Below are 40,442 nucleotides of genomic sequence, written 5' to 3'. Positions count from 1 at the left end.
GACCCCGAGCGCGCCGCGCCGATACTGGCCAGCGGCTCCGATCTGAGTCTGGAGCCGTGCCATCACCATGGCGCCGTCGGGCCGATGGCAGGCGTCGTGTCCCCTTCGATGTGGATGTGCGTCCTGGAGGATCAGGCGTCCGGCCGGCGTACGTACTGTTCGCTCAACGAGGGACTCGGCAAGGTGCTGCGCTACGGCGCGTACTCCCCCGAAGTCCTCGACCGGCTGCGGTGGATGTCGAGCACGCTCGGCCCGCTGCTCCAGACGGCGGTACGCGCGGCGGCGCCGGTCGACATCACCGCGATCCTCACCCAGATGCTGAACATGGGCGACGAGGCCCACAACCGCAACCGGGCCGGCACCCAGATGCTGCTCCGCGACCTCGGCCCGGCGATGGTGACCTCCGGCGCCGACGCAGCCGACGTGGCCGAAGCGGTGCGGTTCATCGGCGGCAACGACCACTTCTTCCTCAACCTCGCGATGCCCGCCTGCAAGCTCGCGCTGGACGCGGCCCGCGGGATCGACGGATCGACCATGGTGGTGGCGATGGCGCGCAACGGCACCGACTTCGGCATCCAGGTCGCGGGCACCGGCGACGAGTGGTTCACCGGCCCGGCGCAGCTCGCCGACGGCCTCTACCTCGGCGACTACGGGCCCGACGACGCCAACCCCGACATCGGCGACTCCGCGATCACCGAGACCGCCGGCATCGGCGGCTTCGCGATGGCGACGGCGCCGGCGATCGTGCGGCTGGTCGGCGGCACCGTGCCCGACGCGCTCGCCACGACCCGGCGGATGCACGAGATCACCCTCGGCGACAACCCCCGCTGGTCGGTGCCGGTGCTCGACTTCCGCGGCGTCCCGACCGGCATCGACGTGACCAAGGTGTGCCGGACCGGGATCCTGCCCCAGATCAACACCGGCATGGCCGGCCGGGTCGCCGGCGTCGGTCAGGTCGGCGCCGGGCTCGTGACGCCACCGGCCGAGATCTTCCCCGCCGCACTAGCGGCTCTCGCCGATACGGTTCCCTGACACCGCATCGCTATCCCCCACCATCTGACCCTCGAGTTCCGAGTTAGCGTCGGTGTGGACGCGATGACAGCGAGGTTAGGTCCTAACTCAAGCGGCGCCAGCGAGCATCGCCGGCAACAAAGAGGGCTTGCAGTGGCCGATGGTCAGCCCTCGCCGGCGATAAAGGCGCGGATCGAATCCGCGACCAGTTGCACCGCGATCGCGGACAGCAGCAACCCACTGATCCGGGTCACCAGGGTGACGCCGGACTCCTTGATCACCCGCAGGACCACGACCGAATAGCGCATGAAGAGCCACAGCGTGAGATGGACCCCGATCACCCCGAGCGCCACCGCCGCGAAGGTCGGCCAGTCGTCGACGCGCTCGACGAACACCATCGTGGCGACGATCGCGCCCGGTCCGGCGAGCAGTGGCGTGCCGAGCGGTACGAGGGCGACGTTGACGTCCTTGGTCTCGCTGGGTGTCTCCTCCTTGCCGGTCAGCAGTTCGAGCGCGACCAGGAGCAGCAACAGCCCGCCGGCGCATTGCAAGGCCGGTAGCGAGATGTGCAGGTACGTCAGCAGCTGCCGGCCGAATAGGGCGAACGACACGATCACCAAGAACGCGACGGCAACGGCCTGCCAGGCCTGGCGGTTGCGCTGCCGCGGCGTCTCCTTGCTGGTGAGGGCGAGGAAGAGCGGAATGGTGCCAGGTGGGTCCATGATCACGAAGAGCGTGACGAAGACCTCCGCCAGCAGGGTGCCGTTGACGACGCCGTTCATGGCACCGCGGCTTGCAGCCGTTCGAACTGCTCGAGATCGGTGGTCTCGCCACCCAGCGGGTGATCGAGCTTGCCGGTGCCGTGGTAGTCGCTGCCGCCGGTCGCGACCAGACCCAGCTCCGACCCGATCTCCGTCAGCTGCGCCCGCGCCGCCGCGTCATGGTCGAGATGGTCGACCTCGATGCCGGTCAGTCCGATCGCGGCGAGGTCCGCCAGGACGCCGGCCGTCAGCACTCGCCGGCTGCCGCGGCCCCATGGGTGGGCGACGACGCTGACGCCGCCCGCCTGTCGTACGAGGGTGAGCATCTCGGCCAGCTCGGTGGCGTAGTGCGAGACGTAGCCGGGCCGCCCCCATCCGAGGTAGCGGTCGAAGGCCTCCTCCCGATTGCGTACGACTCCCAGCTTGACAAGCGCGTCCGCGACGTGCGGCCGGCCGGGCGACGAGGCTTCAGTCGAGACGCCGTCGACGTCCGCCTGGGTGATGGCGATGCCCGCCTCGCGCAACCCGGCCAGCATCGCAGGCAGTCGATTGATCCGGCCGGCCCGAATCTTGTCGAGCTCCGCGGCGAGCGGCGGATAGTCCGGGTCGAGGTAATAGGCCAGCAGATGAACGCCCGCCCGGGCGTGTAGGCAGGAGATCTCCATGCCCGGAACCAGCTGGAGCTCCTGAGCCGCAGCCGCTCGGCGCGCTTCATCCCATCCGTCCGACGTGTCGTGGTCGGTCAACGCCAACACATCGAGCGACGCGTCTCGGGCATGGCGAATCAGCTCAGCAGGCGAATCCGTTCCGTCGGAACAGTTCGAGTGGGTGTGCAGGTCGATCAACACCGCGCCAGCGTATCGGTCGCAAACCCGGCATCTTGGGACACTCGTGTCCGACAACTCCTACAGGCGTCGCGACAGGCCGCTTAGCGGGATCACGTCGAGTTGGCCGAGCAGAGTCCGCAGGTCGACGAAGGTCAGCCCGTCGCGAATCATGGCGCCGGCCGTCGCCGGCCACCCGATGATCCACAGCCAACGGCCGGACGCCTCCCCGACCAGGACGTCACGGTCGTCGCGCTCCCCCACCCACCACAACGGCGCGACATGCTGGCCGGCCAGGATCCGGGTCGCGGCGGGGAAGCCGCTGATCTGGCGGCCCACGTCGAGCCCGACCGCGCCGGCGTAGAAGGTGCCGAGACCGACACCGGGCTCCTCGCAGACCAGAACCAGGTCGGCGTCCCCGGCGATCGGATCCGGACCGCTGCAGGCGAGCACGGTGGCCTGCTCGGGTCCGTCCCCGGCACGGCCGACGCCGGAGACCGACCAGTTCGCCGGCATCGGCCACGGCAGCCACGTCGGCAGCTGGGCGTCGGTGATGTGCTTCAGCAGCACATGCACCGACGGTTCTTCGTACGCCCCAAGCGGCGCCACGACTCCGTCGACGGAGCACCACCACCGGCCCTGCTCGTCGCACCGCACCGGCGTCCCACAACGGGGGCACCGCTTGGCCCGATCCATCCCCCGAAGGTGCCCTGCCGGATAGGCCGGGTCAAGTACCGGACGTCCCGAAACGCCGGTCGGCACCCTCGACCAGCAGCCCGCTGAGCCACGCCGCCAGATCGACCGGTCGCCAGGCGCCGGAGCCGGACAGCAGGATCCGTACGCCGGCCTCGGCCGTCGAGGCGATCACCTCCGCGAGCACGGGCGCGACCTTGCCGGGGTCCTCGACATCTCGCTCGGCGAGGTAGGCCGTGACGAGCTCGGTGAGCGCACCCAGGATCGACTGCCGCGCCTGGTGTACCCGGTCGGCGACCGCTGGTGGATGGCCGTGCTGCGCGTCGTAGACGACCCGCCACGAGTTCGGCGCCGACGTCGCGGCGGTGAACAGCGCAGCCATGCCGCCGGCGAGCATGCTGCCGAGGTCGCCGACGTCCATCCGTTCGGGCAACGCCGCCTGGACCGCGGTCAGCAGCCGCTGCTCCTCACGATCGAGCAGCGCGGCGTAGACACCCTCCTTGTTGGGATAGCACTCGTAGACGACCGGCTTGGTGACCCCGGCCGCGTCGGCGATGGCCGACATGGTGCTCGCGAAGTAGCCCTTCTCGACGAAGACCTCGAGCGCCGCGTCGAGCACCATGGGCCGGCGCTTCTCCGGACCCAGATGACTCGCGCGTCGACGCATCGTGCTTCCTTGCCGTCTCCCGCCGGCAGGGGATGCCTCGAGGCGGAGGCCTCGAGGCGCCTCCTTCCATCGAAGCCTGGCACACCTGATGCGAGGGCGCCACGCCCGTGTGGCTTGACGGTCTCGCCTTGTCGGACGCTCATCGATCGACCTCCGGTGTCCCTCGGGTTCGTCGCTCCTGCACCTCAGACGTCGTGGCGGACGGATCGGGTTGGGGTACGCGGCGAATCCAGTCGGCTCGGCTGTGGAACCCTGTGCGGCATGCAGCTCACCGAGACGTTCACCTGGCGTGGCCGGCGCGTGCGATGGGGCCGCCAAGGATCAGGTCCCGCGGTCGTCTTCTGTCACGGCACGCCGTGGTCGTCGCGGCTGTGGGCACCGTTCGCGACGGCGATGGCATCGGGGTTCACGACGTATCTGTGGGACATGCCCGGCTACGGCGAGTCGTCGAAGGCCGCGGACCACACCGTCTCGCTCGACGTCCAGGGCGAGCTGCTCGCGGATCTCCTCGCCCATTGGGAGCTCGACGCTCCGCACGTGGTCGCCCACGACTACGGCGGCGCCGTAGCGCTTCGAGCCCACCTGCTGCACGACGCGCCGTATGCCTCGCTCGCGCTGGTCGACGTCGTCGCGCTGGCGCCATGGGGATCGGACTTCTTCCGGCTCGTACGCGACAACACCGATGTGTTCATGTCGTTGCCGTCGGCGATCCACGAGGGTGCGCTGCGGGCGTACATCACAGGGGCCAGCCGGCGCGGACTCACTCGGGAGCAGTCCGACCTGCTCGCCGGGCCGTGGCTCGACGACGAAGGGCTGGCGGCGTTCTATCGCCAGATCGGCCAGGCCGACGAGGCATACACGGACGAGATCGAGCCGCGCTACGGGACTCTGGAGCTGCCCGTCCTCGTCGTCTGGGGTCGCGACGACACCTGGATTCCGGTCGATCGCGCCGACCGGCTGGCCGCAGCGATCCCCGGCGCGCGGCTCGAGATCATCGACGACGCCGGGCATCTGATCCAGCTCGACCAGCCGGTCCGGCTCGCCACCACCCTGCAGCGCTGGCTGGCGTCCCAGGCGTGACCTGCTCCGCGCCAGCGGGTTGAAGTCGAGACGAAGCCGATCTGAAGACCGGGGTCGGCGAGTCTCTCGACATCACCCCATCGACAGAACGAAGCGATCATGAGCAGCCAACGGAAGACCCTGGTGGTCGTCGTCACCAGGCCGGACGCGACCCGGCGCGGGCTCGGCGCGGGCGAGAAGGACTCGCTCGTCCCGCGAACCTGCACATGGGAACTGGCGACGCCGGGCGACACCGTCCGGGTCTGGGTCCAAGACACCATCGGGCTGGCGGTCATCCCCGGCGGCGGCCGCTCGCTGCGGATCGGCGCGCACGACGCGATCCGGTCGCTCGGGCCGACGGTCGGACCGCTGCACTCCTGCCAGGTGGCGATCGGCGTCACCGGCACCTCCCGCGTCGACGTCGTGGTCAACTCCAGCGCCGGCCAGAGCCTGGCCTGCTCGGTCGCCATGCGGACCGCGCGACTCGTGGAGCCGAATCTCCGCTGAGGTCCGGCACTTTGCATGGCGTGTCGTCACTTCGCATGGCGTCGACGCCGTGCAGAGTGCGCGTGTACCACGACATCGTGGTAAACCAACGGGGGTGACGGAGCGGATCCCATGCGTGGGCGCGCTCGTCCGCGACGACGGCGGACGGCTGCTGCTGGTCCTCCGGTCGCGGCCCCCGGCGGCCGGCACCTGGTCGCTGCCCGGCGGCCGGATCGAGCCCGGCGAGTCCGCCGAGGCGGCGTGTGTACGCGAAGTGGCCGAGGAGACCGGGCTCGTCGTCGACGTCGTACGCCACGTCGGCCAGGTCGAGCGGCCAGCGCCGGGCGGCGGCACGTACGTCATCGACGACTACGTCTGCCGGACGGTCGGCGGCGCCCTCCGCGCTGGTGACGACGCCGGCGACGCGCGATTCGTCCCCGATGCGGAGCTGGATCGACTGCCGCTCACCCCACTCTTGCGGGAGACCCTGCGGGACTGGGGCGAGCTCGGTTGACTCAGGCGTTCCAGCGCAGGATGACCGGCGTCTCGCGTTCGTAGCCGAGGGTCGACACGGTCGCGGTGTCGAGCCGATAGAGCCGGCCTTCGGCGACCGGTTGGCCGAGCCAGCGGGCGGTCAGGGCGCGCAGGCAGTGGCCGTGCCCGAACACCAGCGTCGCGCCGCCCCCGTCCCGCGCCCGCGCGATGACGCGGTCGACCCGATGTGCGACGTCGTCGGCGGTCTCACCGTCCGGGACGCCGTCGGACCATACGGTCCAGTCGGGCACGCGCTCACGGATCTGGACCGTCGTCAGCCCTTCGTAGGCACCGTAGTTCCACTCGACGAGGTCCGGCGTCACCTCGGCCTCGGCGAAGCCGGCCAGCTCGGCGGTGGTGCGGGCCCGGGCCAGCGGGCTCGTCAACACGAGGCCGAACCGCTGTCCGTCCAGCCGGTCGGCAAGCTTCCGGGCGGCCTCCACACCCTCCGGGAGCAGCGGCAGGTCGGTCGTGCCGGTGTGGCGGCCGGAGCGACTCCACTCGGTCTGCCCGTGTCGGGCCAGCCACAGCGTCGTGTCGGAGGTCATCAGCTCTGCTCGCTCCGGACCCAGGCCGCGACACCGGCCGCGGCCGCCGCCATCGCGAGCATCAGCAGCCAGCTTCCGCCGGGCTGGTAGCCCTCTCGCCCGAAGCCGCCGTCGCCGTCGTCTTGGTTGATCCCGATGACGAGGACGAGGAACGCCACACCGAAGAGCAGGCTCACGACCTGGACGAAGCGCGGGCTGGCCGGCGAGTCGGAGTCGACCATGACGGCCAAACCCACGATCAGCAGGAGATGCAGGGCCACCGCCACGACGATCAGCAGAGTCATGAACGTCAGATCGCTGTCTTGGGCTTCGCCCCAGAGGCCGGCCACCGTGACCGGCTCGCCGTCGGCGGGATACTGGGCGAGTCCGTTCACGACGCCGGTGGCTCCGGCCGGGTTGAAGATCGGCCAGAACAGCATCAGGACGGCCACCGTGAGGACCGGCCACACGGCGGTGCGCACCCGCACTCGCTCGAGATCCGCCGACAGCCGGCCCAGCTCGTCGCGCAGGCGACGCAGCGACTCGGTCTCCTCGACGGGCATCGTCACTCGTTCTCCGCCGGCTCGGGTCGGCCCGGCTGCTCGCCACCACGCGCGTCGAGGTAGCTCTGCTTGGGCACCATCACCTTCCGCCGGAAGACGCAGACCAAGGTGCCGTCCTGGTTGTGGCCCTTGGTCTCGACGTGGACGATGCCCCGGTCGTCCTTGGACGTGCTCTCCCGCTTGTCGAGCACGGTGGTCTCGCCGTAGATCGTATCGCCGTGGAAGGTCGGCGCGACGTGTCGCAGCGACTCCACTTCGAGGTTCGCGATCGCCTTGCCCGACACGTCGGGGACGCTCATGCCGAGCAGCAGCGAGTAGACGTAGTTGCCGACGACGACGTTGCGGCCGAACTGGGTCGTCTCCGCGGCGTAGTGCGCGTCCAGGTGAAGCGGGTGATGGTTCATCGTGAGAAGGCAGAACAAGTGGTCGTCGTACTCGGTGACGGTCTTGCCCGGCCAGTGCTTGTAGATCGCACCGACCTCGAACTCTTCGTACGTGCGCCCGAACTGCATGAGCGGCACCCTACTCACTCCCAGGTCGTCGGCACGCCGTGCGGAGCGGCCACGCCGAGGATGCGCCGCTCGCCCGGCCAGCACTGGAGCCCGACGAGGAACTCGTGCTCCGCGTCGGGAGTACGCCGTTGCGGCTCCAGCGTGAGTCGGGCCAGGACCGATCGCTTGGTGGCGGCGGATCCCAGGGCGTCGAGTCGCTCGTCGATGGCGTGCCGCTCGGCTCGCGGCAGGTACTGCCACATCACCGAGTGCCACAGCACGGTGACACAGGCGGGCGCCAGTGCGAGCCGGCGCACCGTCGACAAGGCGTCCTCGCGGCGCACCGTGACGGGAACTCGGTCCGAGATCTCGAGCGCACCCCGAAGCCGGGCGAGCCGCGTCGTCTGATCCGGCCAGACGTAGGACAGCAGTCGCAGCCGGCCGTCTCGCCGGCCGGGGTCGATCGGTGCCAGGTCGCTCCCCGCCCGGTCGACGATGTCGAGCTTGGCGTCGGTCGGCGGCGGCGACCCGTGCCAAGCGTCCTCGAGAACGACCGGACTGTCCTCTGGTCCCCAGTCGGCGCCGCCGGTCACGTAGCGGTAGTGGTCGGCTCGCAGATTCAGCCCCGCGCTGGCGCCGATCTCGTGCAGCCAGATGGGCAGTCGGTACTCGCGAGCGATGTGCAGCAATCCACCGAGCAGGGCGGCCGAACGGCCGACCTCGTTGGTCTGCGGCGCCTGGTCGAGCAAGGGGAGGAGGCGGTCGCGGTCGCGCGCCAGGAGATCGCGGAGAGCGAGCCAGGCCGCATCGGCGTCGGCGTCGCCACCGACGCTCGGGTAGCACGCCGCGAGGTCCGGCGCCTCGCCCTCCAGGACGAGTCGATGCACGGCGCCCATCAGACGCAGCGCCAGGGCGGACGGGCCGGAGTCGTGCTCGTAGCCGACGAGCACCTCGTGCGTCGGGCCGCCGGATTCGAGGTCGTCGGCGAGCCGGTCGATCAGCGCGGCGTAGAGCGGCGATCCGAGCGTGTCGCAGGCGGCGGCCTGCGTACGGAAGTGGTCAACCCGGGGGTCGCCCATCTCAGCTGCTGCGCCAGGCGAGCTTGGTCAGCAGGTTCTGCGCCTGCTCGGCGTGCTGGTGGTGGCAGAGCACGTCGTACGTCGTCGCGACGACGCTGCTCGTCGAGGTGAAGTCCCGCTTCCCGCCGGTCAACGCGTAGCCGATGATGCCCATGATCGCGCCGAAGACGGCGCCCGCGATGACGGCGAGGATGACGAGGAGGAACCAGTTGCTCTCCTCGGCGGTGAAGAGCGTCAGGATGACCCCGGCGAAAAGTCCCCACCAGGCGCCACCGACGGCACCCGTCGCGGCGGCGCGGTTGCGGTCGAGCCGGCCCGTGACGCGCTCGACCATCCGCAACCCGTTGCCGACGATCGTGACGTGCTGGACCGGAAAGCCTTCGTCGGACAGGAAGTCGACTGCCCGCTGCGCCTTTTCGTAGGTGTCGTAGCTTCCCACCGTCGTCCCCGACGGCGGGACAGGAAGCTTCATCGGCATGGCGGACTCCCTTCGGACTCACTGCTTCCATCGTCCCACTCTGGAATGAAATGCGCCTGAGGCTCGCGCGTGGCCGCCCGATAGGCTCGCGTGGATACCGACGCGACTCGGGGAGACACCTTTGAGCACCCAACCTCCCGGCAATCAACCTTCCTCTGGACAGCAGTCGTCCTACGGCCAGCCGCCGCCCGGACGGTCGCCGTACGGCCCGCGACTGGAGAAGCGCAAATCCAACTCCACGCTGATCGTGGTCGTCGTGATCGTCGTGCTGGCTCTCGCCGGCATCGTCGGCGCGGCTCTGCTGCTCACGGGAGACGACGACAGTGCGAGCAGCAGCAGTGAAACCCTTGAGGGCGACGGCTACAGCTACGCGATCCCGGAGGGTTGGGAGGAAGCCACCAGCGCGGCGGGTGGCACCGAAGGCATCGACTCCGTCGTACGCGCCGACGACGACGTAGAAGGCTTCCGCAGCAACATCCTCGTCGAGGTACAGCCCGCGTCCGGGACGACCGACCCAGAGTCGATCAGGGACACGTGGGAGGCCAACATCGGGACTGCGGTCGGGGCGACGCCCGAACCGATCGACGACACGACGATCGACGGCCAGACGGCCCTCGGGGTCCGGGTCGAGACGACGCAGCAGGGCATCGACGTGATCCAGGTCGCCTATCTCACGATCAACGACGGCAAGGTCTACTCGATCGCGATGAGCTCCCATGCCGACTCCGAAGCGGAGGCGACCGGGGAGTTGGACCAACTCCTCGACAGCTGGTCGTGGGCGTAGGAAACCGTGACGGCGGGAACGGTCGTCGTACCGGCCGCCGACCCGGCAGCAGGGAAGTGAGGACTTCGTGAGCAGCCAGCCCCCTTCGTACGGGCAGCCCCCGCAGCAGCCGCCGTACGGCCAGCCGCCATATGGCCAGCAACCGCCCGGGCAGCCGCCGTACGGCCAGCCGCCGTATGGCCAGCAACCGCCCGGGCAGCCACCGTCCGGGCCCCCTCCCGGCGGACCTCCGCCCGGCCAGCAACCGCCGTACGGGTCTCCCGGTGGCCAGCCGCCCTACGGGCCGCCGCCGCAGAAGCGCAAGTCCAGCACCGCGCTGATCGCCATGATCCTGATCGTCGCGCTCGTGCTCGCCGGCGGCGCGGTCGGCGGCATCCTGCTGCTCGGCGGCGATGACGACGGCGGCGGGAGCTCGGGGGACACGATCACCGGCGACGGCTACTCCTACGCCCTGCCGGAGGACTGGCACGACGTGACCGAGCAGGCCCTCTCGGGCAACCCGCCGGGCGCGATCGACACCGTGACCGCATGGGGCGAGCAGTTCAACGGCGCCCCGGCGAACGTCATCGTCGAGATCGGACCGGCGGTCGGCGTCAGCGACCCCGAGGAGCTGCGCTCCACGTGGGAGTCCAACATGGCAGCCGCCACGCAAGCCACGCCGGAGCAGATCGACGGGACGGAGATCGGCGGCGAGACCGCCATCGGCACGGAGATCCGCCGGTCCAACCAAAACGGCATCGACATCGTCCAGATCGCCTACCTGACCATCCACGAGGGCAACGCCTACTCCGTCGCGCTCAGCACCAACGCGGACAGCGAGGTCGAAGCCCGCGGCACGTTCGACGAGCTGCTGAGCAGCTGGAGCTGGACCGGCAGTTCCTGAGCCGCTAGCCGTCAGCCGGACCCGCCCTCGATGAGGTCGACGAGCTCGGCACGCGACAGATCCGTGCTGTCCATCGCGCCGACCTCGTCGAGCAGCGCCAGCGACTCCTGCCAGCTGGCCCGCGCGTCGACGGGCCGGACGGTGTCGCGCTGGACCGTACTTCGGCGACACCGTGAAGTGGGTCTGGCGAACGGCGAACGGCCAGACCTACCGGCCTGTCGGCCAGCCATCAGCACGTGGCGGGTGCGTCGAACTCACGTCGGGTTCGGTGCACCCGCTACATCAGGTCAGCGCAGCTTGTACTCCTCGAGCAACCGGCGGCCGATGATCATGCGCTGGATGTCGGCCGTGCCCTCGCCGATGAGCAGCATCGGCGCCTCGCGGTAGAGGCGCTCGATCTCGTACTCCTTGCTGTAGCCGTAGCCGCCGTGGATGCGGAACGAGTCCTCCACGACGTCGCGGCAGAACTCCGAGGCGAGGTACTTGGCCATGCCGGCCTCGAGGTCGTTGCGCTCGCCGGCGTCCTTCTTGCGAGCCGCGTTGACGACCATTGCGTGCGCGGCCTCGATCTTGGTGGCCATCTCGGCGAGCCGGAACAGTACGGCCTGGTGCTCGGCGATCTTCTTGCCGAACGTCTCGCGCTGCTGGGAGTAGGCGATGCCGAGCTCGAACGCCCGGGTGGCCAATCCCACCGCACGAGCGGCGACGTTGACGCGGCCGACCTCGACGCCGTCCATCATCTGGTAGAAGCCCTTGCCGGGCACGCCGCCGAGGATCTGGTCGGCCGAGACCTGGTGGCCCTCGAAGACCATCTCGGTGGAGTCGACGCCCTTGTAGCCCATCTTCTCGAGCTTGCCGGGCACGGTGAGGCCCGGTGCCGTCTCGCCGAAGCCCGGCTCCTTCTCGACCAGGAACGTGGTCATGTTCCGGTAGACCGAGTCCTCACCCTCATCCGTCTTGACGAGCACCGCTACGAGGTTCGACGAGCCACCGTTGGTGATCCACATCTTCTGGCCGTCGATCGTGTAGTCGCCGTCGTCGCCTTTGACCGCCTTGGTGGAGATGGCCGACACGTCCGAGCCGAGCGCGGGCTCGGACATCGAGAAGGCACCACGCACCTCGCCGGTGGCCATCCTCGGGAGGTACTTCTTCTTCTGCTCCTCGGTACCGTGCTGCATGAGCATGTAGGCGACGATGAAGTGCGTGTTGATGACGCCGGAGACGCTCATCCAGCCGCGGGCGATCTCCTCGACGACCAGCGCATACGTCAGCAGCGACTCGCCCAGCCCGTCGTACTCCTCGGGGATCATCAGCCCGAAGATCCCGAGTTCCTTGAGGCCCTCGACGATCTCGGTGGGGTACTCGTCCTTGTGCTCCAGCTCGGTGGCGACTGGCAGGATCTCCTTCTCGACGAACTGGCGGACGAGCTTGAGGATCTCTTGCTGCTCCTCGGTCAGACCGTCAGTGGTGGCGAGGCGACCCATGGGAACTCCTGATGAAGGGGGGAAAGCGGGATCTTGACCCGGTGATCCTATCCGTCAATCCGCTTGTACCGGCGAGGGAGGTGGACGCTGAGACGTCACCACCGCGAGGCCCGCGAGGATCATCGCGAGCCCCAGGTAGACGCCCCACGCCGGCGACTGTCCGAGGAAGACACCGGCGAGCAGTGCCGCGCAGGGCACCTCGAGCAGCAGCAGGAGCGAGATGACGATCGGGCTCATGACCGCGAGCAGATGGTTGAGCAGGGAGTGGCCGAGCAGCTGGGCTGACACGGTGACCGCCGCGATGAGCAGCCAGGTGCGGGTCGAGAACCCGGTGAGATCGGTGCCGGTGGCGACGCACAGCACCCCGAGGATCAGTGCGCAGATGCCGTAGCAGGCGACGGTGTAGCCGGTGGTCGACAGCCGAGTTCGCACCGACTGGCCGGCCACGAGGTAGACGGCGGCGAAGAAGCCGCCGGCCACAGCCAGCGCGTCGCCGGCGAGGGCCCGGCTCGACAGCGCGAAGTCGACACCCGTCACCACCAGCACCCCGGCGACGGCGAGACCGAGGCCGAGCACGACCAAGGGCGCGAGACGGACGCCGCGCATCCGGTCGTACAGCACGACCCACACGATCTGCGCCGCCACGAGGGCCGTCGCCGCTGCCACCGACGTCAGCTTGAGCGCCGACACCCAGGTGGCAAAGTGCGCGGCCAACGCCGTCCCAGCCAGCGCGGTGGCCATCCAGTGTCGTCGGCCGAGGCGCGAGAGCTCCGCGCGCGAACGCGCCACGGCGACCGGAGCGATCAGCACGGTGGCCGCCGCGTTGCGCCAGAAGGCGATCGCGAAGGCCGGAGCAGCGATGCCGGCCATCAGCGGCCCGGACGCCGAGACACCCAGGACCGCGACGATCGCGAGGAACGGAGTCACCCGGACAGTCTGTCGGTGCTAGTTCACGTTCACGCGGGCGCGGCCTCGTCACCACGACGGCGACGAAGTGCAGCCAGCAGACCGACGGCCAGCACGGCAAGAACGAGCGCACCGCCGACGATCCACGGCCAGCCCAGGCCGCCGGCGTCGTCGACCGCCTGGTCGTTGGCGGACTCCTTGGGATCGGAGACGTACTCCGGCTCGCCCGAGGCCTCACCGGTGACGCTCACGTCGAGGGTCACCGGGATCTCGCCGATGTCGGCCACCTCGGCCGCCGATGTCTCCAGGGCCGTCACCGAGCAGTAGAAGTCGCCGTCGAGTGACGTCGCCAGCGGCGATCCCTGGTTCGAGTCCCGGTTGAGGTACGCGACCCGCGGAGTGGCGTCATGGACAGCCGCGTCCTCGCCGCCGTTGTACTGAGCCGTGTTCCTGGTGGCGGTTGCGTCGACGATGGGCGACTTCAACGGACCGAAGATGCGGCTGCGCACCGGCAGGGCGAAACCCAGGTCGTCCAGGACGCCCTGAGCCTGGGCGCTCGACCCGAGCGTGAAGTCGCAGACCGTCTGCTGTCCCCACGCGACGTCGGGGACGCGATAGAACAGGGTCTCTCCGGCGAGGATCGAGTCGCTGTACCGACCTGGCTCCGTGGGGGGCGCGCTCGAGAAGTTTGGTCCGCCGACGACCGACACGGGCTTCCCGGACGGCGCCTGTCCCTCGGCATCGTCGGAGAACCCCGATCCCTCCGTGAAGCCTGGCGGCAGCCCATTCGTGGACGTCACGGCGGGCTCGCTGCGCACGAGGACCTCGAGAGGCTGGACGTCCTGGACGTCGGGCGCCGTCACCTTGGCGACGTACGGACCGTCGCCGCAGGACTTGCGGATGCCAGGTGTGGCGGAGTACCCCACCACGAGCGGCGATCCGGCGTTGATGGCTCCCTGCACGAAACCATTCGCGCCGGGGCCGCACTCGGTGCCGTCGGTGGAGAAGACTCCCACCTCCAGGCGTTCCGCCGTCGCCCCGCTTCCGATTGACGGCGGGGTCGACGCGCTCACGTGCAGGGTTCCCTTGCCCGGATCCGGCAGTGCGTAGTACTCCTCGCCGGAGTCGCCGACGGTGTCGAGCCACTGCCCGTCGTCGATGTCGGTGCCGTTCGACGCCTCAGTGCCACCCTCGATCGGCAAACCGGCCGGCTCGTAGCCACGGGCTGCCCGGACCGCCGTACGGGTCAGGGCACTGGGCAGCTGGGAGATGTCCTTGACGTCGTAGTAGGTGCCGCCGCCGGCCGACGCGATGCAGGTCATCTGGCTGCGTGACTTGCCCTTGAGCTGCAGACCAACCACGTCGACGTAGAACTCCGCGCCCTTGTCCTTGAGCTCTCGAGCGACCTTGCAGGGGTCTCCGCCGCAGTTCTCCTCGCCGTCGGAGACCAGCACGATGCTGCGCGGACCATCTGACGGGAGGTCCTCGTAGGCCTTCTCCAAGCTATGGGCGATCGGGGTGTTGCCGAGCGGCTTGAGCTGCTTGACGCCGGCCTTCAGTGCGGCGGGGTCGACGTCGTCGACGGGTGACAGCAGCTCGGTGTCCTTGCAGGAGCCCGCACCGTCCTCGATCGTCGAGCCGTAGACCCGCAGTCCCACCTTGGATTGCTGGGGAAGATCGTCGATGACCCCGTTCAGGCCGTCTTTGGCCTCCTCCATCCGGGTGTCGCCGCCGCCGGCCGGCTCCTTCATGGAGCCCGAACCGTCGAGCACGAGGATCAACGACCCGCCGTCCTGACCCAGCACCGACTCGTCGTCCGCCGAGGCGGCAGAGCTGCCGCTGACGAAGAGGCCGAGCATGACGGCGCACGTGACGGCGCGCCAGATCCAAGACGTGTTCTCTCCCCCGAGCATGCGCTCAACAGTAGCCACAGGATTTTCCTCAGTTGGTTGCGCCCGTGTAACGTCTGCCGGGTTCGCTGGCGTCAGAGTGCCGATCGACTGACGCCACAACGACACACCGGGGGTGGGTATGAAGAGCCGCGCTGTGCTCGTAACCTCGCTGCGTTCTGAGCTCGGGGTCTCCGGCGATCACGACGGTCTTCTCGTCGCCGACATCCGCCATCCCGACGCCGTCGAGAGCCTGCTCGGTTCCATCCACCGCAACGGCGAGCTGCCGCTCGTGACCTGCAGGGCCGACGACCTCCAGGCGGTCCGGCGACTCGTCACCTTCGCGGCCGTGCGCTATCCGGGCCTGCGTGCCTGCGTCGAACCACTGCCCGGAACTCCGATGTGCGTCGGCGTCATCTCCTCCCTCGTCGACGACATCGATGCCGACGCCTCGACCTCGCCCGCCGACGTCATCGCCTGGCGGCTCTCGGCCCTCGACCTCCTGCGCGAGCAGGTCTGGTCGGCGGTCTGGCTGCCGAGCGTCGCCGGCCTGACCGACCCGGCGCCCGGCTTGATCCAGCACGTCAGGTCTTGGTTGCCCGGGTCCGGTTTCCTGGCCGTCCACAGCCCCACGCGTGAGGTGCTTCCCGCCTCACGGGCCCCGATTGCCAGGCTCGTTGAAAAGACCGACCACGCCCTCGTCCATTCACCGGCCTCGAAGTCATGGGTCGTCGGTGCGGTTCGCGACGCTCTCAGCGCGACCTCGATCAGTGAGCTGAGCACGGTTCGCGACCCGATCGACATGTTCGGCACCGCCGCTGCCATCGAGCTGGTGGCCGTCCCCCTCTCGTTCCACACCCAGTCGCGGCCCGACCACCGGAGCGTCACGGCGTGTGTGGCCTGCGGCATCCGTCACATCCGACCCACGTGTCCGGTCTGCCGGATGTCGGCCCGTCCCGACCCCTCCCTCGCCACCTCAGGAGTCCCCTCGTGAACCCTCGCCAACGACGCGGCGTGCTCATCATGATGCTCGCCGGGCTTGCGGCCGTCGCCCTGTTCTTCGTCGCCGTCAGCTACGTCGGCTCGGTCAACGCCAAGATCGCTCCCACCACCACGGTCTACCGCGCCGTCAAGGACATCGAGGCCTACTCCGTCGTCGACGAGGGCGACCTCGAAGCCGTGGACGTTCCCCAGAAGTGGGCGGCGAAGGAGGCTTCGGACGAGCTGCAGTCCATCGTCGGTCGCCGGGTCGCCTTCAACCTCAGCAGCGGCACCTACGTCGGCGACGACATGCTGCTCCCAGCCTCGACGCTCAACGAGGACGAGCGAGAGATCGCGCTCACCGTCGACGCGAAGACCGGAATCGCGGGCCGGGTCCGCACGGGCGACTTCGTCGACGTCTACGCGATCTTCGGCGAGGACTCGGCCACCGGGTCGTCCAAGGTGCTCGTGCGCAACGTCCGGGTGGTCTCGGTTCGCGGCGTCGAGACACGCACGCAGACCACGTCACGCGACGAGCTCCAGGAGCAGCAGGTCGTTCCCGTCACGCTCGCTCTGAGACCGGGCGACGCCCTCGCCGTCACGTACGCCGACTCGTTCGCCGAGACCGTCCGTCTCGTCGGGCTGCCCCCGGGCACGAACTCCAGCAACCGTGAGGGCGAGCGCAGCAAGGTCGACGCCGACGACCTGGGCATCCCTCGCGGAGGCGAGTGATGTCCCACTCCGTCCTGATCGCGGCCCCCGACCAGACCACCGGCTACGAGCTGCGGGCGCAGGTCGAGGAGCTCGACGACTTCGCCATCGTCGACGTCGCCGACTCCACGTCCAGGCTCCAGCAGCTGGTCGCCCAGCGCGACCCCGAGATCGTCCTGATCCACGAGCTGGTCGGTCCCGTGCCCGTGCTCCAGACGATCCGTGACATCGTCGCCCGCCGCCCGGGCACCGCTCTCGTCCTGCTCAGTGAGGAGTTCTCCCCCGAGGTTTTCGCCGCAGCCATGGACGCCGGAGCACGAGGCGTGCTCCGGCACCCGGTCACCCACGAGGACCTCCAAGTCCGGCTCACCGCAGCGGCCGAGTGGGTCGTCCAGATGCGCAGGCACCTGTCGTCCGACTCCGATGATGCCGAGCTCGCGTCGCGCGGCAAGCTCGTCGCCGTCAGTGGCGCCAAGGGCGGCGTCGGCACCACCACGCTCGCCGTACATCTCGCGCACGACGCGGTGACCCGCGTGCCGGGACGCAGTGTCTGCCTCGTCGACCTCGACCTGGACAACGGCGACCTCGCCGACTTCCTCGGAGTCGAGCACCGCCTCGACATCTCCGACCTCGCCAAGGTCGCCGACGACCTCTCCGCACAGACGGTCGGATCGGCCGTGCACCGCTCACCGTCCGGCCTGTCGACGGTGCTCGGACCCACCCGGATCGAGGACGTGGGAGCCGTCGGCGAGCGGGAGACGATCCTCATCCTGGCGGCGCTGCGCCGGCAGTTCGACCTGGTCATCGCCGACTGTGGCTCGGTTGTCAGTCCGGCCAGCGCCGCCGCCGTCGAGACCGCCGACGAGGTGCTGCTGATCACCACTCCGGACCTGCTGGCCCTGCGCGGCGTGCACCGCACCGCGGAGAAGTGGAGCCGGGTCGGCGCACGCAGCATCGAGAAGGTCAAGGTCGTCCTCAACCGCGTGAGCCGTGACAGCGACATCCAGCCCGACACCGCGGCTCGCCTCCTCCCCACCGCGCCGATCGACGAGACACTCCCCGAGGCGTTCAAGGTCCTCCAGCGGGGACTCAACCACCAGGACCCGTCAGAGATTCAGGCCAAGGCGTGGTGGAACCGGATCGGCGAGCTCGCCGAGGTCGTCGGCAGCGTCCCGCCGGCGACGGAGCCCCAGACCCCCACCCCGCAGCCGCGCTCGCTGTTCCGCCGCAAGACCACCCCGATCGAGGTCGACCCCAAACCCGCCGGTGAGCAGGGGCAGGCCACCCTGGAGTTCACCGGTCTGATCAGCGTCGTCATGCTGCTGATGATCATCCTGTGGCAGATCGGCCTCTGGGGAGTCTCCGCGGCCTACACGAGCCACGCTTCCGACGAGGCCGCGCGCAGTGCCGGGATCGAGGAGAACCCCACCCAGGTTCGAGCCGATGCGCTCGCCGCGGTGCCGCCGTGGTTCCGCGACCACACCACGGTCACGCTCTCGCCCGGCGACACCGTCGAGGTGAAGGGACAGCTCCCGGTGTTGCTGCCCAGCGTGGCGATCGACGGCTTGGTCTTCACCTCGCAGACCCCGATCATCGCGGAGAACGACTCATGACGGCACGGTCAAGGCGCGAGGAGCGTGGTTCGACGGCACTCGAGGTCGCCGGCATGGCCCCCCTCGTGGTGTTTGTGATCTTCCTGCTCATCCAGGCTGCGATGGCGCTGTACGCGATCACCACGGCGCAGACCGCCGTGCGTCAGGCGGCACGAGCCGCCTCACAGGGCAACCCGGCACCGATCCTCGTGGTCAACCAGTCGGTCCCGGGCTGGATGGAGGTCGATGCGGGCGACGTCGACCTCTTCGGGCCGGGCCACGGCGTGCGTGCCACCTTCGACGTCCCGGACATCGTCCCCTTCCACAACCTGCGCATCACCCGGCAGACGGTGATGCCATGAAGCGCCAGACGTTCGGGTACACGGAGGTCAGCCGGCACGAGACCCCGGACGAACATCAGGTCTCCGGCATCGGCGACGAGACCGACGACCTGATGGTGGCCGACTTCCGCGAGAAGCTGCTCGACGAGATCGACCTGACCGAGCTGTCGAAGCTCGACCTGGCGCAGCGACGGGCCCGCCTCGAGCGGGTCATGACACACCTCGTCGCCTCGCGCGGACCCCTGTTGTCCAGCCGGGAGCGCACGGCCCTCATCCGTCGCGTGGTGGCCGAGGCCCTGGGTCTCGGCGTTCTCGAACCACTGCTGTCCGACGACGCCATCACCGAGATCATGGTCAACGGCGCCGACCAGATCTTCATCGAGCGCCTCGGTCGTGTCGAGCTGGCGAAGGAGAAGTTCGTGAGCAACGAGCAGCTCCTCCAGACCATCGACCGGATCGTCTCCACCGTCAACCGCCGCGTCGACGAGTCGAGCCCAATGGTCGACGCGCGCCTGCGCACCGGCGAACGCGTCAACGTCATCCTGCCGCCGCTCGCCCTCGACGGGCCAGTGGTCACGATCCGCAAGTTCCCGCGTCCGTTCACGATGGAGCAGTTGATCGGCGGCGGGACACTGGACGCGACCTCGGCCGCGATCCTTGGCGCGAGCGTCCGCGCGAAGCTCAACATCCTGGTGTCCGGCGGCACCGGTTCGGGCAAGACGACGCTGCTGAACTCGCTCTCCTCCTTCATCCCCGAGCGTGAGCGCATCGTCACGATCGAGGATGCGGCCGAGCTCTCGCTTCAGCAGCACCACGTCATCCGACTGGAGTCGCGCCCCCCGAACGTGGAGGGAAAAGGCCAGGTCACGATCCGCGACCTCGTGCGCAACAGCCTGCGCATGCGCCCCGATCGCATCGTCATCGGAGAGGTTCGCGGCGGCGAGACGATGGACATGCTCTCGGCGATGAACACCGGTCACGAGGGATCGCTCACCACGATTCACGCCAACAGCCCCATCGAGGCTCTCAGCCGTGCCGAGACCCTCGCCAGCATGAGCGACCTCGATCTGCCGTTCGCCGCCGTCCAGGAGCAGGTGAACAACGCGATCGACCTGGTCGTCCAGCTCGATCGTGGCCCCGACGGCTCGCGCCGGGTGACCGAGGTGGTCCTGCTGACGTCCACCGGCCGGGATCCCTATCGTCTGGAAACCGTCGCCGAGTACATCCCCGAGCCGATCGGTGCCGACCGGGTCGTGCGCGGCCGGCACGTCACCCAGGCACTCCCCCAGTCGTTCGTCCGCCGTCTCCAGCTCGCCGGCGAGCAGCTACCCGCCGAGAGCAGCATCCAGCCCGACGACACCGACGGCGGAGGGTCTGAGCGATGGCCCTGACCCTGCTGCTCGCCTTCGTCGTGACGGCCTTGGTGGTCTTCGGGCTGTACCAGTTCTGGGTCGACCTCGGCGACAAGGCGACGCTGGCCCGCGCCGTCAACCCCGACCTCGCTCTCGAGCAGGCCGTCGCCCGCCGCAGTCGCATCGACCGGGTCATCATCCGCAGCCGCTGGGGCCGCCAGATCCAGGACGCGATCTCCCTGCTGGGCTTCAACATCTCGCCGTCCCAGCTCGTGCTCGGGTCGGCGCTGTTCTGCTCCGCTCTCGGCGTCGCACTCGGCGCCAGCCTGTCCTGGCTGCTGCTCCCCGTCGGCATGTACGGCGGGTGGCTGATCATTCGCGGACACATCCGCAAACAGCGCGAGAAGCGCAAGGAGGACTTCATCGGGCAGATGCCGGAGCTGGCGCGCACCCTGTCGAACGCCTCCTCCGCCGGTCTGTCCATCCGCACCGCGGTCGCCATGGCCGCTGACGAGCTCGCCGAACCGGCCCGCTCCGAGCTGCGCACCGTCGCCGACGAGATCAACGTCGGCGTCGCCCTCGACACCGCGATGTCGAACCTCGAGAGGCGCCTGCCGTCACGCGAGCTGGGCGTCCTGGTCAGCGCACTCGTCGTCAGCGCCCGCTCCGGCGGAGCCCTGGTGACCGCGCTGCGCGACATCTCCGACACGTTGGAGATCCGCAAGGAGGTCCGCCGCGAGATTCGCACGACCTACGCACAGACTGTCTCCACGGCCTACGCCGTGCTCGGCGTCGGCGCAGCCTCGTTGTTCCTGCTCGAGGGACTCAACTCCGGCACCGTCGACAAGATGCTGCAGAGCCCGATCGGTCTCGGCGCCCTGATCTTCGCCGTCGTCGTGTACTCGGGCTGCATCTGGGCCGTGCGCCGCATGACGAGGATCAAGATCTGATGGCCATCGCCTACGGCCTCGGCTTCGCCGCCTGCTTCGTCGTCTTCCTCGGTGGCTGGCGGATGGCCCGCGCCGATGCGCTGGAGGGCTGGGACGTCGCCGACATCGCGCTCCTGCGCGACGAGAACCGTCGCCGTCGTAGGGTCGGGCCTCTCGACAGGCTCATGCGTCGGACCGCGCCGCAGCTCGGTGTGCTCCTCGGCCCCCGGGTGGTCGGCAACATCCGGCGCCGGATCGACCTCGCGGGCCGCCCCGACGGCATGACCGTCGACACGTTCCTGCAGCTCATGGTCAAGTACGCGATCTTCTTCGGGATCGCGGCACTGACGATGCTCTTGCTCGGCAACCTGCTCTCGGCGTTGCTCGCCCTGGCCGCCGCGCCGATCCTGCCGTTCTCGCGGCTCGCCGGCCAGCAGCGCCGCCGCCGCACCGTCATCGACGACGGCCTGCCGGACCTGCTCGACGTGCTGGCGGTCACGGTCGGCGCGGGCATCGGCTTCCGCTCCGCCCTCGATCGGGTCAGCGCCCGCTTCTCCGGCCCGCTGCGCGAGGAGATCGCGTTCACGCTGCACCAGCTCGACGTCGGGGTGCCTCGCCGCCAGGCCTTCTCCAACCTGCGCGACCGGTGTGACTCCGAGTCGATGTCGGCGTTCGTCTCCGCCTTCCTGCAGGCCGAGGAGCTCGGTGCCCCACTCGCCGACACCCTCAACGGCATCGCCAGGGACAGCCGCCGCGACGCCGCGCAGCGCGCGCGCCAGCGAGCCGCCCGCATGGTTCCCCGCGTGACCCTGCTCGTCTCGACCATGATGGTGCCGCCAACCATCGTCATCATCGGCGTCGGCATGTGGCTGGGTGCTGACGTCGACCTCGGAGGACTCCTCGGATGACGGATCGCGTGCTCGTCGAGCAGGTCGTGCGCTTCGCGTTCCTGATCCGTCTGGCCTCGCTCCTGCTCGTGGTGCTACTGCCCGGTGAGGCCATCGACAGCGCCGTCGGACTGAGCGCGATCGGCTTCATCACCGTCACCAGCACCGTCGGGTTGTACAGCACCAACCTGCTCACCCGCAAAGTCGCCGCGCACCCGATCCTGCTCGTGGTGGACGTCCTCATCGCCGCCCTGATCGCCGCCGTCCTGGGCAGCCAGAGCCCGATCATCCTGTACTCGCTGTCCACCGCGGTGCTCATCGGCATCCTGTTGACGCCGCGTTTCGCCGCCGCCGTGATGGCCGTGCTCATCTCGGCCTACCTGCTCATCACGATCGAGCAGGGTGAGTCAGTCACGGTCATGGCGGCCCTCCTCGTCCCGATCACCTATGCCACCGTGGGCGCGCTCGGCTCCCTCACACGCGCGCTCCACATCGCGGCAATGCGCGAGCAGGGACGCGCGCGGATGTTGTCCGAGGCCGCCGCCCGTGAGCGCGAACGGGGCCGCCTGGCCCGCGAGATGCACGACTCGGTGGCCAAGTCGCTGCACGGCATCGGTCTGGCCGCTGCTTCACTGTCGGCCTGGGCCGAGCACCAGCCGGAGGTGCTCGCCGAGAAGGCCCGCGAGCTCCAGGACGCCGCCGAGTCGGCGTCGCAGGACGCCCGCGCCATCCTCTTCGACCTGCGCGTCGACGCCGACGACCGCACCCTCGCGCAGCAGCTCCGGACCCTGTCGTCCGACCTCGAGCAGGGCGGCCTGCCGACGAGCCTGACCGTCGAGGGTGTGGGCGACTGCGACCACGTCATCAAACGTGAGCTCGTCGCGATCGCGGCCGAGGCCGTCGAGAACGTTCGCCGGCACAGCGGCGCCTGCGCGGTCGAGATCGACTGCTCCGGCGACTGCAAGCACATCATGCTGAGTGTGCGCGACGACGGCGTCGGCTTCGACCCACGGCACACCCCCGACGACCACTTCGGCGTCGTCGGCATGCACGAGCGCGCCCAGACGATCGGCGCCACACTCGACATCACCAGTGCGCCCGGTAACGGGACGCTGGTCACCATTCGCGCACCACGCACGGCGAAGGCGAACACCAACGGCTCACTGAGGGGGGCACGATGACCGTCACCGACGTCATCCGCACGCTCATCGTCGACGACAACGCCATCGTGCGCATGGGTCTGCGCAACCTGCTCGACGCCCACGTGGGCATCGAGGTCGTCGGTGAGGCGGTCGACGGCGAGGCCGCGGTGCGCATGAACGCCGAGCTCGACCCCGACGTCGTGCTGTGCGACGTGCGCATGCCCGGGCTCGACGGCGTCGGGGCGGCGACCCAGATGTCGCCGACCACGAACGTCGTCATGCTCACCTACACCGACGATCTCGACGTCATCCGCGGGGCCATGGCCGCCGGGGCCAAGGGCTACCTCGTGCACGGCGCACACCAACCCGACGAGATCGTCGCGGCCGTCGTGAGCGCATCCCGTGGCTCGTCGGTGCTGGGTCCGGCGGCCGCCAAGGCGTTGCTCGCGGGCCAGACGCCGCAACGCCCGGCCGCCGATCGTCACGCTTGGGGACTGACGACACGAGAGGCGGAGGTGATGGAGCACGTCGCCACCGGGAAGAGCAACCGCGAGATCGCCCGCGTGTGTTTCCTCGCCGAGAAGACGGTCAAGAACCACCTCAACAACATCTTCCCGAAGCTCGGCGTCACCACCCGCGCGGAGGCGATCAGCCTCTGGCTGGGAGCGACCGGACCCAACCGGGACGCCTGAGAACCTGGGCCCGGCCTGGGCCTTCAGGCCCATGATCCGGGCCGGTCGGGCGCCGTACGTTCGCGGTATCGGCCAAGCACGAGGCCACCACGACATCCACACGACCAGAAACCACTACACAGGAGGAACACCATGTTCGACCGGGCACTCAAGTTCTACAGCTCGATGCTCGCCGCCACCGCCGCCCCGCGCAACGAGAAGGGCCAGGGCACGCTCGAGTACGTCGGCATCGTCATCATCGCCGCCATCCTCGTGCTCGCTGTCGTCGGCGCCATCAAGGGCGCGAAGATCGACGACGTCATCACCAAGCAGATCGCGAAAATCACCGGAGCGGGCGGGTGATCGCACCCACAAGGCGGGAGGGCGAGCGCGGTGCTGCCGCGCTCTCTCTTCTCACCGTCGCCATCATCGTCGCGATAGGTATCTTCGCGTTCATGGCGATTCCCCTCACCGATGCCAGCGACGCCAAGGCGAAGAGCCGTTCCGCGGCCGATGCCGCGGCGCTGGCCGGCGTCGAGTACGTCAAGAAGGACCTCGAGATCGCCCTCACCAGCAACGGATGGATGGGGAGCTGGAGGGCCTACGAACCGCTCATCGGTGGCGGTGCCACCTCGGCATCCTCGTACGCCGAGCAGAACGACGGCGAGCTCGTGGGCTACCAGGGCCCGACGCCGATGAACGGGTGGGAGTCCTACGCCAAGGTGCGCGGACGTGACGTCGAGGGGCAGGAGAACACCAGCGAGGCCCGCGCGAAGCTCGACCTGCCCGAGTGCACCGTCGAGGAGGCCGAGCCCACCGAACCGACCGAGCCGTCGTCCCCGCCCGCCGGGAACGACGAGGAAAAGAAAGCGAAGCCTGAGCAGAAGCTCACCTGCGGCGGAACCAGCTTCCAGGGCGTCGACCTGAAGAACCTGCCGGCGTCGCTCATCAGCCAGCTCATCGACGAGTCGCACGCCAGACTCATCGGTTAGGAACCGTCATGCACGCCCACCAGCGAACCGGCCGCGAGCTCCCAGCCGGCGAAGGTACCGCCCTCGGCCTCGATCACCGAGCGGCACCTGAACCGGATGGCCGAGAACCGGCCCGGTTGCAGGGTCTGCGTGTGGAGCACCCGACCGCGGCGGTCCACCAGGGCCACGTCGATCGCGAAGCGCATCCCCATCGTGTGCACGTGCCGGCAGGGCCGCAGCCAGAACGCGCCGTCGACGCCGTCACGCTTCAACAGGCCATGCCGGCGGCTCCGGTAGGAGTCGGCCAGCTCCAACGGCGCCACCCGACGACCATCCACGACCAGTTCCGGCACGGCGTCAGCCTATGCCGCCAGAGGAGAACGACATGAGACCACTCACCATCATCGGCTCGGCCGTCACGGCCGGTCTCTTGACGATGGTTGCCGCCATCATCGCCGGTGTGGTCGCCGTCGATCAGGTGTCCGTCACGACCGGCGTCATCACCCGCTCGTTCCTGGTGATCGCCGCTCTCGCCATCACGGCGTTCGTGTGGTGGTCCCGCATGAAGCCAGGCGATCCGCCCGAGGCCCTGCTGCTCGGTCTGGTGGGCGGATGGGTCCTCAACGTCTCCAGCTGGGCCGGTGCATCGTTCGCCGGGCAGCTGTTCACCTCCCTGACGCTCGGCGCCGTGCTGATCGACCTCACCCTGTGGGCTGCGGTCTCATACGGCCTCGTCTTCGCCCTCAGCCGCACCGCCGTCCCCAACCCGAGATGAGCACCATGAACCTGCGCCTCACCACCACCCTGCTCCTGGTCGTCCTGGCCATGTCCGGCTGCGCCAGCGACGAAGACGTCCCCGAGGACCAGGCGCTGCGGCCGGCTTCTGCGCCGTCCGGCTGGACCACCAACGACCTCGGCCCCGTCAGCGTCGCCACCCCGGCGGAGTGGGAGAAGCAGCCGCCCGCGAAGCCGACGCAGACCATGACCACGACCACGTGGCGCGCCAAGGAGGTCGACGGCACATCTCCGGGCGGCATGGAGGTCCGCGTCATCACCAAGCCCCAGCAGGGTGCCAAGAAGGCCGCGCAGGCGCTGGCCGTCAGCGCCATGGCGTCGCTCGCTGGCGGTGACATCGAGCCCGAGAAGATCGTGTGGCCGAACGCCGAGCTGGCCTATTACCTCGCCTACACCGCCAAGGTGCCCGTCGAGACCGACCCCGCGGCACCGAAGAAGTCCTACATCGCCCGTACTGCGGTGTTCGATCTCGCCGACGGCAGCCAGATCCAGGTCACCGCACTCGTCGACGAGGCGCAGGGCGCCAAGGTGCCCGAGCAGGCACTTTCCACCGTGAAGTTCGCCGAGAGCTGATCGGCACGTGGAGATCTGGCAGATCGTTCTCATCGTCGGCGGAATCCCACTCGGCCTCGGGATCGTGTTCCTGGCGATCGGCCTGCTGCGGCGCCGGATGATGCGCGGCTGGGTCCGGACGACCGGCGTGGTGGTCGACAAACGCACCGGCCGTGCCGACGGCGGCGTCCGCGCGATCTACCCGACCTTCCAGTGGCAGGACGACAGCGGGCGCGTGCATCAACGCACGTCGATCGTCCGCCAGTCGCTGGCGCCGGCACCCGGAAAACGCGTAACCCTCCGGTACGACCCCACCGAACCCTCTCGCGCCGCCATCGACAGCTTCGTGCAGAACGGCTCGATCTTCGCGGTGATCGGGAGCGTCCTCGTGGTCGTCGGTCTGCTCGTCGCCACGATGATCAGCGTCTTCGGCTCGATGTCGTGGTCATGACGCCCTGCCCGGGCTGACCTGGGCTGACTCGGGCAGACCTGGGCCCGGAACGGGCCCTCGGGCCCACGCTCACGACGGCTCGGGCGTCCTACGTTCGTGCAGACATCCTCCTCACTCACCAGGACTCGGACCATGGGACTTCGCACCACACGGCGCAACGAGCGCGGACAGGGATCGCTCGAGACCGTCGGCGTCGTCGTGCTTGCTGCCATCCTCGTGGTCGCCACGGTGGGTGTCGTGACGCAGGCCAGCCCGACGGTCAAGGCGGAGATCGGCTACCGGATCTGCCAGATCGCGAACGTCCGCGGCGGTGGCGGATGCGAAGAGCCGGGCGCAGTGCGCACCCAGGCGGACCGCGTCCCCGACGATCCGTGCATGTCGACGTCCGATCAGGGCACGGTCGAGGTCACGGCGGCGTTCGTCGCCTCTGTCACCGCCGGCAAGCAGTTCCTGATCGAGCAGATGTCGGACGGCACGTACAAGGTGACCGAGGTCGACCTGGGCAATGTCGGCGTCGGTGTGGGTCCCGGTGTCGACGTCAGCCTCACTCTCGACGGAAAGAAGTACGGCGTCACCGCGGTGGCGACCGCCGACGCCTTGCTCACGGGCAAGAAGGGCAAGACGTGGTACGCCGACGACGAGGACGGCGCCCACGACGTCGTCGAGGGTCTGATGGCCGATCAAGTCATCGACGCGGTCGCGCCTGAGGTCGACATCCCGTTCCTGCCCGACCCACCCAACCCGATCCGGGAAGGGCTGGAGGCGCTCATCGGCGGCACGCCGGACCCGGATGAGGAGTTCGTCGAGGGCGGCCTGGAGGGCAATGCCGGCGCTTCGGCTTCGGGGATCACGGCCGGTGCCGGCGGCGAGGCCAAGGTCGGTGGGTATCTCGGCGGCAAGAAGACGCCCGACGGATTCGTCGCCTATTACAAGCAGCAGGCGTCAGCTGGAGTCTGGGGAGCGGTCATGGGCCAGGACGCCGCCGCTCTGGCCGGCGGCGAGGCGCTCTACGAGGTCAACATGGACTCGGACGGCAAGCCGACGAGCGTCAAGATGACGATCGGCGTCACGCTCGACGCCGACGCCCAGGGCGAGGTCACCACGGCCGACGATCAGAACTACACCGAGACGACGCTCGAAGTACCGCTCACCGGCGACGCGGGCAAGGACGCCAAGATCCTGGCTGCCGCGACCGGCAACCCGCTGGCGATGAGGAACTTCGTCGACGAGGCCAAGGACACCGGCACGATCACCCAGAACGAGTACTCACAAGATCCCAACACCTACGGAATCAACGTCATGGGAGAGCCCATCCTCGGCGACTTCGGCGCCTCGGCGAAGGTCGACTTCACCAATCGCCAGCTCCAGAACGCCCGGTACTGGGACGGTCAGAGTTTCGCCGACCGCCCCGACTGCTAGGGAGACGCGCCCTAGCCCCAGGCGGTCTCGAGCTCGGCCAGTGCCGTCTCGAGGTGGGTGAGCAGTCGCTGCAGGTGGGGGACGCTCTTTCGGCAACCGATGATGCCGACGTCGAGGTAGTTGTCACGGCTGCACAACGTGATGTTGATGGCCTGGCCGTCGAGCACGATCGACACCGGATACATGCCGTCGAGCCGCGCCCCGTTGAAGTACATCTGGTTCTTCGGGCCCGGCACATTCGAGACGACGACGTTGAACGGCGGCCGGGAGTACTTGATGAATCCGGGCAGCGGCGACATCGCGAGCGGCAGCATCTGCATGGCCGAGAAGGCGAGGATCTGCGCCTGCGAGAGGTCGCCGAGCAGCTTCTTCGTGGTGCGCGAGGAGTACGCGATCTCCTCGAGCCGGGTGGCACCGTTCTCGCGGTCGGTGGCCAGGTTCACGATGATCGCCCCGACGGAGTTGCTGTCGCCGAACTCCTTGCCGGCCGACTCCGCCCGCAGGGCGAGTGAGACCGGGACCATCGCGCTCATCGGCTCGTCCGGTAGTGCGTGCTGCTCGAGCAGGTACTCACGGAGCGCGCCCGACACCATGGCCAGAACGACGTCGTTGAGCGTGGTGGCGGAAGACTTGGCCACCCGGCGAATGCGCTCGATCTCCCACGACTGTGCCGCGAACCGCCGTGCACCACCGACCCGTCCGTTGAGGATGGTCTTCGGAGCGCTCGGAAGCGTGATGTCGCCATCGCGAAGGATCTGGCTGACGATCTTGGCCGACGCTGGCAGCATCCCGGCAACCTCGCCGGCGGCCCCGCCCACGCCGCGCAACATGCCCATCGGGTCGAAGCCGCCTCCCGCACGCGAAGACTTGCGAGGTGGCAACGCCCAGGGCGGGAGGCAGTCGCGGGCGTCGGGGTCCTCGGTGAGCGAACGCTTCATCAGGCGGATCGCCGAGACACCGTCGACCATCGCGTGGTGGATCTTGGTGTAGACGGCCATGCGTCCGTCCTCCAGCCCCTCGACGATGTGGGCCTCCCACAACGGACGGTGCCGGTCGAGCAGCGACCCGTGCCAGCGGGAGGTGAGCTGCAGCAGCTCACGGATGCGGCCGGGCTGCGGAACCGCCGAGTGCCGGACGTGGTGGTCGAAGTCGATCGTGTCGTCGTAGGACCACCATGTGTTGCCGAACGAGCCGACCGGTTCGGCCGGGCGCTTGCGGAACATCGGCGACACGTTGTCGGTGGCCCGGAAGGTCTCGATGAGGTCCTGGACGAACTCCGGGCCGGAGTCCTCGGGCAGCTCGAACAGCTGCAGCCCACCCACATGCATCGGGTGCTCACGAGACTCTCCCAGCAGGAACATCGAGTCCGTGGGTGGCATGAACGACATTTGCGTAACCTCCCTCACCCGGGTGAACTTTCGACCTACGCTACTGCCAGCCGGACTGTCGATCGACGAACGTGACTTCTGGTTCAAAAATTCGTTGCTACCAGCAGGGGTACGGGAGGAATGGTGTCATGAGCACGCATCTGACGCTCGCCGCCGAGCCTCGGTACTTCAAGAGCTCGAGCCTCCAGTCCCGCCTCCTCGGGTTGGGTCTTCGTCATACCGTCCGCCCGATCCTCGGGATGTGGGCCCGGCTGCCGTTCGACCTCTACCCGCCGAACCTGATCGATCACGTCGCGCGGCTGCTCCCGGTGCACGAGGGCACCAGCTGGCGCACAGTCGACCTCGGACCCTGCCAGAGCGAGTGGCTGCTGGCCAAGGACGTCCGCGACGTGCGCGGCGGCAACCCGGGCGCGATCCTGTACTTCCACGGCGGCGCGTTCCTCACCTGTGGCCTCAACACCCACCGCAACCTGGTCTCGCGCATCTCGTACGCGGCTGGCCAACCGGTGCTCAACGTCGGCTACCGGCAGATGCCGACGGAACCGATCACCGAGTCAGTGGCCGACGGTGTCGTCGCATTCCGCTGGCTGCTCGACCAGGGCTACCGCCCCGAGCACATCACGATTGCCGGCGACTCGGCCGGCGGCTATCTCGCCTTCAGCGTCGCCCGGGCTGTGCTCGACGCCGGCTGGGGACGTCCCGCAGGCGTGGTCGCCGTCTCGCCGCTGCTCGACGTCGACTCCACCAGCAAGCGCAACCACCCGAACGCGAACCGCTGCGAGACCTTCCCACTCAATGCGCTCGAGAGGTTCACCGAGCTCGCGCTGCGCATGGACTCGCGGCGCGGCATCTCCGGCCAGCGGGTCTGCCCGGTCAAGATGCCGGTGGCCGACATGCCCCCGTCCGTCATCCAGGTCGGATCACGAGAGATCCTCATGCCCGACGCCGAGCTGATGGCCAACCGGCTGGTCGCCGCCGGCGTCCCCTGTGACCTCCAGATCTGGGAGAACCAGGTGCACGTGTTCCAAGCGTCGGCATCCTGGGTGCCAGAGGCCCGGCAGGCGATCGACGAGATCGCGCTGTTCGTGCAATCGCTCGCCGCCGGCACCGTCGAAGCCCCCGCGGCGAAGAGCACGCGCAAGAAGAAGGCCGCCCGTCCCCGTGCCCGCGCGGCCGGCAGCTGACCGAGCCCTATCCTGAGCCGGTGAGCGACCTCGACCTCGTCACCGACCTGGCCAAGAAGTCCGGACTCGTCTGGATCGAGTTCGCCGACCGCACGTTCCCGGTGTGGCACAAGCTGGTCGAGGACGCGGTGTGCGTCGTCGGAGGCGGTGCCGAGCAGCCGATCCCCGACGTCCATGACGGCGACACCGTGACGTTGTTGCTCCGTTCCAAGACGAACCGGCACATGGTCGCTCGTGTCGACGCGACGGTCGAGCTCGTCACCCCGGAGGATCCGGCTTGGGACAGCGTCACCGCCGCGCTGAAGAGCGGCCGCCTCAACCTGCCCGACATGGGCACCGCGATCGACCGCTGGGCCCGCGAGTCACGGGTGCTACGACTGATGCCACGTGAGCCCGTGCTCCTGGCCGGCGACCTTCCCCACGATCGCAGCCAGACGTCTCCGCGCCTCTCGGGCTAACGAGCTCAGTTCGACTCCGCCCACGTGCCGAATGCCGTGGGCTTGCCGGTGAGGACGAGGTCGGCGCCCAGCCGCTTCGCCTCCTCCCACTGCTCGGGTGTGTTGACGACGAAGATCATGACCTCGAATCCCTTCGCCTGCAGCTCGCTCACGTAGGGCAACGTGGCGATGTCTGCCTGGACTGCGACACCCCACAGATCGCTGGACAAGTCAGCCGCGGGAACGCGCTGCTTCGAGACGAACCGCATCGTGCGAACGTCCTCGCCGATCCTCTCCGCCTCGGCGCGAATCTTCGTCAGCTCTCCGGCCTTGAGTGACGTGACGACGGCGCGGTCGATCATCTTTACGTTCTGCAGGATGGCCAGGAACTGCCGGACCTGCTTGGCGTCCTGCACGGTCTTGACCTCGGCAAAGATCTCGGCGTCGGGGACCTTGGCCACGGCCGACACCGCCTCGTCGAAGGTGGGGATGGGGTACTGCTTGCCGTCCTTCGACGCGGCCGCGGGCGAGCGACACTGGTCCCGGAGCTCCGGCCAGTTGGTGTCCTTGACAATGAGGTTCCCGCCTTCGCACTCCATGCCGGGCGTGGTTCCTGGATCATGCACGAGCACCGGGACACCGTCCTTGGTCCAGCGGACGTCGGTCTCGATCTGCGCGCCGATCCCGGCTGCGTACTCGTACGCGGGAAGTGTTTGCCAGGCGAACCTCTCGTCGCCGCCGCGGTGCGCCAGCACGATCGGTGCATCGGGGCCTCCGAGCTTTGGAGGTTTCTTCGGGTCGTCCTCCCCCATGCTCATCGCGACCGCCACACCCGCGGCGACGACGGCCACCGCAGCGGCACCGGCCGCCAGCATCATCCAGCGTGGAACCGGCGACCTACGCGCGGTCTCAGCGGACTCCTGCGGTGACGGGACCGCTGCGCGTCCCTGCCCTCCCCGCAGGTAGGTCAAGTCGGTCAGGTCGGAAAGAGTGCGTGAGATGACGTCGAGCAGGCGGTCGGTGTCGGCCTTGAACCGGTTCGGGCTGAGCTCGAGCGCCTGCCGACGGACGAGCGGCGCGATGCTGGGCGGCAGCTGGTCCGCGGTCGGCATCGTCACGCCGTCCACCAGCACGGGGATCAGCAGCACCTTCCGCGCGAGAGCTGCTTCGATCTCGATCCGGACGAAGTCGTCGGGATCGTCGAGTCGCCGCGTCCCGTTCGAGCCGGCGATGTCCAACCACTCCTGGCCGATCAACGCCAGCAGGATGTCGCAGGACCCGACGGCATTCGTGATGGTCTCGACGAAGTCGTCACCCAGCTCGATCGAGTCGACGTCCTTGAAGATCCGCTCCGGTCCGAACCGTTCCGCCAGGCGGTCGTAGAGCCAGCCCGCAGGGTAGGCGGCGTCTTGCCGGCGGTAGCTGATGAAGATCCGGCCGGTTGGCGTCGACGGTGCGTCGGTCATGAAAAGCGCACTCCCTGCGTGGCCCCGCGTTTGCCCTCTACGATGTGGACGCTACCCCTACAGGGAGGGATGCGGAGAATGTTCGTCTGGCTCGACCAGAACACCGACCTCGTCGCCCTGCTCCTCGCCGTCATGGGCCTGGCCCTCGGGCTGTTCACGGTCGGGCTGTCGGTGCACCAGGCACGCATCAACGCGTACACCCGGATGCACGAGACGTTGATCTCCCCGGACGCGGCCACGGGGCGTCGCCTCCTCTTCCTGGCTTACCAGGCGAACGCCTTCCCGACACCTGACGACGAGGCTTGGGACGCTATCAACCGGTCGCTGGCGACGTACGACACGCTCGGCGTCTACGTCCAGCGACGGATCGTCAATGAGGGCCTCGTGCTGAAGGCCTGGTTCCATCCACTGAGCGCCATCGCCGAGCCCGCGCGGGCCTGGGTCGAGCACCGCGGGGCGCACGGTGTCCAGAACCCGTGGCCGAGCCTCACCTGGCTCCTCGAACGCGCCGAGCGTTACCACGCCAAGCAGGGCTGCTGCACCGACAAGCCGTGAGCGTCAGCTCAAGTGCGCGGCGTCGGCGCGGCCGGGCAGGTGCTCGAAGATGAGGTGGGTCTCGGTGTCGCTCACGATGCCGGTGCCGCTGAGGTCGGTGACGATGTCGCGCAGGCCGTCGCTGCTGTCGGCTGCCACGTGCAGCAGGTAGTCGTACGAGCCGGAGACGAAGAAGACGTTCAGCACATACGGCTTCTCGGCGACCGCGGCGGCGAAGTCCGTAAGGGCGGAGCGTGCGTCCGAGCTGAGGCTCACGGCGATCATGGCCTGGATGGAGAGCCCGAGCACCTCCGGATCGACGTCCGCGTGGATGCCGCGTATCGCGCCGCGCTCCCGTAATGAGCGCACCCGGGCCAGGCAGGTCGACGGCGCGATGCCGGCCTGGCGGGCGAGCTCGTTGTTGGGGGTGCGTCCGTCGCGCTGCAGGACCGCCAGGAGTACGCGGTCGACCGAGTCCAGAGGCTGAACATCATTCGGTGGAGGCATGGTCCGGTCACCTCTCATCAGTCGGATCATCGCCGGAAGGCGTTTGGATGAGAATGATCTTCATACATCTTGCCACGCCACCGTCACTTGTTCACCATTGAGGCATGCGAGTCGGAGTACCCACTGAAGTCAAGAATCACGAGTACCGCGTGGCCATCACGCCCGCCGGCGTCACCGAGCTGGTGAACCGCGGTCACGAGGTCACGATCCAGTCGGGAGCCGGCGTCGGCTCCTCGATCAGAGACGACGACTACAAGGCTGCGGGTGCCGTGCTGCTGGACTCCGCTGATGAGATCTGGGAGGGAGCAGATCTCGTCCTCAAGGTGAAGGAGCCGGTCGCTGAGGAGTGGCACCGCATGCGACGAGGGCAGGTGCTGTTCACGTACCTGCACCTCGCCGCTGCTCCCGACGTCACCCAGGCCGTGCTCGACAGCGGCATCACCGCCATCGCCTACGAGACCGTGCAGCGTCCCGACGGATCGCTGCCGCTGCTTGCGCCGATGTCCGAGGTGGCCGGTCGTCTCGCCACCCAGGTCGGCGCCTACCACCTGATGCGACCGCTCGGCGGCCGCGGCGTGCTGATGGGCGGCGTCCCCGGTACCGAGCCGGCCAACGTCGTCATCATCGGCGGCGGCGTCTCGGGCACCCACGCAGCCGACATGGCCGTCGGGCTTCATGCCGACGTCACCATCCTCGACCTCAGCGTTCCCCGGCTCCGGGAGCTCGATTCGCGCTATCGCGGGCGGGTCCGCACCCTCCACTCCAGCGCCCACGCCATCGAGGAGTCCGTGCTCGACGCCGATCTGGTCATCGGCGCCGTTCTGGTACCCGGGGCTCGCGCGCCCAAGCTCGTGAGCAACGAGCTCGTGTCGAGGATGCGGCCGGGCTCGGTGCTCGTCGACATCGCCATCGACCAGGGCGGCTGCTTCGAGGACTCGCGCCCCACGACGCACGCCGAACCCACGTTCCGCGTGCACGAGTCGGAGTTCTACTGCGTCGCCAACATGCCCGGCGCCGTGCCGCGCACGTCCACATACGCGCTGACGAGCGTCACGATGCCGTACGTCGTCGCACTTGCCGAGCACGGCTGGCACGACGCGCTCGCCCAGGATGCCAACTTGTCACTCGGCCTGAATGCGCACGACGGCCGCCTCTACAACCGCTCGGTCGCCGAGGCACTCGATCTCGAGGCGTCCGACTTGCTGCCGCTTCTCACCGCCTGATCGGCAGCGCCACACTGCCCGGCGGGGGTGCCGGGCCGCGGGCGGCTGAGAAGGTAGAGCATGTGGATCGGCTGGATCGAGCTCGACCTGAGGCTCGGTGACGTGCACTCGCTGAAGACCAAACGGTCGATCGTGCGGCCGATCGTCGCCGAGGTTCGGCGACGATTCCAGGTCTCGGTGGCCGAGACCGACCACCTGGACCTGCACCGTCGAGCCGGCATCGGCGCGAGCATCGTGGCTGCCGACCGCGCCCACGTGGTGGAGATCCTGGACGCGGTCGAACAGCTCGTCACCTACCACCCCGAGGTGGAGGTGCTGTCCGCGCGGCGCCACATCGGCCGCGCGGACGACTGACCTCTCGAGCTACGCGGTTCCGCGTCCGAAGAGTGACGCGAGTCGAGCGCGGTTGCCGAGGATCAGCATGCCGAGGACCGAGAGCAGGCCGCCGGTGAACAGCGTCCACATCGGCGGTCCGCCGGTGTCCGGAAGCGCACCTGGCTCCTCGCGGTCCTTGTCCCCGTCTTCGTCGCCGTCTTCGTCGCCGTCTTCGTCCCCGTTCTCGTCTTCTTCTTCCGGCTCTTCCGGCTCGTCCCCTGGCTTCTGGCAGTCGTTATCGAGGAACAACTGGCCGTCCGGCCCGTCGTTCTGGCCGGGGTACGACTGGGGATTACCCTGATTGTCGACGTAATTGAACGCGGGGATGATGTCGCCCCACTTGATCATCAGCGCCTTCAGCGTCGGGTTCCAGACCTGTCCGTCGTGGGTGTCGTGGCCGTTGTTCCTGATGATGCTGTTCACGCTGACGGTGATCGCCTTGGGGCCGTACGGGTTGTTGTCCGCGTTTCTCCGATGACAGATCGTGATCTTCTTCTCGTTGTTCGGGTTCCTGGCCTGCGTCTCGACATCATCGTTGCTCGACTCCTCCTCGACCAGCTTGCTCAATGGCGAGTGCGTCTCCGATCCCGACGAGTCATCCGTCGAGGATGTCTCTTCCTCCGTCGAGGATGTCTCCTCCTCGGTCGACGATGCCTCTTCGTCGGATGATGGCTCCGTTTGCGACCAACTTGAGGTGGCAGCAGCGGCCGGCGAGGCCAGGAGGACGCTGGCGGTGACCAGCGCGAGGGCGACGAGAATTCTTCTCATGGAGAGATGACCCTTCGGGGAGTTGGTTGCGGGTAGTGGGCACGCAAACTCACAACGAGCCCTGACACGGGACGTTACGCTAGGGGTGAAGAAGGTCGCGCGTCAACACGACCTGCAGGTGAAGTCCGGGTGATGAGATGACGCGCCCTGGGTCCGTGCTCACCGTCTGATCGCCAGTCGCTGGGGTCGTGTGGCTGAGACCCGCCCTTTGGATGCCCGAAACCGGCTCGACATACTGAGCAGATGCGAAACCCTCGTGCCTTCCTCCGTCCCCTGGCCGTCGGAGCGCCGACGCCGGTGGCGGACATCCCGTTCAAGCCGTCACGGATGATCCACTTCTTCGACCCGAGCAACGAGAAGATGCAGGCCAAGGTGCCCGACATCGCCCCCAAGGTCGACATCATCCTCGGCAACCTCGAGGACGCCATCAAGACCGAGAACAAGGAGGCCGCGCGGCAGGGTCTCGTCGACATCGCGAAGAAGACCGACTTCGGACAGACCCAGCTGTGGACCCGCGTCAACAGCCTCGACTCCCCCTGGGCGCTCGACGACCTCATCACCCTGGTCACGGAGATCGGCGACAAGCTCGACGTGGTGATGGTGCCGAAGGTCGAGGGCGCACAGGACATCCACTACGTCGACCGCCTGCTCGCGCAGCTCGAGGCCCGCGCCGGGATCGAGGAGCCGATCCTCGTGCACGCCATCCTCGAGACCGCGGAGGGCGTGACGAACGTGGAGGAGATCGCGGCCGCGAGTCCGCGCATGCAGGGCATCTCGCTCGGGCCGGCCGACCTCGCCGCCAGCCGCCGCATGAAGACGACGCGCGTCGGCGGAGGGCACCCGGGCTACCTCGTGCGCACCGACCCGACCGGCGACGACCTGAACGAGGGCCGAAGCACCTACCAGCAGGACCTCTGGCACTACACGATCTCCCGCATGGTCGACGCCTGCGCAGCGAACGACATCCTCCCGTTCTATGGACCGTTCGGGGACATCAAGGACGTCGTCGCCTGCGAGGATCAGTTCCGCAACGCCTTCCTGCTCGGCTGCGTCGGGGCCTGGAGCCTGCATCCGGTGCAGATCGACATTGCCAAGAAGGTGTTCTCCCCCGATCCGGCCGACGTCGCGCACGCCAAGAAGGTCGTCGAGGCGATGGGCGACGGCTCGGGCGCCGTGATGATCGACGGCAAGATGGAGGACGACGCGTCCTGCAAGCAGTGCCGGGTGATGCTCGACCTCGCCAAGGCCCTGGCCGAGCGCGACCCGGAGCTGGCTGAGGCGTATGACCTCTGAACAGCTGAGGCCACGCCGCTCCGTCCTGTACATGCCCGGCGCCAACGAGCGTGCGCTCGAGAAGGCCAAGGGTCTCGACGCCGACGCGCTCATCCTCGACCTCGAGGACGCCGTCGCTCCCGACGCCAAGCCGGAGGCCCGCGAGCGCGTCTGCGCCGCGGTGCAGTCGGGCGAGTACGGCCACCGCGAGCTCACCATCCGCGTCAACGGCATCGGCACCGAGTGGCACGACGACGACCTCACGGCCGTGGCCGAGGCCGGACCACACGGCATCCTCGTGCCGAAGGTGAACTCTGCCGACGAAGTGCGCGCCCTCGTCGCTGCATTGGAGAAGGCCGGCGCCCCCGACCACACAATGCTGTGGGCGATGGTCGAGACGCCGGTCGCGATCCTGCACGCCGAGGAGATTGCCGCCGCGCACGAACATCTGGCCGTACTCGTGATGGGTACGAATGACCTGGTCAACGAGACGTTCGCGCTGCACGTGCCCGGCCGCGCACCGTTGGTGCCGTCGCTGACCATCGCGCTGCTTGCAGCGCGTGCAGCCGGCAAGGCCATCCTCGACGGCGTCTACAACGACGTGAAGAACGAAGAAGGGTTCGCGGCCGAGGCGCGTCAAGGGCGCGAGATGGGCTTCGACGGCAAGACCCTCATCCACCCGAGCCAGGTCGAGCCGACCAACGAGGCGTTCGCGCCGAGTGAGACCGACGTCGAGCACGCCGGTGAGGTCATCGAGGCCTACGAGCAGGCGCAGGCCGAGGGCCGCGGCGTCGTCACCGTCAACGGCCGCATGATCGAGCACCTGCACGTGCGTGACGCCCAGCGCATCCTCGCGCTGCACGAGGCCATCGCCTCTCGCTGACACCGCAAACGGCGGGCGCGACTCTGTGGTCGACGCCCGCCGTCTGCCAGGTAGCGGCTTTACCGGTTCGCCCGGAGCCCGAACAGCTCGGTGTGAATCCGGTCCTGATGCGCGCGCATCTTGCGTCGCTGACGCACGGATTCCAGGATCACCAGGCGATCGAGCTCGGACAACTCATCCCAGGCGCGCTTGTCGCGGGCCCGACGGGACTCGAAGATGGCCACGTCCTTCACCTCCTCTCCGTCCGTACCGGTCGTCGGTGAGGAGTCGGTGTGGTCGTCTGCGGGCTTGAGTCGTGGATCGAGTTTCGTGGTCATAGCGCGCCTCCTTTCTGGATGGGTTGGTGTGGGAGCAAAAGAAAAACGCTCCGGATACCTGATCCGAAGCGTTGACCGACGTACTGACAGAAAAGCTACGTCGAAGACACTGCTCCGGAGGTGGGACCGGCGAAGAGCATGGCGGCATCGCCGAGCGACACGGCCTGCGTGGTGACTGAGAACATCTTCAAGGGTTCCACCTCCTTCGAGTGCTGGACGCTCCGAGCTCGGAGCGACTCGGTCACATTAGCGCAGGTCATGACGCCTGTCGAGGGTCCCGGCCGTCCGACTTCTCCAGACCCGGTCGGAGGCCCAGCCAGGTGAGCACGGCGAGGACGCGGCGGTGCTCGTCGGCCGACTCGTGCAGGCCGAGCTTGGAGAGGATGCTCGTCACGTGCGTCTCGACGGTGCGGTCCGTGAGCCACAACCGGGCAGCGATGCCGGCATTGGTGCGCCCCTCCGCCATCAGCGCCAGCACTTCGCGCTCCCTCGGGGTGAGCTGGTCCAGCGGGTCGACGGCGCGGGCCTGTCCCATCAGGGTGCCGACGACTTCAGGGTCGAGGGCGGAGCCGCCAGTGGCGACACGCCGTAACGCGTCGAGGAAGTCGTCGACATCGAAGACGCGATCCTTGAGCAGGTAGCCGAAGTACCCGCCGGCGACGAGCTCGACGGAGTGCCGGCTCTCCACGTGCTGCGACAGCAGCACGATGCCGAGCTCCGGCATGAGGAGTCTCAGCTCGCGGGCGGCCCGGGCGCCGTCGTCGGTGCGGTCGGGTGGCATCCGGATGTCGATGACGGCGAGGTCCGGCTCTTCCGCCTTCACCGCGGCGACGAGCGACGGGGCGTCGTCGGCCTTCGCCACGACGTCGTGACCGGCGTCCTCGAGCAGTCGGGCCAACCCTTCCCGGAACAGTGCCGAGTCCTCACCGATCACGACACGCATGGCAACGCCGCCTCCACCACCGTGCCGCGTCCCGCCGGGCTGACCACGGCCAGGGAGCCGCCGAGTGCCGCGACCCGGTCGGCGAGGCCGGACTCCGGCCGCAGCTCCGCACCGCCGCGGCCGTCGTCGCTCACCCGCACCACCACCTGGCCGTTGAGCCGGGAGACGTGCAACCCGATCCGGCTCGCCTCAGAGTGCTTCACCGCGTTCGCCAGCGACTCGCTGATGACGAAGTACGCCGTGGTGGCGACGTCGTCGGGCAGCTGGCTGTCGTCGACCTCCAGGTCGATCGTGATCGGGACGTTGCGCACCAGCCGAGCTACGGCGGCCGGCAGGCCGTCGTCGAGGCTGCTCGGGCGGATGCCGTGCGCGATCTGGCGGAGCTCGGCCACGGCGGTCCCCAGTTCCGCGACGGACTGGTCGAGCAGGCCGTTCACGTCGACCGTTCCGTCGTCGAGGTGCCGCTGGGCGACCCGGATCGCCATCCCCAGAGAGACCAATCGCTGCTGAGCACCGTCATGGAGGTCGCGCTCCAGGCGCCGCCGCTCGTCGTAGCCGATCTGCACCAGCCGGGCACGACTGGACTCGACCTCGCGGAGCGTGCGGGCCAGCTCGAGCCGCAGCCGGACCATCTCGGCGATCGTGGCGGCACGGCTCGCCACCTCGCGCAGCAGCTCCGGCGACGCCTCACCGTCGCCCGGGACGAGGACACCGATCGAGGTGCCGCCGAGCACAACCGGCTCGCCAGACTCCTCGGCGACGGACGCGCCTTCGGCGTCGACGCACCCTTCGGACCCTGGCACCCGGAACCCGACGCGGAGGCCTGGATCCCGCAACGCCGTGCGCAGGACTGGCTGCAGCTGCTCCGGTGTGGAGCGGCCGGCAGCGGCGTCGTAATGCAGGCCGTCGATCGCGGCGAAGGCCGCCCGGCGCAGCGGGTACAGACGGCCGTCGACGCGTCGCTGCAGCCGGTGCCGCAATGGAGTCAGAGCGACGGCACAGATCGCCGTCGCGGCGGCTGCGGCCACGGCCGACCCCTGACCGAGGAACACACCCGCGGTCAGCGAGGTCGCTGCGTAGACAGCGAGCAGGCCGACGGTGACCAGCCCCCACGTCACCGCGCCGGCGAGGGCCTTGTCGACGTCGTAGAGGTCGTGGCGCAGGATCGCGATCGCCGTGGCCACGGGGATTCCCACGAGCGCGGTGACCACGACTGCGCCGCTCATCCACAG

49 protein-coding genes are annotated in these 40,442 nt (G+C 68.7%); 28 read left to right on the top strand and 21 right to left on the bottom strand.

The features are described from left to right. Positions 1–1,032, top strand: a 1,032-nt coding sequence (locus ACRDPN_RS14255; protein WP_431449222.1) for a DUF1116 domain-containing protein, incomplete at its 5' end; no start/stop codon positions are given. Positions 1,033–1,175: 143 nt separating this feature from the next. Here ACRDPN_RS14255 and ACRDPN_RS14250 read toward each other — a convergent pair. From ACRDPN_RS14250 to ACRDPN_RS14235, 4 genes are read right to left on the bottom strand one after another with little or no spacing between them, the layout of a single operon-like run. Continuing rightward, positions 1,176–1,793: a MarC family protein gene (locus ACRDPN_RS14250; RefSeq protein ID WP_431449220.1), complete on the bottom strand. Its 618-nt coding sequence runs from the start codon at positions 1,791–1,793 to the stop codon at positions 1,176–1,178. Beyond that, a complete protein-coding gene (locus ACRDPN_RS14245; RefSeq protein ID WP_431449218.1) occupies positions 1,790–2,620 on the bottom strand; it encodes a PHP domain-containing protein in 831 nt (276 codons plus the stop codon). The genes ACRDPN_RS14250 and ACRDPN_RS14245 overlap by 4 nt, the downstream gene beginning before the upstream one ends. A 57-nt stretch (positions 2,621–2,677) precedes the next feature. Beyond that, positions 2,678–3,292 (bottom strand): DUF6758 family protein, encoded by a 615-nt coding sequence (locus ACRDPN_RS14240; protein ID WP_431449216.1) that lies wholly within the window; start codon positions 3,290–3,292, stop codon positions 2,678–2,680. A gap of 31 nt (positions 3,293–3,323) precedes the next feature. Then, positions 3,324–3,956, bottom strand: a complete 633-nt coding sequence (locus ACRDPN_RS14235; protein ID WP_431449214.1) for a TetR/AcrR family transcriptional regulator — start codon at positions 3,954–3,956, stop codon at positions 3,324–3,326. 261 nt (positions 3,957–4,217) lie between these two features. On the opposite strand from ACRDPN_RS14235, the gene ACRDPN_RS14230 reads away from it, so the two are divergent. The 3 genes from ACRDPN_RS14230 to ACRDPN_RS14220 all read left to right on the top strand — a co-directional run bounded on the left by ACRDPN_RS14230 (position 4,218) and on the right by ACRDPN_RS14220 (position 6,015). Beyond that, positions 4,218–5,036: an alpha/beta fold hydrolase gene (locus tag ACRDPN_RS14230; RefSeq protein WP_431449212.1), complete on the top strand. Its 819-nt coding sequence runs from the start codon at positions 4,218–4,220 to the stop codon at positions 5,034–5,036. Between the two features lie 99 nt (positions 5,037–5,135). After that, positions 5,136–5,522 (top strand): hypothetical protein, encoded by a 387-nt coding sequence (locus ACRDPN_RS14225; RefSeq protein WP_431449210.1) that lies wholly within the window; start codon positions 5,136–5,138, stop codon positions 5,520–5,522. A 115-nt stretch (positions 5,523–5,637) separates the two neighbouring features. Continuing rightward, a complete protein-coding gene (locus ACRDPN_RS14220; RefSeq protein WP_431449208.1) occupies positions 5,638–6,015 on the top strand; it encodes an NUDIX hydrolase in 378 nt (125 codons plus the stop codon). 1 nt (position 6,016) lies between these two features. On the opposite strand, the gene ACRDPN_RS14215 is transcribed toward ACRDPN_RS14220, so the two are convergent. From ACRDPN_RS14215 to ACRDPN_RS14195, 5 genes are read right to left on the bottom strand one after another with little or no spacing between them, the layout of a single operon-like run. Then, on the bottom strand, positions 6,017–6,583 hold the full coding sequence (locus ACRDPN_RS14215; protein ID WP_431449206.1) for a histidine phosphatase family protein: 567 nt from the start codon (positions 6,581–6,583) through the stop codon (positions 6,017–6,019). Continuing rightward, entirely contained in the window at positions 6,583–7,125 is a 543-nt protein-coding gene (locus ACRDPN_RS14210) for a hypothetical protein (protein WP_431449204.1), read from the bottom strand. The genes ACRDPN_RS14215 and ACRDPN_RS14210 overlap by 1 nt, the downstream gene beginning before the upstream one ends. A gap of 2 nt (positions 7,126–7,127) precedes the next feature. Then, complete coding sequence (locus tag ACRDPN_RS14205; protein ID WP_431449202.1) at positions 7,128–7,637, bottom strand: MaoC family dehydratase; 510 nt, start codon at positions 7,635–7,637, stop codon at positions 7,128–7,130. A 14-nt stretch (positions 7,638–7,651) separates the two neighbouring features. Then, positions 7,652–8,695 carry a DUF2332 domain-containing protein gene (locus ACRDPN_RS14200; RefSeq protein WP_431449200.1) on the bottom strand — a complete coding sequence of 348 codons (1,044 nt, stop codon included), beginning with the start codon at positions 8,693–8,695 and terminating at the stop codon, positions 7,652–7,654. Between the two features lies 1 nt (position 8,696). Continuing rightward, a complete protein-coding gene (locus tag ACRDPN_RS14195) occupies positions 8,697–9,173 on the bottom strand; it encodes a general stress protein (protein ID WP_431449199.1) in 477 nt (158 codons plus the stop codon). Positions 9,174–9,294: 121 nt separating this feature from the next. On the opposite strand from ACRDPN_RS14195, the gene ACRDPN_RS14190 reads away from it, so the two are divergent. Then, entirely contained in the window at positions 9,295–9,957 is a 663-nt protein-coding gene (locus tag ACRDPN_RS14190) for a PsbP-related protein (protein WP_431449197.1), read from the top strand. Between the two features lie 67 nt (positions 9,958–10,024). After that, on the top strand, positions 10,025–10,840 hold the full coding sequence (locus ACRDPN_RS14185; RefSeq protein WP_431449195.1) for a hypothetical protein: 816 nt from the start codon (positions 10,025–10,027) through the stop codon (positions 10,838–10,840). Between the two features lie 11 nt (positions 10,841–10,851). Here the strand turns inward: ACRDPN_RS14185 and ACRDPN_RS14180 are convergent, their stop codons facing one another. The 4 genes from ACRDPN_RS14180 to ACRDPN_RS14165 are packed head-to-tail and all read right to left on the bottom strand — an operon-like array spanning position 10,852 to position 15,161. Further along, the gene (locus tag ACRDPN_RS14180) at positions 10,852–11,070 is read right to left on the bottom strand and encodes a hypothetical protein (protein ID WP_431449193.1); all 219 of its coding nucleotides are present in this window, start codon (positions 11,068–11,070) and stop codon (positions 10,852–10,854) included. A gap of 57 nt (positions 11,071–11,127) precedes the next feature. Beyond that, positions 11,128–12,324, bottom strand: a complete 1,197-nt coding sequence (locus tag ACRDPN_RS14175) for an acyl-CoA dehydrogenase family protein (RefSeq protein ID WP_431449191.1) — start codon at positions 12,322–12,324, stop codon at positions 11,128–11,130. Positions 12,325–12,378: 54 nt separating this feature from the next. After that, the gene (locus ACRDPN_RS14170; RefSeq protein WP_431449189.1) at positions 12,379–13,251 is read right to left on the bottom strand and encodes a DMT family transporter; all 873 of its coding nucleotides are present in this window, start codon (positions 13,249–13,251) and stop codon (positions 12,379–12,381) included. Between the two features lie 29 nt (positions 13,252–13,280). Next, a complete protein-coding gene (locus ACRDPN_RS14165) occupies positions 13,281–15,161 on the bottom strand; it encodes a vWA domain-containing protein (RefSeq protein WP_431449187.1) in 1,881 nt (626 codons plus the stop codon). A gap of 100 nt (positions 15,162–15,261) precedes the next feature. On the opposite strand from ACRDPN_RS14165, the gene ACRDPN_RS14160 reads away from it, so the two are divergent. The 11 genes from ACRDPN_RS14160 (at position 15,262) to ACRDPN_RS14110 (ending at position 24,717) form a co-directional block, all read left to right on the top strand. Beyond that, positions 15,262–16,113 (top strand): hypothetical protein, encoded by an 852-nt coding sequence (locus ACRDPN_RS14160; protein ID WP_431449185.1) that lies wholly within the window; start codon positions 15,262–15,264, stop codon positions 16,111–16,113. Beyond that, positions 16,110–16,832, top strand: coding sequence for a Flp pilus assembly protein CpaB (cpaB, locus tag ACRDPN_RS14155; RefSeq protein ID WP_431449183.1), 723 nt, complete (start codon positions 16,110–16,112; stop codon positions 16,830–16,832). Before ACRDPN_RS14160 ends, cpaB begins: the two co-directional genes overlap by 4 nt. Continuing rightward, positions 16,832–18,424: an AAA family ATPase gene (locus ACRDPN_RS14150; protein ID WP_431449181.1), complete on the top strand. Its 1,593-nt coding sequence runs from the start codon at positions 16,832–16,834 to the stop codon at positions 18,422–18,424. The genes cpaB and ACRDPN_RS14150 overlap by 1 nt, the downstream gene beginning before the upstream one ends. Then, on the top strand, positions 18,421–18,765 hold the full coding sequence (locus ACRDPN_RS14145; protein WP_431449179.1) for a TadE/TadG family type IV pilus assembly protein: 345 nt from the start codon (positions 18,421–18,423) through the stop codon (positions 18,763–18,765). The genes ACRDPN_RS14150 and ACRDPN_RS14145 overlap by 4 nt, the downstream gene beginning before the upstream one ends. Then, positions 18,762–20,135, top strand: a complete 1,374-nt coding sequence (locus ACRDPN_RS14140) for a CpaF family protein (RefSeq protein ID WP_431449177.1) — start codon at positions 18,762–18,764, stop codon at positions 20,133–20,135. Before ACRDPN_RS14145 ends, ACRDPN_RS14140 begins: the two co-directional genes overlap by 4 nt. Then, positions 20,126–21,046 (top strand): type II secretion system F family protein, encoded by a 921-nt coding sequence (locus ACRDPN_RS14135; protein WP_431449175.1) that lies wholly within the window; start codon positions 20,126–20,128, stop codon positions 21,044–21,046. Before ACRDPN_RS14140 ends, ACRDPN_RS14135 begins: the two co-directional genes overlap by 10 nt. Further along, positions 21,046–21,933, top strand: a complete 888-nt coding sequence (locus ACRDPN_RS14130; RefSeq protein WP_431449173.1) for a type II secretion system F family protein — start codon at positions 21,046–21,048, stop codon at positions 21,931–21,933. The genes ACRDPN_RS14135 and ACRDPN_RS14130 overlap by 1 nt, the downstream gene beginning before the upstream one ends. Then, a complete protein-coding gene (locus tag ACRDPN_RS14125) occupies positions 21,930–23,093 on the top strand; it encodes a sensor histidine kinase (protein ID WP_431449171.1) in 1,164 nt (387 codons plus the stop codon). Before ACRDPN_RS14130 ends, ACRDPN_RS14125 begins: the two co-directional genes overlap by 4 nt. Continuing rightward, a complete protein-coding gene (locus ACRDPN_RS14120) occupies positions 23,090–23,746 on the top strand; it encodes a response regulator (RefSeq protein ID WP_431449169.1) in 657 nt (218 codons plus the stop codon). The genes ACRDPN_RS14125 and ACRDPN_RS14120 overlap by 4 nt, the downstream gene beginning before the upstream one ends. Positions 23,747–23,878: 132 nt before the next feature. Continuing rightward, positions 23,879–24,088 (top strand): hypothetical protein, encoded by a 210-nt coding sequence (locus ACRDPN_RS14115; RefSeq protein WP_431449168.1) that lies wholly within the window; start codon positions 23,879–23,881, stop codon positions 24,086–24,088. Further along, entirely contained in the window at positions 24,085–24,717 is a 633-nt protein-coding gene (locus tag ACRDPN_RS14110; protein ID WP_431449166.1) for a hypothetical protein, read from the top strand. The genes ACRDPN_RS14115 and ACRDPN_RS14110 overlap by 4 nt, the downstream gene beginning before the upstream one ends. Here ACRDPN_RS14110 and ACRDPN_RS14105 read toward each other — a convergent pair. Further along, entirely contained in the window at positions 24,714–25,049 is a 336-nt protein-coding gene (locus ACRDPN_RS14105; protein WP_431449164.1) for a DUF192 domain-containing protein, read from the bottom strand. The genes ACRDPN_RS14110 and ACRDPN_RS14105 overlap by 4 nt on opposite strands. A 32-nt stretch (positions 25,050–25,081) precedes the next feature. Here ACRDPN_RS14105 and ACRDPN_RS14100 point away from each other — a divergent pair, with 32 nt between their 5' ends. From ACRDPN_RS14100 to ACRDPN_RS14085, 4 genes are all read left to right on the top strand, one after another. Then, a complete protein-coding gene (locus ACRDPN_RS14100; RefSeq protein WP_431449162.1) occupies positions 25,082–25,471 on the top strand; it encodes a hypothetical protein in 390 nt (129 codons plus the stop codon). Further along, complete coding sequence (locus ACRDPN_RS14095) at positions 25,468–26,064, top strand: hypothetical protein (RefSeq protein WP_431449160.1); 597 nt, start codon at positions 25,468–25,470, stop codon at positions 26,062–26,064. Before ACRDPN_RS14100 ends, ACRDPN_RS14095 begins: the two co-directional genes overlap by 4 nt. A 7-nt stretch (positions 26,065–26,071) precedes the next feature. Beyond that, a complete protein-coding gene (locus ACRDPN_RS14090; RefSeq protein WP_431449158.1) occupies positions 26,072–26,494 on the top strand; it encodes a DUF3592 domain-containing protein in 423 nt (140 codons plus the stop codon). 132 nt (positions 26,495–26,626) lie between these two features. Next, entirely contained in the window at positions 26,627–27,913 is a 1,287-nt protein-coding gene (locus ACRDPN_RS14085; RefSeq protein WP_431449156.1) for a hypothetical protein, read from the top strand. Positions 27,914–27,924: 11 nt separating this feature from the next. Here the strand turns inward: ACRDPN_RS14085 and ACRDPN_RS14080 are convergent, their stop codons facing one another. Then, complete coding sequence (locus ACRDPN_RS14080) at positions 27,925–29,301, bottom strand: WS/DGAT/MGAT family O-acyltransferase (RefSeq protein ID WP_431449154.1); 1,377 nt, start codon at positions 29,299–29,301, stop codon at positions 27,925–27,927. 128 nt (positions 29,302–29,429) lie between these two features. Here ACRDPN_RS14080 and ACRDPN_RS14075 point away from each other — a divergent pair, with 128 nt between their 5' ends. Continuing rightward, positions 29,430–30,485, top strand: coding sequence for an alpha/beta hydrolase (locus tag ACRDPN_RS14075; protein WP_431449152.1), 1,056 nt, complete (start codon positions 29,430–29,432; stop codon positions 30,483–30,485). Between the two features lie 20 nt (positions 30,486–30,505). Beyond that, complete coding sequence (locus ACRDPN_RS14070) at positions 30,506–30,943, top strand: hypothetical protein (protein ID WP_431449150.1); 438 nt, start codon at positions 30,506–30,508, stop codon at positions 30,941–30,943. A gap of 5 nt (positions 30,944–30,948) precedes the next feature. Here ACRDPN_RS14070 and ACRDPN_RS14065 read toward each other — a convergent pair whose 3' ends face one another. Then, a complete protein-coding gene (locus ACRDPN_RS14065) occupies positions 30,949–32,388 on the bottom strand; it encodes a glycerophosphodiester phosphodiesterase family protein (RefSeq protein WP_431449148.1) in 1,440 nt (479 codons plus the stop codon). Between the two features lie 78 nt (positions 32,389–32,466). On the opposite strand from ACRDPN_RS14065, the gene ACRDPN_RS14060 reads away from it, so the two are divergent. Beyond that, positions 32,467–32,943 carry a hypothetical protein gene (locus tag ACRDPN_RS14060; protein ID WP_431449146.1) on the top strand — a complete coding sequence of 159 codons (477 nt, stop codon included), beginning with the start codon at positions 32,467–32,469 and terminating at the stop codon, positions 32,941–32,943. A 3-nt stretch (positions 32,944–32,946) separates the two neighbouring features. Here the strand turns inward: ACRDPN_RS14060 and ACRDPN_RS14055 are convergent, their stop codons facing one another. Then, positions 32,947–33,429 carry an Lrp/AsnC family transcriptional regulator gene (locus ACRDPN_RS14055; protein WP_431449144.1) on the bottom strand — a complete coding sequence of 161 codons (483 nt, stop codon included), beginning with the start codon at positions 33,427–33,429 and terminating at the stop codon, positions 32,947–32,949. 104 nt (positions 33,430–33,533) lie between these two features. On the opposite strand from ACRDPN_RS14055, the gene ald reads away from it, so the two are divergent. Further along, complete coding sequence (gene ald / locus ACRDPN_RS14050; protein ID WP_431449142.1) at positions 33,534–34,652, top strand: alanine dehydrogenase; 1,119 nt, start codon at positions 33,534–33,536, stop codon at positions 34,650–34,652. A gap of 60 nt (positions 34,653–34,712) precedes the next feature. After that, entirely contained in the window at positions 34,713–35,006 is a 294-nt protein-coding gene (locus ACRDPN_RS14045; RefSeq protein ID WP_431449140.1) for a DUF503 domain-containing protein, read from the top strand. A gap of 9 nt (positions 35,007–35,015) precedes the next feature. Here the strand turns inward: ACRDPN_RS14045 and ACRDPN_RS14040 are convergent, their stop codons facing one another. Next, the gene (locus ACRDPN_RS14040; protein WP_431449138.1) at positions 35,016–35,594 is read right to left on the bottom strand and encodes a hypothetical protein; all 579 of its coding nucleotides are present in this window, start codon (positions 35,592–35,594) and stop codon (positions 35,016–35,018) included. Positions 35,595–36,038: 444 nt separating this feature from the next. Between ACRDPN_RS14040 and ACRDPN_RS14035 the strand changes: the two genes are divergently transcribed. Next, entirely contained in the window at positions 36,039–37,088 is a 1,050-nt protein-coding gene (locus tag ACRDPN_RS14035; RefSeq protein ID WP_431449136.1) for an HpcH/HpaI aldolase/citrate lyase family protein, read from the top strand. Further along, entirely contained in the window at positions 37,078–37,950 is an 873-nt protein-coding gene (locus ACRDPN_RS14030) for an HpcH/HpaI aldolase/citrate lyase family protein (RefSeq protein WP_431449134.1), read from the top strand. Before ACRDPN_RS14035 ends, ACRDPN_RS14030 begins: the two co-directional genes overlap by 11 nt. Positions 37,951–38,009: 59 nt before the next feature. Here the strand turns inward: ACRDPN_RS14030 and ACRDPN_RS14025 are convergent, their stop codons facing one another. From ACRDPN_RS14025 to ACRDPN_RS14015, 3 genes are all read right to left on the bottom strand, one after another. After that, positions 38,010–38,267 (bottom strand): hypothetical protein, encoded by a 258-nt coding sequence (locus tag ACRDPN_RS14025; RefSeq protein WP_431449132.1) that lies wholly within the window; start codon positions 38,265–38,267, stop codon positions 38,010–38,012. 256 nt (positions 38,268–38,523) lie between these two features. Further along, complete coding sequence (locus tag ACRDPN_RS14020; protein WP_431449130.1) at positions 38,524–39,210, bottom strand: response regulator; 687 nt, start codon at positions 39,208–39,210, stop codon at positions 38,524–38,526. Beyond that, positions 39,198–40,442 (bottom strand): sensor histidine kinase (locus ACRDPN_RS14015; RefSeq protein WP_431449128.1); only part of this gene is annotated, 1,245 nt, incomplete at its 5' end. The genes ACRDPN_RS14020 and ACRDPN_RS14015, both read right to left, overlap by 13 nt.

It is taken from the genome of Aeromicrobium sp. (assembly GCF_050700635.1).
Classification (GTDB): Bacteria; Actinomycetota; Actinomycetes; order Propionibacteriales; family Nocardioidaceae; genus Aeromicrobium.
The sequence above is the reverse complement of the archived record's forward strand: the minus strand, read 5'-3'. Positions and strand labels throughout refer to the sequence as shown.

Excerpts from the sequence above, each read along its gene's own strand:
- ACRDPN_RS14175 (WP_431449191.1), bottom strand. The coding sequence starts at position 12,324 with ATGGGTCGCCTCGCCACCACTGACGGTCTGACCGAGGAGCAGCAAGAG.
- ACRDPN_RS14225 (WP_431449210.1), top strand. The coding sequence starts at position 5,136 with ATGAGCAGCCAACGGAAGACCCTGGTGGTCGTCGTCACCAGGCCGGAC.
- ACRDPN_RS14150 (WP_431449181.1), top strand. The coding sequence starts at position 16,832 with ATGTCCCACTCCGTCCTGATCGCGGCCCCCGACCAGACCACCGGCTAC.
- ACRDPN_RS14230 (WP_431449212.1), top strand. The coding sequence starts at position 4,218 with ATGCAGCTCACCGAGACGTTCACCTGGCGTGGCCGGCGCGTGCGATGG.
- ACRDPN_RS14100 (WP_431449162.1), top strand. The coding sequence starts at position 25,082 with ATGAGACCACTCACCATCATCGGCTCGGCCGTCACGGCCGGTCTCTTG.
- ACRDPN_RS14215 (WP_431449206.1), bottom strand. The coding sequence starts at position 6,583 with ATGACCTCCGACACGACGCTGTGGCTGGCCCGACACGGGCAGACCGAG.
- ACRDPN_RS14095 (WP_431449160.1), top strand. The coding sequence starts at position 25,468 with ATGAGCACCATGAACCTGCGCCTCACCACCACCCTGCTCCTGGTCGTC.
- ACRDPN_RS14160 (WP_431449185.1), top strand. The coding sequence starts at position 15,262 with ATGAAGAGCCGCGCTGTGCTCGTAACCTCGCTGCGTTCTGAGCTCGGG.
- ACRDPN_RS14075 (WP_431449152.1), top strand. The coding sequence starts at position 29,430 with ATGAGCACGCATCTGACGCTCGCCGCCGAGCCTCGGTACTTCAAGAGC.
- ACRDPN_RS14205 (WP_431449202.1), bottom strand. The coding sequence starts at position 7,637 with ATGCAGTTCGGGCGCACGTACGAAGAGTTCGAGGTCGGTGCGATCTAC.
- ACRDPN_RS14120 (WP_431449169.1), top strand. The coding sequence starts at position 23,090 with ATGACCGTCACCGACGTCATCCGCACGCTCATCGTCGACGACAACGCC.
- ACRDPN_RS14045 (WP_431449140.1), top strand. The coding sequence starts at position 34,713 with ATGTGGATCGGCTGGATCGAGCTCGACCTGAGGCTCGGTGACGTGCAC.
- ACRDPN_RS14020 (WP_431449130.1), bottom strand. The coding sequence starts at position 39,210 with ATGCGTGTCGTGATCGGTGAGGACTCGGCACTGTTCCGGGAAGGGTTG.
- ACRDPN_RS14130 (WP_431449173.1), top strand. The coding sequence starts at position 21,046 with ATGGCCATCGCCTACGGCCTCGGCTTCGCCGCCTGCTTCGTCGTCTTC.
- ald (WP_431449142.1), top strand. The coding sequence starts at position 33,534 with ATGCGAGTCGGAGTACCCACTGAAGTCAAGAATCACGAGTACCGCGTG.
- ACRDPN_RS14115 (WP_431449168.1), top strand. The coding sequence starts at position 23,879 with ATGTTCGACCGGGCACTCAAGTTCTACAGCTCGATGCTCGCCGCCACC.
- ACRDPN_RS14135 (WP_431449175.1), top strand. The coding sequence starts at position 20,126 with ATGGCCCTGACCCTGCTGCTCGCCTTCGTCGTGACGGCCTTGGTGGTC.
- ACRDPN_RS14125 (WP_431449171.1), top strand. The coding sequence starts at position 21,930 with ATGACGGATCGCGTGCTCGTCGAGCAGGTCGTGCGCTTCGCGTTCCTG.
- ACRDPN_RS14195 (WP_431449199.1), bottom strand. The coding sequence starts at position 9,173 with ATGCCGATGAAGCTTCCTGTCCCGCCGTCGGGGACGACGGTGGGAAGC.
- ACRDPN_RS14025 (WP_431449132.1), bottom strand. The coding sequence starts at position 38,267 with ATGACCACGAAACTCGATCCACGACTCAAGCCCGCAGACGACCACACC.
- ACRDPN_RS14085 (WP_431449156.1), top strand. The coding sequence starts at position 26,627 with ATGGGACTTCGCACCACACGGCGCAACGAGCGCGGACAGGGATCGCTC.
- ACRDPN_RS14035 (WP_431449136.1), top strand. The coding sequence starts at position 36,039 with ATGCGAAACCCTCGTGCCTTCCTCCGTCCCCTGGCCGTCGGAGCGCCG.
- ACRDPN_RS14065 (WP_431449148.1), bottom strand. The coding sequence starts at position 32,388 with ATGACCGACGCACCGTCGACGCCAACCGGCCGGATCTTCATCAGCTAC.
- ACRDPN_RS14055 (WP_431449144.1), bottom strand. The coding sequence starts at position 33,429 with ATGCCTCCACCGAATGATGTTCAGCCTCTGGACTCGGTCGACCGCGTA.
- ACRDPN_RS14060 (WP_431449146.1), top strand. The coding sequence starts at position 32,467 with ATGTTCGTCTGGCTCGACCAGAACACCGACCTCGTCGCCCTGCTCCTC.
- ACRDPN_RS14030 (WP_431449134.1), top strand. The coding sequence starts at position 37,078 with ATGACCTCTGAACAGCTGAGGCCACGCCGCTCCGTCCTGTACATGCCC.
- ACRDPN_RS14080 (WP_431449154.1), bottom strand. The coding sequence starts at position 29,301 with ATGTCGTTCATGCCACCCACGGACTCGATGTTCCTGCTGGGAGAGTCT.
- ACRDPN_RS14145 (WP_431449179.1), top strand. The coding sequence starts at position 18,421 with ATGACGGCACGGTCAAGGCGCGAGGAGCGTGGTTCGACGGCACTCGAG.
- ACRDPN_RS14200 (WP_431449200.1), bottom strand. The coding sequence starts at position 8,695 with ATGGGCGACCCCCGGGTTGACCACTTCCGTACGCAGGCCGCCGCCTGC.
- ACRDPN_RS14240 (WP_431449216.1), bottom strand. The coding sequence starts at position 3,292 with ATGGATCGGGCCAAGCGGTGCCCCCGTTGTGGGACGCCGGTGCGGTGC.
- ACRDPN_RS14250 (WP_431449220.1), bottom strand. The coding sequence starts at position 1,793 with ATGAACGGCGTCGTCAACGGCACCCTGCTGGCGGAGGTCTTCGTCACG.
- ACRDPN_RS14180 (WP_431449193.1), bottom strand. The coding sequence starts at position 11,070 with ATGGCTGGCCGACAGGCCGGTAGGTCTGGCCGTTCGCCGTTCGCCAGA.
- ACRDPN_RS14235 (WP_431449214.1), bottom strand. The coding sequence starts at position 3,956 with ATGCGTCGACGCGCGAGTCATCTGGGTCCGGAGAAGCGCCGGCCCATG.
- ACRDPN_RS14140 (WP_431449177.1), top strand. The coding sequence starts at position 18,762 with ATGAAGCGCCAGACGTTCGGGTACACGGAGGTCAGCCGGCACGAGACC.
- ACRDPN_RS14210 (WP_431449204.1), bottom strand. The coding sequence starts at position 7,125 with ATGCCCGTCGAGGAGACCGAGTCGCTGCGTCGCCTGCGCGACGAGCTG.